We start from the raw sequence: 57,671 nt of genomic DNA on the forward strand, positions 1-57,671 counted from the left end.
CCGCACATCCACACCACGCCCGGCCAGCAACCGCACCACACCCGAGGCCCACACACCCTCGGCCCCATCCACCGGGACGACCACGACCCAGCAGCCACCCAAAACCCCGGCCGCCGACCGCTCCGTCACCGGCCTCCACGACACCCGGTAACGCCAACCATCCACCGCCGAACGCACCGACTCCTGCCGCCGCCACGACGACAACGCCGGCAACACCTCACCCAGCGAAACCCCCGGATCCACCGCCAACTCCGCAGCCAACGCGGCCACATCCCCGCGCTCCACCACATCCCAGAACCGCCCATCGACCGCCGAGCCCGACGCGGCGGCCTCCGCCGATCCGGCCAGGGCCGGGGCCGGGGCGTTGAGCCAGTACTGCTGGCGCTGGAAGGCGTAGGTGGGCAGGTCGATCGTGCGGGCGCCGGTGGTGGCGTACGGGGCGGCCCAGTCGGCCTTCTTGCCCCGGACGTACGCCAGTGCCACGGCCGCGGTCAGGGTTTCGGCCTCGGGGCGTCCGCCGCGCAGCGTGGCGGCGTACGCGGTGCCGTCGGCGTCGGGCAGACAGTCCTGGGCCATGGCGGTGAGCACGGCGTCGGGGCCGAGCTCCAGGAAGGTGGTGGCGCCCTTGTCGGCCAGCGTCCGCATACCGTCCAGGAAGCGGACGGCCTCGCGGACATGGCGCACCCAGTACTCGGGCGAGCACAGCTCCTCGGCGGTGGCGACGCGCCCGGTGACGGTGGAGACCACGGGGATGCGCGGCGGTGCGTAGTCCAGCACCTGGGCGACGCGCCGGAATTCGGCGAGCATGCCGTCCATGAGCGGGGAGTGGAACGCGTGGCTGACGGTGAGCCGCTTGGTCTTGCGGCCCCGCTCCTCGAAGGACGCCGCGATCTCCAGCGCCGCGTCCTCGTCGCCCGAGACGACGACGGAGTGGTGGCCGTTGACGGCGGCGATGCCGATCCGGTCCTCGCGTCCGGCGAGCAGCGGCAGTACCTCGTCCTCCGACGCCTGCACCGCGATCATCGCGCCACCGGCCGGAAGCTCCTGCATCAACCGGCCACGGGCCGCCACCAGCGCGGCGGCGTCCTCCAGGGACAGCACACCCGCCACATGGGCGGCGGCGAGCTCGCCGATGGAGTGTCCGGCGAGCAGTTCGGGGCGCAGTCCCCAGGACTCGACGAGGCGGTAGAGCGCGACCTCGACGGCGAACAGGGCGGGCTGGGTGTAGTCGGTGCGGTCGAGGAGGGCGGCCTCGGGGCCGCCCTCCTCGGCGAAGAGCACGTCGAGGAGCGGGTGTTCGAGCTGTTCCTCGAGGTACCAGCAGGCGTCGTCGAGGGCTTCGGCGAAGACGGGGTAGGCGTCGTAGAGCTCGCGGCCCATGTCGAGGCGCTGGCTGCCCTGTCCGGTGAAGAGCAGGGCGAGCTTTCCGGCGGCGGGGGCGCCGCGTACGACGGTCGGTGCGGCGCCGTCCTCGGCGAGGGTGCGCAGGGCGGCGAGGAAGCCGTCGCGGTCGCCGGCGAGGAGCACGGCGCGCTGCTCGAAGGTGGCGCGGGTGGTGGCCAGGGAGTGGCCGATGTCGGTGAGGGCGAGCCCGGGGTCGGCCTCCAGCAGCGTGTGCAGCCGTTCGGCCTGGCCGCGGAGGGCGTCGGTGGTCTTCGCGGACAGGGCCCAGGGCAGGACGGCGGGTTCCGCGGAGCCCTCGCCATCGGGGTCCTCGGCTTCGTTCCGCTCCTCGCCGTCGGCCGGGGGCTGTTCGATGATGGCGTGGGCGTTGGTGCCGCTCATGCCGAACGAGGAGACGCCCGCGCGGCGCGGGCGGTCGCTCTCCGGCCAGGGCCGCGCCTCGGTCAGCAGCTCGATGTCACCTGCGGTCCAGTCGACATGCGGGGTCGGCTCGTCGATGTGCAGGCTGCGCGGCAGAACGCCGTGGCGCATCGCCATGACCATCTTGATGATGCCGCCGACACCGGCCGCGGACTGGGTGTGGCCGATGTTGGACTTGAGCGAGCCGAGCCACAGCGGCCGGTCCGCCGCGCGCTCCTGGCCGTAGGTGGCGAGCAGTGCCTGGGCCTCGATGGGGTCGCCCAGCGTCGTACCGGTGCCGTGGGCCTCGACGGCGTCGACCTCACCGGACGACAGTCCGGCGTTGGCGAGTGCCTGGCGGATGACGCGCTGCTGGGCGGGGCCGCTGGGGGCGGTGAGGCCGTTGCTGGCGCCGTCCTGGTTGATGGCGGTGCCGCGAACGACGGCGAGCACCCGGTGGCCGTTCTTCCGGGCGTCCGAGAGCCGTTCGACGAGCAGCATGCCGACGCCCTCGCCCCAGGCGGTGCCGTCGGCGGCGGCGGCGAACGGCTTGCAGCGTCCGTCGGCGGCGAGGCCGCGCTGGCGGCTGAAGGCGATGAACGAGCCGGGGTTGGCCATGACCGCCGCGCCACCGGCGAGCGCCATGGTGCACTCGCCCGCGCGCAGCGCCTGGACGGCCAGGTGGAGCGCGACCAGGGAGGAGGAGCACGCGGTGTCGACGGTGACGGTGGGGCCTTCGAAGCCGAAGGTGTAGGCGATCCGGCCGGAGGCCACGCTGGCGGCGTTGCCGGTGACCAGGTAGCCCTCGAAGCCCTGTTCGGCCTCGTGCAGCCGGGGGCCGTAGTCCTGGGTCTCGGCGCCGACGAACACACCGGCCCGGCCGCCCCGGAGGGTCGCGGGGTCGATACCGGCGCGTTCGAAGACCTCCCAGGAGGTCTCCATCAGCAGCCGCTGCTGCGGATCCATCGCGAGGGCCTCGCGCGGCGAAATACCGAAGAACGCCGGATCGAACTCATCGGCGTCGTGCAGGAATCCGCCTTCGCGGGTATAGCTGCTGCCTGCCTTGTCCGGGTCGGGGTCGTAAAGCCCGGCGAGATCCCAGCCCCGGGTCACCGGGAATTCGGAGATGACGTCTTTTCCGCCCGCGACGATTTCCCACAGTTCTTCGGGAGAGCCGGCCGAACCGGGGAATCGGCAGCTCATTCCGACAATGGCGATGGGCTCGTCGGCGGCGATCGGGCCCATTGTGGCGTCGGCCGAGGACGCGTCGGAGCCGTCGTTCTCACCGAGCAGTTCGGCGCGCACATGGCGGGCGAGGTCGGCGGGGGTGGGGTGGTCGAAGGCGAGGGTGACCGGCAGTCGCAGTCCGGTGGCGGCGGTCAGCCGGGCGTGCAGGTCGACCGTGGCGAGGGAGTCGAAGCCCAGGTCGAGGAAGGGGCGCTCGGGGTCGAGGAGGTCCGGCGCCTTGTCCTTGAGGGCCTGCTCGACGATCTCGCCGACCCAGGCGGTGAGGGCCTCGGCGCGCTCGGCCTCGGGGATTCCGGCGAGCCGGTCCCGCCACGGGGACGCTTCCTCGGGGCTCGTGCCCCCCATTTCGGTGTGCTCGGGCGTGAAATCCACGGACTCACTCACCATCGCGCGCCCCATTACCCTCGCAGACATAACACCAAGACCGTACGTCAGCTTTACACAGGGCAGGGCGGCTAGAAACCCCTTCAAACCCCCTATGGACCCCTATCATCCCTTTGGGGTCCCGTATCCGGGGGGCAGCGGGCAATGGCCACGCTTAATTCACCAGAGTGCATGAGAATTCCGGTGGCGACAAGGATCTCGAGCAAATAATGCGCCCAGTATTCAATTTTTCAGAGGTGGAGGGCTTCAGAGGTGGAGGGGTTCAGAGGTGGAGGGGTTCAGAGGTGGAGGGGCGGCCTTTCGGTCCGCCCCTCCACCTCTCGGGGGATCGCCAGTTGGTCTCGGGGTGGTGTCAGCCGCGGTCGGGGGCTCTCTCGATGAACGGAGCGAGCAGCCCCGGTACCGCGGTCTCTGCGAGGGCGATTCCCTGGCCTTCGGTCAGGTCGTACACGTGGTAGACGCCTTCACCGGCGGCGGTGGTGGCGCCGAGGGTGATCAGCCCGACCCGGCGCTGGAACGGCGTCCGGGAGAACTTCCAGCCGATGATGGCCTCACGCTGATGGGCGACGGTGCGGCGGGCGAACGCCCCGGAGCACATCACCAGGAAGCCGCCGCGCAGGAGATGGCCGAGGCTGTGGTAGGCGTTGAAGGCGAACGCCACCAGGACCGGCACCAGCACCACACCGGTGATCACGCCGGTGATGACGAGCCAGGAGCCGAGCCACAGGCCCAGGCCCACCGGGACGGCCGCGATCAGGACCGACCAGATGAGGGCGCGGTTGATCCGGCGTCGCAGGGCCGCCCGGGGGTGCGGGAGAAGACCCTTGCGCTCGATCAGACCGGGGCCGGTCGGCAGCGCCTCGGCGGCGACCCGCAGGGCCTCGCCGCGCGGGGTGGGCGGGGTCAGGGCGCGGCGCCTGCGGTTGTCCTCCTGGTTGCCCAGGCCGCTGGCGACGGCGTTGAGCTTGGCGCCCTTGGCCCAGCGCAGCGGGATGGGCTCGACGAGTTCGAGGCCGCGCAGATGGCGTTCCTCGATGCTCACGGAACGGGTGGCCAGCAGTCCGCGGCGGATGCGGAAGATCCCGCCGTCCTCGCGGCGCAGCTCGTAACCGGCCCAGTTCTCGATGAAGGTGGCGGTCGAGCCGATCATGCCGAGGACGACGATGAGGACGGCGGCCAGCAGGGCTCCGTACCAGAGCGGAATGGTGCCAAAGCGGTTCTCGAGGTCCTTGATGATGCCGAGGTCGAGCGGGTCGACCTGGAGCTCGCTCAGGGTGCGGTACGCACTGGCCGCGGCGATGAAGACACCGCCCACGCCCCACAGGGTCAGCGGGCCGTAGCGCAGCCAGGACCAGTCCAGCCGGCTGAGCACACCGTCGCTGTCGGCCACCGGCCGGGCCTGGCCGGCGTCGCGCAGGGCGATGATCCGGCCGCGCAGCTCCAGGGCCTCGGCCTTGGTGATGCCGTCGAGGGCGAGCCTGCGCGCGGCGGCGTCGCTCTGGTCCCCGCTGTCGATCCGCAGCGTGGTGAGGCCGAAGATCCGGTGGACCGGGTTGGCGGTGAGGTCGACACCGCGGATGCGGCCGATCGGGACCGAGCGCTCGCTGCGGAAGAGCAGACCGGTGTGGAGCTCGAAGCGGTCCTCGGTGAGCCGGTAGCGGGTGGTGAACAGCCGCATCAGCCCGATGCCGCTGATGACCAGGAAGGTCACGAACAGCGAGCCGAGGGTGATGATGACCTGGAGGTTGGTGTCGCCGCCGGTGACCGCGAGGCTGACCAGGAACATGGCCACCGGTGCGGCGAGGATGGACAGGTTGACCAGGAGCAGCCGGCTGTTGAGCCGCCCCCAGTCCTGGCCGGCCTCGTGAGAGGACGGCCGCACGGTGGTGTCCGACGTCATGTGGCGTCTCCCGGGACGGCCTGGGTGGACTTGGCCAGGTACTCGACCAGGTCCGCCGCCATCTTGTGGTCGATGCCCTTGATCTTCACCGCGCCCGCGGCGGAGGCGGTGGTCACGGTGACGCCGGAGAGCCCGAACATCTGCTGGATCGGGCCGCGCAGGGTGTCCACGGTCTGGACCCGGGAGAGCGGAACGACCCGCCACTGCTGCCAGAGCCAGCCGGAGGCCGCGTAGACCGCCTCGTTGGTGGCCTCCCAGCGGTGGACCCGGTAGCGCCAGGCCGGCATGACGGCCATGTAGAGCAGCCCGGGGACCAGCGAGATCAGCGTGGCCCACATGAAGAACTCACGCGTGGGGGGGATGGAAGCCCACAGGATCCCGAAGACGAGCGGCAGAGGCAGGGCGAAGACCGCGGACTGCACGGTCCACCAGCCGATCGCACGGCGGTCGACCCGGTGCCGAGGCGGTCGGAGCCTCAGGTTGTCATGGCGTTCCACTGCTTCACCCTGCTCTTGCGTCTGGCGGGTGCCGGGGCGGGCCCGGCGGGGTTGGTGGACTATGAAATCAGGCCGTTCAGACCGACGCACCGGTGGTGGTCTGCTGCGGCAGCGGGCCGCTCGCGGTGTCCTGGCCCTTCAGCTTGCGCATCTTGGCCAGCAGCACGGCGGTACGGGTCAGCACCATGGCCAGCGACATGAAGACGAAGGCGTTGGCGTAGGTGTCCTGACCGCTGATCTTGTAGTCGATGGAGAACTTGACCAGGTCCATGGTGAACCAGTGCTCGGCGCCGTAGGCGAAGAGGATGCGTCCGCCGGAGAGGACGATCCACACCAGGGCGTAGCCGATGCCACCGATGGTGTAGAGGTCACCGGACGTGGCGTCCTTGTAGGCGGGCAGCAGCACTCCGGCGATCAGACCGCAGATGACACCGGTACCGACGCCCACGAGCTGCAGGGAGAGGTCGTTGCCCTTGGTCGGGAAGGACTCGACGAAGATCGCGATGACGATGGCCACGGCGATGACCGAGCGCACCATCCGCATCGTGGTGATGCGGCGGCGGCCGATGTCGGTCGCCAGGATGATGATCAGGATCGTGCCACTGGCGATCAGTGCGGACATGAACTGGCTCATCTGTGGCATACGGGACGTTCTCCAAGCCAAAAAGGGTGATGTGCAGGCGGTGTGACGACTCTCCGTCCCACCTGGCTCAACGCTAGAAGCGGACCGGCCGCCGCGAGACGACTGAACGGTGGGTTCTGGCTGTCAACCGTCCGGTGGACACGGTGGACACGCGTGGTAGTACTGAGCGCGTGCGCAATCACTCTCCGGGGGAGGGCTCGCAGACCGGGGCGTACTACGGTCCCGAGTCCGGCACCCGCTGGTTCGGCCTGTGGGACGGCTTCTTCGCCGTCTCCTATCTCGTCACAGCGATCCTGCTCTTCCTCTCCAGCGGCTCCCAGGCAAGCCACTCCATCCCGATCGCCGCGCTGACGCTGTGCGTGCCGTGGTACGCGGCGGTGGGCCGGACGCTGATGATCGAGGACACCTACGGCCCGCGGAACCTGGTGTTCGCGGCGGGCCTGGTGGCGTTGTTCTGCGTCACCACGGCGTTCAACCTCATCGGCGCGTTCGCGCTGTTCGCCGTCATCCCGATGCTGATCATGAGCCTGCCGATGGTCTGGGCGGTGGTGCTGGCCACGGTGGCCAATCTCTGCCCCGTGCTGGTGGTGGCGTTCATCGGGGAGGACCTGGGGCTGAGCGTCCTGGGCGTCCTGCCCATCTCGCTGCTGAGCATCGCGCTGTCGATGCTGCTGGGGCTGTGGATCAAGCGGGTGGTGCGGCAGAGCAAGGGGCGCGGGCAGCTCATCGAGGAGTTGCAGCGCAGCCGGGAGCGGGTGGCCCGGCTCTCCCACGAGGCCGGTATCTCGGCCGAACGCGAGCGGCTGGCCCGGGAGATCCACGACACCCTGGCGCAGGGCCTGACCAGCATCATCAGCCTGGTGCAGGCGGCCGAGTCAGAGGTGCGCGACGCCCCGGACCAGGCGGTGAACCATCTTTCGCTGGCCGGGCGGGTGGCCAAGGAGTCGCTCGCCGAGGCCCGTGACTTCGTGGCCGCCCTCACCCCGCCCGCGCTGCGCGGCGGTTCGCTCTCCCAGGCGGTGCGGCGGCAGGCGGAGGGGCTGATCGCCGAGACCGGCCTGGAGGTGCGGTGTTCGGTGATGGGCGAGGAGAAGCCGCTGCCGATGGCGGTGAGCGTGGTGCTGCTGCGCACGGTGCAGGAGGCCATCGCCAATGTGCGCAAGCACGCCCATCAGGCCCGTACGGTGGATGTGATCGTGGTCTTCGACCAGGGCGGCGTCCGGCTGCTGGTCCGCGACGACGGCGAGGGTTTCACCCCGGACGGCACCCAGGAAGGCTACGGGCTGCGCGGGATGCAGGCCCGGGTGGAGGAAATCGACGGGGTGGCGTCCGTGACCAGCAGCCCCGGACGGGGCACCACCGTGGAGGTGAGCGTGCCGGTGACGGCGCTGACCGGGGAGGCAGTGAGTGGCTGAGGATATGCCGGGCAATCCGAGCGGCCCCATCAGGGTCTTGCTGGCCGATGACCATCCCGTGGTGCGGGAGGGGCTGAGCGCCATGCTGGAGTCCGCCGAGGGGATCACGGTGGTCGGGCAGGCCGGTTCCGGCGAGGAGGCGGTGGTCCAGGCGGTCGCGCTGCGGCCGGACATCACCCTGCTGGATCTGCGCATGGGCGGGATGGACGGGGTCGAGGCCACCGGGCAGATCCTGCGGCAGGTGCCGGGCTGCAAGGTGGTCATCGTGACCACGTACGAGGACGACTCCGACATCCTGCGCGCGGTGGAGGCGGGCGCCGCGGGCTATCTGCTGAAGGGCAGTTCACGCCAGGAGCTGATCGACGCGGTGCAGACCGCGGCGCGTGGCGAGACGGTGCTCACCCCGTCGCTGGCGGGCAAGCTCTTCCGCTCCCGGACGGTCGAGCCGTCCCCGCTCTCCAGCCGTGAGCGCGAGGTGCTGCGGCTGGTCGGCCGGGGGCTGACCAACGCCGAGATCGGCGCCGAGCTGTTCGTCAGCGAGGCCACGGTCAAGACGCATCTGCTGCGCTCGTTCAAGAAGCTCGGCGTCTCCGACCGTACGGCCGCGGTGATGAAGGCGATGGAGCGCGGGTTCTTGAGCTAGCGCGGCCGTGACGGGGTTTACGACCGCGGCTTTACGACCACGGGTAGCCCCGCGGGTTTACGACCGCGGGTAGCCCCCTCTACACCGTCCCCGTCAGGCTGCTGTCCGAGAGCTTGGCGGGCAGGTCACGGCGCCGCTTGACGTTCAGCTTGCGGTAGATGCGGGTCAGGTGCTGCTCCACGGTGCTGACGGTGACGAACAGCTTGGACGCGATCTCCCGGTTGGTGTTGCCGTGCGCGGCCAGCACCGCGATCCGCACCTCCGCCTCGGTCAGCGCCTCCACATCGCGCTGCTGCTCGGCACCCTGGCCCGGCTGGGCGGCGGCCGCCGCGAACTCACCGGCGTCCGCGTGCCGGGGCATCAGCTCACGGCACAGCGGATCGGCGCCGCAGGTCTTGGCCACATGCCACGCCTTGCGGACGAACACCCGGCCCCGGTTGAAGTCGCCCAGTGAGCGGTAGGCGCGGCCGAGTTCACCGAGGGCGATGGCGAGCTGGATGCGGTCGTCGCCGCCCTCCAGGATCTCGACAGCCTCCTTGAGCCGGGGCACCCGGCGCTTGAGCTCGTCGGTGCGGGCCAGGACCACCAGCAGAGCGCCGCGCAGCCGGGCGTCCTCCGGGCCCAGCCGCAACTGCTCCTCGGCCAGCGCGCGGGCGCGCTTGGGGTCACCGAGGGCCAGCCAGGTCTCGGCGGCGTCCACCCGCCAGGGGCTCAGCAGGGGCATGTCCATCCGCCAGGCGTCCATCAGCTCACCGGCGGCCGTGAAGTCGCCGAGCGCGGCGTGGTAGCGGCCGGTGGCCAGATGGCAGCGGCCCCTCGCCCGCAGGTAGAACAGCCCGGGGAGGGTCTGGAAGAGCTCGTCGGGCAGGGGCTGTTCGAGCAGCGCCATGGCCTCGTCGTAGTGGCCCATCCCGGTCTCGGCCTGGATCAGGGTGGACAGCAGCAGCCCGATGCCCACACCCCAGCCCTGGACCGAGATCCGCGACATCGCGGTGCGCGCCTGGTGCGCGGCGACCTGCAGATCGCCCTGGCGCAGCGCGATCTCGGCCCGTACGGCGGACAGCAGCGCCTGCCAGGTGGGGACGCGGCGGGCGGAGCATTCGCCCAGCAGCCGCTCGCACCAGGACAGGGCGAGGTCGAGCCGGCCGGCCAGGACCAGCGCCAGCAGCGCGATGACCAGCGGCTGGAGGGTGCTGTCGCTCAGGTGGTGGCGCTGCAGGACCCGCTCCGCCTCGATGACGGCCCGGTCGGCCTGGCCCTCGGTGAGCGCGGCGGACATGGTGGCGGCGGCGTGGGCGTAGGCCAGGTAGGCCATGTCGCGGGGGGCGCCGGTGGCCGCCGTGACGCCGGTCCCGACGGTGGGGAGGCGGTCGCGCAGCGGGGGGCTGAGCATCGTCAGCCACTGGGCGGAGGCGGAGACGGCGGCGGTCATCGCGGGGTCGTCGCCGGTGCCGGCCGAGCGGGCCAGCGCGGCGACGGTGTCGGCCGCCTCGTCCAGCCGTCCCGACCAGATGAGGTAGGAGGTGATCGGGGCGACGTCGCGCGGGGCGAGCCGGCCCCGCTCGGCGTCCTCGATGAGCTCCGGCAGATGGCTCTCGGCGGCGGCCGGGCCGATCCGCCAGGCGATGCTGACCAGCCGGGCCTTGAGCGCGGTGCGCTCGGGGCCGGGCCCGCAGGCGTGGTGGGCGTGCGCCAGGCAGCGGAGCGCGAACTCCAACTCCTCCTCGACCAGGGCGAATTCGGCGGCCTCGCGCAGGACGGGGACGGTCCAGCGCTCGTCGTCCTGCCGGGCGGAGACCAGTTGGCGGGCGACGTCGAGGGCGGAGGCGCCGTCGGCGTGCAGCAGCCGGGCGGCGCGGGCGTGCAAGGCGCCGCGGGCGGTCGCGGGGGTCGCGTCGAGCACCGCGGTACGGGCCACCTCGTCGCGGAAGGCGTTGTGCTCCAGGATGGCGCACTGGTGCAGGTCCTGGACGCCCTGCTGGACCGTGCTGACGCTCAGGTCGAGGAGCTGGCCGAGCAGCCGTGGGGAGCGGGCGTCGCCGAGGACGGCGACCCCGCGGGCGACCTCCAGCACCTCGGGCTCGCCCCGGTGCAGACAGCCGAGGACGGCGTGGGCGAACGCCTCGCCGGGCGCGGGGCGCTGCTGGGCCTCGCCGTGCTCACCAACGGTCCGCCAGTCCTCCAGCAGGGCGCGCAGCAGCATCGGGTTGCCACCGGAGACGCGGTGGCACTCGGGGGCGAGGCGGGCGGCGACGGTGGCGGACAGGAAGCCGGACAGTGCCTCGGCGACGCCCGACTCGGTGAGCATGTGCAGCCGCATGCGGACGCAGTTGGGCTGGCGGAGCAGTTCGGCGTGGAAGGTGAACTGTTCCTGACGAAGCCGGGGGGATTCGGTGAGGACGATGAGAACCTTCGCCTGACGCACCCGACGGGCCAGGTGGAGCAGGAATTGCAGCGACTGATCGTCACCGCAGTGCACATCGTCGACGAGGACGACAAGAGTGCGATCGTCGACCATCCGCAGCAGTACCGAGGAAATCTGGGACATCACGTGCATGCGTCCCGCGGCGGTGGTTTCCAGCCCGTTTCCGTCAAGCAGTGCGATCACTTCGGATCGCACTTCGGAGGGCATCGCGCCGTTGTCGAAAATCTTCCGGATAATCCCGAACGGAAGGTCTCTCTCGGCTCTCGAACCGGTCGCTTCCAGGAGCAACGCGCCGCTTTCGATGGCCTGTTCGGCAAAGGTGTTCAGCAGCGTGGTCTTCCCACTGGCCACCGCGCCGCTGACCAGAGCCAGCCGGCCCCTGCCCTGGGTCGCGCCGCGCAGCATTTCGCGCAGGGCGGAGAGGTGGTTCTCCCATTCGAAGAGGTTCGCAGGCAAAGAATTCATCCCCCGATGAACGCCACCTGATGCCTCCAACGGACTGCCGGGGGCAACAAGCGTGACGAGTGGTGTTTTCCAGTACGTCGGCCAGGTTCCTGAAGCGCCCGGGTCAGGGTCTCGACCCCGAAAGCCGCTCCGCGACGAGACTCATAATCGGCTCTTGATGCCCGGCCAAGAAGAAGTGACCACCAGGGAACACCCGGATGTCGAACGCGTCGGTGGTGTGCGACCGCCATGCCTCCGCCTCTTCGAGGCTGGTCCTGGGGTCGTTGTCGCCGGTCAGCACGGTGATCGGCGAGCGGACGGCGGCGCCGGGCGCGGAGCGGTAGGTCTCGATCGCCTTGTAGTCACCGCGGATCGCCGGCATCGCCATGCGCAGAATCTCCTCATTTCCGAGGACGCGGGAATCGGTGCCGCTCAGCAGCTTCATCTCGCGTACGACGCCGTCGTCATCGCGCCGGTGCACATTCTCATCGCGGTAACGGGAGGGCGCCCGGCGGCCCGACGCGAAGAGGGCGAGCGCGGAGAACTCCGCGTCGGCCTCCTCCAGCCGCCGGGTCACCTCGAACGCGAGAACGGCGCCCATGCTGTGGCCGAAGAAGACGACCGGGAGATCGAGCCACGGCTTCAACTCCGCGGCGATGGCGTCGGCGTACTCGTCGATGTTCTCGATCAGCGGGTCCTGCCGCCGGTCCTGACGCCCCGGATACTGCACGCACAGGACATCCGCGGACGACGAAAGCGTTTGTGACATCGGGAAGAAGAACGACGCCGAACCACCGGCGTGCGGCAGACAAATCAGACGGGCGCGACTCTCGGGCGCCGGATGGAATCGTCGTATCCAGACGCTGTCTTCTCGCTGTGCACCCATGCGTAGGGAAGTTCTTTCACTCGTCAGGCAATCCGTGCGGGCAGACGGCAGAGCCTACCGGGCGTGCATCCAGGGCACCTCGGCACAGCACTGCCCCTCCATGATTAACACGCCCATTGATGTAGGGGGCACCCCTAGTCTAGGGGGATTCTCCTTGACTGGGACCCCGGGGCGTGTGCGACTGTCGTGCACTCCTGCTGAGCGCCTCCGCCAGATCGTCCAGGGCGTGCACGAGTTGCTCGGCGTCGCGCAGCGCCACCCCCGGACGGTCCCCGGCCCGCTGCTGCCACCGCGCCAGCGACTGGTGTACCGCCTCCCAGTCCAGCGGCCGCCGCTGCCGTACCGCCTCGACCGCCTTCGGGATCGCCTGCCGCAGTGCCGCGGCGAAGTCCCCGGCCCCTTCGGACGGCGCCGCGTCGCGCTCCGGCAGATGCGCCTCCAGCAGCATGACGACTCGTCCCATCGTGGACAGCGCCGTCTGCGCCGCCCGCGCCGCCCGCTGCGACAGTCCGCGGTGGCGCACCGGTTCCCGGTGGGCCTGTGACTCGCTCTGCTCCCAGGCCGCCCGCGCAGCGCGGGCGTCCAGCAGGGCGTCCCGCACCTGGCGGGGGCGGCGGTCGGCGGGGCGGGCGTAGGCGTCGAAGACGGCGGTGGCGAAGGAGCCGTTCGCGGTCAGCCAGTCCGCGAGCCGGTCCCGCAGCCGCGGTGTCTCCCAGGCGGGGAAGACCGCGTACGCGACCATCGCCAGCACCCCGCCGAGCAGGGTCAGCGCCACCCGCGCCTGCACGGTCTGGCCCCATGCCTCGCCCGCGATGCTGAGCAGGAAGACCACGTACGCGCTCACGCACGCGGAGGTCACGATGAAACCGGTGCGCAGCAGTAGGTACATCGCCAGGACGCAGACCACGGCCAGCCCGGCGCTCAGGTAGGAGCCGGGGTGGACCAGTGCCACCACCCCGCCACCGACCAGCACACCGGCCAGGGTGCCCAGGAAGCGGGCGACACCGCGGGAGTACGTCTGGGCGAAGTCCGGCCGCAGCACCATCGTGGAGGTCAGCGGCGCCCAGTAGGAGTGCCCCAGCGGCAGGGCCGTGCTCAGCAGATAGCCGCTGACGCTGACCGCGCACAGGCGCACCGCGTGGCGCAGTACCGGCGAGGACCAGCGGGCCTCGCGGCGGATGGAGCGCAGCGCCATGGTCACGGTGCCCGGGATACCGGGGCGGGGCAGGAAGCGGTGGACCGTCCGGCCTTCGGCGGACACCTCCTCCACCGGCTCATCGGACGCCTCCACCACGTCCGCCACCAGCGAGAAGAGCCGCAGCGCGGCACGGCGGGCGGCCCCGCTCAGCTTCGGCCCGTCCTCCGGCATCCGCAGGACGGACATGGCGTCGGAGGGCACCCGCACCGGTGTGCCGTGGCGGATGGCGTGGGCCACCGCGTCCAGCACGGTGCCCGTGGCGGCCAGCAGTTCCCGCACCCGGTCGCGCTCGGGCCCCTCCTCGGGGGCACCGACCACCGGGTCGGCGAGCGAGGCGAGCACCGGACGGATCCGCTCGGCCAGCAGCCGGTAGCCGCGTAGCTGCCGGGGACGGCGCCGGGCCTGACGCGGGGTCAGGGCGGCGGCGCTGCGGGCCTCCATCAGCGGCTTGGGGTCGAAGTGCGCCACCGGTTCGTAGCGCAGCTTGCGGGCGTAGTCCGCGACGGCGGCGAGCGCGTCCGCGAGGGCGTCGCGCTGCACACCCCACGGGCGTACCGGAAAGAGCACGATCAGCGCGGCCTGCACCACGCCGCCGAGCCCGACCAGCAGGGCGTGCCCCAGGGCGCCCAGGGTCGAGGTCGGCAGCGTGACCGTGATCAGCATGACGGCCACCATCTGGGTGGAGACCAGCCCGGAGACCGGGCCGACCGCCCATGACATGCCCGTCATCAGCGTCCATACGGCGAGCATGATGACGAAGGTGAGGGTGTGGGTGGCGGCCAGATAGCCGAGGAAGGTGCTCACCGCGAGACCGGCCGCGGCGGCCAGCGCCAGCCAGGGGCGGGGGCGCCAACTGCGCTGGAAGGTGGCGATCCCGGCCGAGAAGGCGCCGAAGGCCGCCGAGACGGCGAGCGTCGGCGAGCCGAGCCACAACGCCATCCCGATGACGATCGCCACCCCGCACGCACCGCGGAGCGCGACCAGCGGCTCCATCCTGATGCGTTCGATCGCAAGGCCGGTCCGGGAGGTCTCCTTCAACGCGTGCGACCAGGTCATGCGGCGAGACTACGGGGTGGCCCCGGGAGAACTGAACCAACCGTTCCGCTCTGGTTTCCCCCGGGTCCGGCCCCTGGCGGGGATCAGTCCCCGGGCTCGCAGTCCACCTGGAGGAGCTGGAGCGGCCGACTGCCGTCGAGGTCCACATACGCGGTGAAGGTGTGGGTCTCCGGCTCCTGGCCCCAGTGGGTGGTGATGGTCGCCCAGCCGACCCGCGCGGACTGGGCCGTGGTCACCTCGCCGACCTCGATGTCCTCCGGCTGGTTCTGCGCGCACAGCAGCAGGTCGAAGCCGGGCGTCTGGGCGGCCTCCTCCTTGAGCTGATCCGAGACCAGGTGCTCCCGCTCCCAGGCGCGCGGGCCGTGGTTCCCGTAGAAGCCCTCCAGGAAGTGGTGGATCTCCTCGGCGGTGTAGCGGCCGTTCGGGTCGGTCTGCGCGGCGGCCGAGGCGGGCGACCCGGCGGCCAGCGCGAATCCGAGGCCGAGCGCGGCCACACAGCCGCCGGCCACCGCGGCACGGGAGCGAAGTGAGCGCATCACAACAGACATGACAAATCCCCCTGTATACGGTCTTGCTTTGATGATTCGCCCCTTATGCGGGCGAGCACACAGGAAGACCCTTCAGCCCCGCCAATGGTTGCCTCAACTGTCCCTGGGACATGAGAACTTCCCCTGCGGCCCCCAGTGCGTCGCCCGCCCGGCCGGATTCTGGGTGAAGGCGCCGCAGTAGAGCACCGGCTCCGAGCCCCGGTCGGTGTGGTGCAGGATCACCAGCGGCTTGTCCCGGGGCACCGAGCGGCCCCGCCCGACGTCCAGATAGCCGCTGGCGCCCTGTTTCCGGATGCCGTTGTCGAGGCCGATCTGCACATTGGAGCGCTCCACGTTGTCGGTGCTGCGGAAGGCCCGGTTGGCCGCCTCGGCCATCAACTGCATCGCGTCGTACGCCAGGGCGGCCCGCCCGTCGTCGCGCCACAGGTCATGGGATCCGAAGTCCCTGGCGTAGTCGGCGTTGAACTTCTTGGCGATATCGCTCAGCCGCGGATGGCCCGCGGGCAGCACATGGACGGTGTGGTACAGCCGCAGCCAGGGACGGTCCGCGTACTCACCGGCGAGGGCGGCGGTGGTGAGGTCATTGCCGCCGAGCACCGTCAGCTTTCTGCCCTCGCACGCGGTGTTGTCCCCGAAGTCGTCGAGGAACGCGCTGAACTGGAGGGCGCGGGAGGCCCAGTAGACGACCGTACGGGGGTTGGCGATGACCCGCTCGCACACCGCGTCGGCCAGCTCGCCGATGCTGTCCTCACGGGCGACACCGTCCTGCCCCGGCCCCTGGGCGATATCGCCGGACCGGCCGCCGGGGGTGTACTCCAGGGTGAACGGCCGGGCGCCGAACCGCTCGGCGAACAGCGTCCCTATCTCATCGCTGTACAGATCCCGGGGGTCCTTGACGACCACGGCGGCGCGGGCCGGGGAGCAGCTCCCGGTGCCGTCGTCCATGATGTTGCCCCGGCGGGCGAAGTCGGCCTCGATCGCGGCCTCACGGCTGTTGGTGGGCGCCACCCTGCGGTAGTACCCGTCCACCTGCATCAGATCCGCCGTGGCCGTGGTGCCCACAACCGGGATCCGCGCGCCGCCCAGGATCCGCACGGCCTCCTGGGTCTGCTTCAGGCTCTTGGAGAAGCCCACCACGCCGATGATCCCGGAGCCCTTCTTCCGGGCGTCCTCGGCGACCTGGCGGGCGATGCGCGGCGCGTGTCCGAAGTCGTCCCCCGCGTTACGGCTGTCGATGCGCAGCCACACCTTCTGGGAGTCATTGCGCGCCTCGTCGTTCAGCGCGCGCTGGGCCAGTGCGATACCGCGCAGCTCGGGCACGGCCGCGTTGTACCGCTGGCCCTCCTGGTCGGCGGCCACGTCCGAGCCGATGTGCACCACCGTACGGGCGGTGCCGTCGCCGTCCCCGACCTCGCGGTCCACCCGTGCATTCTCCTCGCGGATCAGCCGCCGGGCGTCCTCGTACTGCTTCCGGGGCGAGTCCGCGCTCAACTCGGGCCGGCCCGCGACGACCTCGCTGGCCGCGCCGCCCAGACAGCCGCGGTCCGGCTCGTCCGTGACCCGGTCCAGCAGCCACACGCCCGGCGCGCTCAGCAGAGCCGCCACCACCACCCCGGTCAGGGCCAGCTCGGCGGCCGGACCGAGCCGGAAGGTGCGCGGCGAGACGGGGTCGAGGTCCAGCCCCTCCGACTCCGGCACGGGTGCGGGCAGCGCGGCCCGCAACGGCCGGGGCGCACGCGACGGCATCCCGCTCGCGCCGCGCAGCCTGGCGGCCGCGCGGCCCAGCCCGCCGCTCTCCCCCGCGGCCGCCCCGCCCGCCGGGGACGAGGCCGCTCCGCCCTCCGAGGACACGGCCGCCCCGTCCGCCCGGGATACGCCCACCCCGTCCGCCGGGGACACGGCCACCACCACGACCGCCGCGCACCGGGTGTCCCGGGCGGCCTCTGCGTACCGCTCCAGGAAGCGCTCCCCGGCCGCCGCACCGGCGGCGTCCTCCGGCAGCTCCAGCAGAAAGACACACCGGGTTCGCCGCCGGCGCCGCCAGGGCGAGATCCGGCCCGGCCGGGCCGCGCGCCGCAGATCCGCCAGCAGCGCATGCAGCAGCAGCTCCTCCCACCGGCCGACCGCCGCCTCCGGGTCGCGTCCGCGCTCGGCGCGCAGCAGCCGCGCGGCGTTCTCGAAGAAGTCCTCGGCGGTGCGGCCATGGCTGATGCGCCGCCAGTCGGCGTACCAGCCGCGCCGGGTGGAGCGCAGCAGCAGGCGGGTGCCGCGCCGCCCCCACCACCAGCGCGGCAGCAGTTGAAAGAGGGGGCGCATCAGCAGCCGGCGCAGCTCCGCGACCCACCCCGGCCCCGCCGTGCCGCCCTCCGCGCTGTCGCCGCCGAGCGCCCATAACGCCCGCAGCAGCGGCCCTCGGGCGATCCGCTGTGCGTAGCAGTGGTCGCGCAGCGCGCGGCCATCCGGCTCGGGAGCCCGCGGGTCCAGCGCCTGCTCGACGATGTCCCGCGTCAGGAAGAAGTCGGTGAGCCGCAGGCGGCCGGTGCGGCGGGGCACATCGACGCACAGCTCGCGGCCGAGGTCGAGCGTCAGCGGCCGCCGCCCGGCGGCGTCGCGGATCTCATCGGGGCCGAGCGCCGCGTACGGCACCCGCTTGGCGCCGTCGGGATAGAGCATCCGGCGCAGCCCCCGCATCGCCTGATGGGCGTGGGCCGCCGCCCGCTCGCCGTCGGCGAGCAGCAGCACGGGCGGCAGCAGATCCCGCCCCTTGGCCTTCCGGTCCCGAGGCTCCACGGCGCCCTTGAGCGCCTCGATGAACTCCTCGGCCCCTTCCCCCTCCGTGAACCCAGACATGCCGCCCCCCGCTTTCCCCCGTTTTCTCCGTGGGCCTGGGATCCCCGGCCCCCGAGACGGCGAAACCCCCTGCCGGACCGGGTCCGGCAGGGGGCGGGGGAAACCACTCAAACGTGCGAATCACACGTCACATACGCCTCAGTGGTTCGTCGCCTACGCCTCAGTGGTTCTTCGGGAACCCGAGGTTGATGCCGACCTCCTCCGACGGCTCCGGCCAGCGGGTGGTGACGACCTTGCCACGGGTGTAGAAGTGCACCCCGTCGTTGCCGTAGATGTGGTGGTCGCCGAAGAGCGAGTCCTTCCAGCCGCCGAAGGAGTGGTAGCCCACCGGCACCGGGATCGGCACATTGACGCCGACCATGCCCGCCTCGACCTCGAGCTGGAAGCGGCGGGCGGCGCCGCCGTCGCGGGTGAAGATGGCCGTGCCGTTGCCCCAGTTGGAGCTGTTGATCAGCTCGATGGCCTCGTCGTAGGTCTCGGCGCGCACCACGCACAGCACCGGGCCGAAGATCTCGTCACGGTAGGCGTCGGCCGTCGGCGGGACCTTGTCCAGCAGCGAGACGCCGATGAAGAAGCCATTCTCATGGCCTTCGACGCTGTACCCCGTGCCGTCCACGACCACCTCGGCGCCCTGGGCCGCGGCCCCGTGCACATAACCGGCGACCTTGTCGCGGTGCTCCTTGGTGATCAGCGGGCCCATTTCGGAGGCCGGGTCGTTCCCGGGGCCGATGCGCAGGCGGGCGGCCCGGTCGGCGATCTTCTTCACCAGGTCGTCGCCGATGTCGCCGACCGCGACGACGACGGAGACCGCCATGCAGCGCTCACCGGCCGAGCCGTAGGCCGCGTTGATGGCGTTGTCCGCGGCGAAGTCCAGGTCCGCGTCGGGCAGCACCAGCATGTGGTTCTTGGCACCGCCCAGCGCCTGCACCCGCTTGCCGTGCTCGATGGCCCTGGACTGGATGTACTTCGCGATCGGCGTGGAGCCGACGAAGCTGACGGCCGCGATGTCCGGGTGCTCCAGCAGCCGGTCGACGGCCACCTTGTCGCCGTTGACGACATTGAGCACCCCGTCCGGCAGCCCCGCCTCGGTGGCCAGCTCGGCCAGCCGGCGGGAGGCCGAGGGGTCCTTCTCGCTGGGCTTGAGGACGAAGGTGTTACCGCAGGCGATGGCCACCGGGAACATCCACATCGGCACCATCGCCGGGAAGTTGAACGGCGTGATGCCCGCGACCACCCCGAGCGGCTGGCGGATCGAGGACACATCGACCCCGGTGGAGACCTGGGTGGACAGCTCGCCCTTCAGCTTCTCGGCGATCCCGCAGGCCAGCTCCACGATCTCCAGACCACGGGCCACCTCGCCGAGCGCGTCCGAGTGGACCTTGCCGTGCTCGGCGGTGATCAGCTCGGCGATCTCGTCGCGGTGGGCGTCCAGCAGCTCGCGGTACTTGTAGAGGATCGCGGTGCGCTTGGACAGGGACACCGTGCCCCAGGAGCGGAACGCCTCCTTGGCCGCGGCCACGGCCGTGTCGACCTCTTCCACGGAGGCCAGGGCGACCTGGGTGTCCTGGGCGCCGGTGGCGGGGTTGTAGACCGGTCCGTACGCGCCGGTCGCGCCCTCGGCGGTCTTTCCGCCGATCCAGTGGTTGACGGTCTTCATGGGTGCGGAGCCTTTCTCTCGAAAAACGTCAGAAACGTCAGAGGTGGCGGCGGCGTGCGGCGGCCTGCCGGTTGTAGTCCTCGCGGGCCTTCACGGCGGCCGGACGGGTCGCGGTCTGGGCGACAGGCACATCCCACCACGCCTGTGCCTCGGGTGCGCCGGACACTGTGTCGGCCGTTTCGGTCTCCACATAGACACATGTGGGCCGGTCCGAGGCGCGCGCCGCGGCCAGCGCCTCGCGCAGCTCGCCCACGCTCTTCGCGCGCAGCACGTCCATGCCCAGCGAGGCGGCGTTGGCGGCCAGATCGACCGGGAGCGGATCGCCGGTGTACTGCCCGTCGGCCGCCCGGTAGCGGTAGGCGGTGCCGAAGCGCTCGGCGCCGGTGGTCTCCGAAAGACCGCCGATCGAGGCGTAGCCGTGGTTCTGGAGCAGCACGATGTTGATGTTGATGCCCTCCTGGACCGCGGTGACGATCTCGGTGGGCATCATCAGATACGTACCGTCGCCGACCAGCGCCCAGACCGGGGTGGCGGGCGCCGCGAGCCGTACGCCGATGGCACCGGGGATCTCGTAGCCCATGCAGGAGTAGCCGTACTCCAGGTGGTACTGGCGCGGGGAGCGGGCGCGCCACAGCTTGTGGAGGTCGCCCGGCAGCGAGCCCGCCGCGTTGATCACCACGTCCTCGTCGCCGACGACCGCGTCCAGCGCGCCCAGCACCTGGGTCTGGGACGGGCGGGCGGTCTCGTCCCCGGCGGCGTACGCGGCGTCCACCCGGCGCTCCCACGCGGCCTTGCCGGTGCGGTACTCGGCCTCGTACGTCTCGTCGACCCGGTGGCCTGCCAGCTCGGCGGTGAGCGCTTCGAGCGCGGCGCGGGCGTCGGCGACCACGGTGGTGGCACCCAGCTTGTGGGCGTCGAACGGCGTGATGTTGAGGTTGAGGAAGCGCACGGCCGGGTCCGCGAACAGGGTCGCGGAGGCGGTGGTGAAGTCGCTGTAGCGGGTGCCCACGCCGATGACCAGGTCGGCGGTGCGGGCGAGGTCGTCGGCGACGGCGGTGCCGGTGTGGCCGATCCCGCCGATGTCGGCGGGGTGGTCGTAGCGCAGCGAGCCCTTGCCCGCCTGGGTGGAGGCCACCGGGATGCCGGTCGCGTCGACGAGCGCGCGCAGCGCGTCCTCGGCCTCGCTGTGGTGGACCCCGCCGCCCGCGACGATCAGCGGCCGGCGGGCGGCGCGGACCGCCCGCCCGGCGGCGGCCACCTCGGACGCTTCGGGGGCGGGGCGGCGGACATGCCACACCCGGTCCGCGAAGAACTCCTCGGGCCAGTCGAACGCCTCGGCCTGGACGTCCTGCGGAAGGGCCAGGGTGACGGCGCCGGTCTCGGCCGGGTCGGCCAGCACCCGCATGGCCTGCAGCGCGGCCGGGATCAGCGCCTCGGGGCGCATCACCCGGTCGAAGTAGCGGGAGACCGGGCGCAGCGCGTCGTTCACCGAGATGTCGCCCGCGTACGGGACTTCGAGCTGCTGCAGCACCGGGTCGGCGGGCCGGGTGGCGAAGATGTCGCCGGGCAGCAGCAGCACCGGCAGCCGGTTGACGGTGGCGAGCGCCGCGCCGGTGACGAGGTTGGTGGCGCCGGGGCCGATGGAGGTGGTGACGGCCTGGGCGGCGAGCCGGTTGTTCTGGCGGGCGTAGCCGACCGCGGCGTGCACCATCGCCTGCTCGTTACGGCCCTGGAGATACGGCATGGTGTCCGGCCCGGACTCCAGCAGCGCCTGGCCGAGCCCGGCCACATTGCCGTGGCCGAAGATGCCCCAGGTGGCGTTGATCAGGCGATGCCGGCGCCCGTCCCGCTCGGTGTACTGGTGGGCGAGGAACTCCACCAGCGCCTGGGCGACGGTCAGGCGGCGCACTGCCGAAGCGGTCATCGTGGGTCTCCAGCGGGTGCAGAATCGGGTGCTTGATAGAGGGGCAGACGGGGGTCGACGGGCTGGTCCGGCCAGGTGGAGCGGATCCAGCCGTGGTCGGGGTGGTCGCAGATGAGCCAGGCGCGCTCCTCCTCCGGGCCCGCCATGACGTTGAGGTAGTACATGTCATGGCCGGGGGCGGCGATGGAGGGGCCGTGCCAGCCGTCGGGGATCAGGACGGTGTCCCCGGAGCGGACCTCGGCGAGGACGTCGGTGCCGCGGCCGTGGCCCGACGGGGAGACCCGCTGATAGCCGATGCCCTCGTTGCCGTGGGCCTCGGCGATCTCGAAGTAGTAGATCTCCTCCAGCTCGCTCTCCTCGCCGGGGCGGCACTGGTCGTGCTTGTGCGGCGGGTACGAGGACCAGTTGCCGCCCGGGGTGAGCACCTCGACGGCGATGAGCTTGTCGCATTCGAAGACGCCGGCGGCGCCGAAGTTGTTCACCTGGCGCGAGCAGTTGCCGCTGCCGCGCAGCTCGACGGGGACGGCGGAGGCCGGTCCGTAGCGCGCGGGCAGCCGCCGCTCGCAGCGGGCGCCGGTGAGCGCGAAGCGGCCGCCCGCACCGCTGGCGATCTGGGCGTGGGAGTCGCGCGGCAGATAGACGAAGTCGCTCACCCCGCTGAACACGCTCTCCCGGCCGTGCAGTTCAAAGGCCTCGCCCTCGGCGATCACGGTGCAGCCGCCGCTCAGCGGCAGCACGATCCACTCGCTTTCACCGGTGGCCAGGGAGTGCGAACCGCCGGGCGGCAGCTCGAGAACCCGCAGGCTGGAGTAGCCCCAGCCGGCCCGCTCTGGGGTGATGTCCACGGCGTAGGGGCCGTCGGCCGCCTTGCCCGCCTGCACATGGAAGCCGGGGAACGGATCAGTGGTGGTCATGGCGTGAAGTCTCTGCCTTCCGTAGCGTCACGTCTCGTAGCGTCACGTTTCGTAGCTCACGTTGCGTAGCGTCACAACAGGCCGACGGCGGTGTCCACGGCGGTCTCGACGCTGCCCTCCGCCGGATAGAGCAGGGAGCGCCCGACGACCAGCCCCTGCACGGTGGGCAGACCCAGCGCCTTGCGCCACTTCTCGTACGCCTCCTCCTGGCCCTGCGGAGACTTGCCCACGTCGCCGCCGAGCAACACCGCCGGCAGGGTGCTCGTCTCCATCACCGCCGCCATCTCGTCGGCGTCGTCGGTGACCGGCACCTTCAGCCAGGTGTAGGCGGAGGTTCCGGCGAGGCCGGAGGCGATGGCTATGGACTTGGTGACGGCCTCGGCGCTCAGGTCGTTGACGACCTTCCCGCCCGTGCGCCGGGAGATGAACGGCTCGACGAAGACAGGCAGCCGCCGCTCGGCCATCTCGTCGATGGCGCGGGCCGTGGTGACCATGGTGGTCAGCGAACCGGCGTCGTCGTAGTCGATGCGCAGCAGCAGCTTGCCGGCGTCGAAGCGCAGCCGGGTCAGGTCCTGGGGGCGGTGTCCGGTGAACCGGTCGTCGAGCTCGAACGAGGCCCCGGCGAGGCCGCCACGGTTCATCGAGCCCATGACGACCTTGCCCTCGAGAGCGCCGAGCAGCAGCAGGTCTTCGAGGATGTCGGCGGTGGCGAGCACCCCGTCGACCCCGGGACGGGACAGCGCCACGCACAGCCGCTCCAGCAGATCGACCCGGTTGGCCATGGCCAGCTTGTGGCCACCGACGGCGAGGGCGCCGCGTGCCGGGTGATCGGCGGCCACGATCATCAGACGGCCGCTGTCACCGATGAGGGGGCGGCGGACCCGGCGGTCGGCCGCCTCGGCGATGGCCTCCGGGTGGCGGCTCCGCACCGTCACGAGGTCGGAAACGCTGATACTCAAGATTCTTCCTCGCATTCGCGATTCATGAAGGGCACACGGAGCGCGGGGACCGCGTGACCGGACGAGGGGAGCGCCTGGCGCCCGGGGTCAGCCCCCACCCAGCAGGGCCTCGACCTCCGCTTCCGTGGGCATCGCGGAGGAGCAGGCGAGGCGGGACGCGACGATGGCGCCCGCCGCGTTGGCGTACCGCATGACACGCTCCAAGGGCCCGCCGGAGAGCAGCCCGTGGCACAGGGCGCCGCCGAACGCGTCGCCCGCGCCGAGTCCGTTGACCACCTCGACCGGGACGGGCGGGACCTCCGCGGTGGTGCCGTCGCGGTGCACGGCGAGCACCCCGCGGGGGCCCTGTTTGACGATGGCGAGCTCCACACCCGCGTCCAGCAGCGCCTGCGCGCACGCCTTGGGCTCGCGCGCACCGGTGGCGATCTCGCATTCGTCCACGTTGCCGACGGCGACGGTCGCATGGCGCAGCGCCTCGGCGTAGAAGGGCCGGGCGGTCTCCGGGTCGGCCCAGAACATCGGCCGCCAGTCGAGGTCGAAGACGGTGGTGCCGCTCTTGGCCCGGGCGGCGAGCGCGGCGAGGGTGCTGGTGCGGCTGGGCTCCTCGCTGAGCCCGGTGCCGGTCATCCAGAAGATCCGGGCGGCGCGGATGGCGTCGAAGTCCAGCTCATCGGAGTGGATCTCCAGATCGGGCGCCTTGGGGCGGCGGTAGAAGTACAGCGGAAAGTCGTCGGGCGGGAAGATCTCGCAGAAGGTGACCGGGGTGGGGTACTGCTCGACGGGGGTGACGAAGCGGTCGTCCACCCCGAAGGCCCGCAGCTCCTGGTGGATGTAGTCGCCGAACGGATCTGCCCCGGTGCGGCTGATCACCGCGGAGCGGCGGCCGAAGCGGGCCGCGGAGACCGCGACATTGGTCGCCGAGCCGCCGAGAAACTTTCCGAACGATTCGACCTGCGGCAGTGGCACACCGGTCTGCAGTGGATACAGGTCCACTCCGATGCGGCCCATCGTGATCAGGTCGTACGGCTCACTCATGCCTGCCCCTTCGGGAAAGACGCAGCTCAGGGTCTGGTGCACAGAATTCCGGGAGGTGCCCCGGCCCTTCAGGTCTAGACGTGTCCCCCAGCCACTGTCAAGGCTTTGTCCTTACATACTGACGTAATCATCCGGGGCCATGGCGTACGTTATCGCGTCGTTACGTCCAGATGAAATGTTGTCATGACAAAGCCTTGACAGAGGACAGTCGCGGGGAGTTGGCTCCCGTTCTGCAACGGCCGTGCCAACTCGACGGACCTGCCTTGAGAGGTGCTGGAACGGATGGACCTCAGACTCAATCGACACCGCAGAGCGGGCCTCGCCGCACTCGCCACCGCCGCCGTCCTGCTGGCAGCGGGCTGCAGCAGCCAGGGCGGCAAGAAGGCCCAGGAAGCCGACTCCGGCATCGCGGCCGGCAAGGCCGACACCCCGCGGCTGAGGATCGCGATGATCACTCACGCGGCCCCCGGCGACACCTTCTGGGACACCGTGCGCAAGGGCGCCAAGTCCGCGGCGGCCAAGGACAATGTCGACCTCGTCTACTCCAGTAACCCCAGCGGAGCCGACCAGGCCAACCTGATCCAGAACGCGATCAACCAGAAGGTCGACGGCATCGCCGTCACCCTCGCCAAGCCCGACGCCATGAAGGGCGCGATAGCCAAGGCGAAGAAGGCCGGGATCCCGGTCGTCGCCTTCAACGCCGGACTCGAGCAGTGGAAGGACATGGGTCTGCTGGAGTACTTCGGCCAGGACGAGAACATCGCGGGCCAGGCATTCGGCAAGCATCTCAACGAGATCGGCGCCAAGCACAACATCTGTGTGATCCAGGAACAGGGCCATGTCGCCCTCGAGGCCCGCTGCGCGGGCGTGAAGAAGACCTTCAAGGGCAAGACGGACACCCTCTACGTCAACGGCACCGACATGCCGTCCGTCAAGTCGACCATCGCCGCGAAGCTCAAGCAGGATTCGAGCATCGACTATGTCGTCACCCTGGGCGCCCCGTTCGCCCTGACCGCCGTCCAGTCCGCCAAGGACGCGGGCGGCAAGGCCAAGGTCGCCACCTTCGACCTCAACAAGGACCTCGTCTCCGCCGTCCAGAGCGGCGATGTCCAGTTCGCCGTCGACCAGCAGCCCTATCTCCAGGGCTATCTGTCCATCGACTCCCTGTGGCTCTTCAAGAACAACGGCAACTTCAGCGGCGGCGGCGAGAAGCCCGTGCTGACCGGGCCCGCGTTCGTCACCAAGGAGAACGTGGACACCATCGCCACGTTCGCCAAGAACGGAACGCGGTGACCCGGCCATGACCCATACCGCCACCCCGGCGGCCGCCACACCGCCCGCCTCCCCCGCGGCCCCGCCGAAGACCCGCACCGCCGAGCGCTCGCTGGCCCGGCGGGCGCTGGCCCGCCCCGAGATCGGGGCGCTGGTCGCGGCCATCGGCGTCTATCTCTTCTTCTTCGTCGCCGCCCCCACCTTCCGCCAGGCCGACTCCTTCGCCACCGTCCTGTATCAGGCGTCCACCATGGGGATCATGGCGCTCGCCGTCTCCCTGCTGATGATCGGCGGTGAGTTCGACCTGTCGGCCGGGGTCGCGGTCACCAGCTCGGCGCTGACCGCCAGCATGTTCAGCTTCCAGCTCACCACCAATGTGTGGGCGGGCGTGATCGTCGCCCTGCTGGTCTCGCTCACCGTGGGGCTGATCAACGGAGTGCTGCTGATCAAGACCGGGCTGCCCAGCTTCCTGGTCACCCTGGCCAGCTTCCTGATGCTGCAGGGCGCCAACCTGGCCATCACCAAGCTGCTGACCGACAATGTCGCCACCGACTCCATCACCGACATGGACGGCTTCGACCAGGCCAAGTCGCTCTTCGCCTCCGACATCGACGTCTTCGGCGTCGATGTGAAGATCACCGTACTGTGGTGGCTGATCTTCGCCGCCATCGCCACCTGGGTGCTGCTGCGCACCAAGTTCGGCAACTGGATCTTCGCGGCCGGTGGTTCGAAGGAGAGCGCACGGGCCGTCGGCGTACCGGTGAACCTCACCAAGATCGCCCTCTTTATGACGGTGGGCTTCGCGGCCTGGTTCGTCGGCATGCATCTGCTCTTCGAGTACAACACCGTGCAGGCCGGCGAGGGCGTCGGCAACGAGTTCTACTACATCATCGCGGCCGTGATCGGCGGCTGCCTGCTCACCGGTGGCTATGGCTCGGCGATCGGCGCGGTCCTCGGCGCCTTCATCTTCGGCATGGTCAACCAGGGCATCGTCTACGCCAACTGGAACCCCGACTGGTTCAAGTTCTTCGTCGGCGTGATGCTGCTGCTCGCGACCCTCGTCAATCTGTGGGTGCGCCGTCAGGCCGCCAGGAGGTGACCGTAATGGCAACGAACGAACCCAAGAACAGCCCCGCCGGCGCCGCGCAGACCGCCGCACCGGCCGATGAGCCGGTGGTCCGGCTGCGGGGCGTGGGCAAGCTCTACGGGAACGTGCGCGCCCTGGAGGGCATCGACCTGGCCGTCCGGCCGGGCCGGGTGACCTGCGTACTCGGCGACAACGGCGCCGGTAAGTCCACCCTGATCAAAATCATCTCGGGGCTGCACCAGCACGACGAGGGCGAGTACCTCGTCGACGGCAAGCCGGTGCGGCTGAACAACCCGCGCGACGCCCTCAACCTGGGCATCGCCACCGTCTACCAGGACCTGGCCACCGTGCCCCTGCTGCCGGTCTGGCGGAACTTCTTCCTCGGCTCCGAGCTGACCCGCGGCCCCTGGCCGGTGCGCCGGCTGGACATCCAGCGGATGAAGAAGATCACCGATGAGGAGCTGTCCGCCATGGGCATCCACCTCGACAACCTCGAACAGCCCATCGGCACCCTCTCCGGCGGCCAGCGGCAGTCCGTGGCCATCGCCCGGGCGGTCCACTTCGGCGCCCGGGTGCTGATCCTGGACGAGCCGACCGCGGCGCTCGGGGTCAAGCAGTCCGGTGTCGTGCTCAAGTACATCGCGGCGGCGCGCGAGCGCGGGCTCGGGGTCATCTTCATCACCCACAACCCGCACCACGCCTATATGGTCGGCGATCACTTCGCGGTGCTGAGGCTCGGCGCCCTGGAGCTGAACGCGGCGCGCGAGGACGTCAGCCTCGAAGAGCTCACCAACCACATGGCCGGCGGCGCCGAACTGGCCGCCCTCAAGCATGAGCTGTCCCAGGTCCGCGGGGTCGATGTGGACGAGCTGCCCGGGGAGGTGACCGCCCCTTCCGCCTGACCGAGCACCTTCCCCTGACAGGACGCCATCCTCCGGATGTCTTTCCACTGACAAGACGTCCGAATGTCCTGACGAACTCTTGACGGCCGCCCGCCCGGCCGGTGAAGCTGCCCAAAACAGTACGACGCGGGCACCCCAGCACACCGAGGAGACCCTCTGCCATGACTGCCGACGCCTCCCCCGCACCCGCCCTGGACCGCATCCGGGTCGGCTCGGCCCCCGACTCCTGGGGGGTCTGGTTCCCCGACGACGACCAGCAGGTCCCCTGGCAGCGCTTCCTCGACGAGGTCACGCAGGCCGGCTACCAGTGGATCGAGCTGGGTCCGTACGGCTATCTGCCGACCGACCCGGCCCGGCTCACCGAGGAGACCGGCCGGCGCGGCCTCAACGTCTCCGCGGGCACCATCTTCACCTCACTGCACCAGGGCCCCGAGGTCTGGGACGCCACCTGGGAGCATGTCTCCCAGGTGGCCGAGCTGACCCGGGCGATGAACGCCAAGTACCTCGTGGTCATCCCCTCCTTCTGGCGGGACGACAAGACCGCCGAGCTGATCGAGCCCCCGACGCTCACCGCCGAGCAGTGGCGCCATCTGTCCACCGGGATGGACCGGCTCGGCCGTGAGGTGCGGGAGCGCTTCGGGCTCGACATCGTCGTCCACCCGCATGCCGACACCCATATCGACACCGAGGAGAACGTGGCCCGCTTCCTGGACGCCACCGACTCCGACCTCGTCAACCTCTGCCTGGACACCGGCCACTACGCCTACTGCGGCGGCGACAGCGTCAAGCTGATCGAGACCTATGGCGAGCGCATCGGCTATCTCCACCTCAAGCAGGTCGACCCGGAGATCCTCGCCGATGTGGTCAAGAACGGGGTGCCGTTCGGCCCCGCCGTGCAGCGCGGCGTCATGTGCGAACCGCCGAACGGCGTTCCCGAGCTGGGACCGGTCCTGACCGCGGCCCAGCGGCTGGATGTGGACCTGTTCGCCATCGTCGAGCAGGACATGTACCCCTGCCCGCCCGACCAGCCCTTCCCCATCGCCGAGCGCACCCGGCGCTTCCTGCGCTCCTGCGGCGCCTGACCTCCCTTTCGCCCCCACGGGCCGTCGAACCGTCCAGAGAGCAGAGAGAAGAGAGATCCGCCTATGACGCAGCAGGGAATGCTCGGGGTCGCCGTCATCGGGACCGGCAAGATGGGCGCCGACCATGTCCGCCGCATCAACGAGGTGATCAGCGGCGCCCGGGTGGCCGCCGTGGTCGACATCGACGAGGCGCGGGCCAAGGCGGTCGCCGACACCGCCGACGGCTGTCAGGCGTTCACCGACCCGGCCGCCGCGATGGCCGCACCCGGCGTGGACGCGGTGCTGATCGCCTCGCCGGGACCCGCGCACGAGGCCGCGCTGCTCAGCGCGTTCGAGCGCGATCTGCCGGTGCTGTGCGAGAAGCCGCTCACCCCGGACTCCGCCTCCGCGCTGCGGGTGCTGGAGGCCGAGCAGAAGCTGGGCCACCGCCGGGTCCAGGTGGGCTTCATGCGCCGCTACGACACCGAGTTCATGAAGCTCAAGGCGCTGCTGGCCGGTGGTGAGCTGGGCCGCCCGCTGCTGCTGCACTGCCGCCACCGCAACGCCTCGGTGCACTCGTACTTCACCAACGAGATGATGATCACCGACTCGGTGGTGCATGAGATGGACCAGTCGCGCTGGCTGCTGGAGCAGGAGATCACCGCCGTCACCGTGCTCAAGCCGACCCCCAGCTCGCTGTCCCCCGAGCCGCTCAGCGACCCCCAGCTTGTGGTCTTCGAGACCACCGGTGGAGCGATCGTCAATGTGGAGATCTTCGCCACCTGCGGCTTCGGCTACCAGGTGCAGGCGGAGGCGGTCTGCGAACGGGGCACCGCCCGCGTCGGCGACGCGCACGGCATGCTGGTCAACCGGCCCGGCACCTGGGGCGGGGAGATCGCCCCCGACTTCGTGGCCCGCTTCGAGGAGGCGTACGACCGTGAGGTGCAGGCGTGGGTCAACGCCACCCGGCGCGGGGAGGTCGAGGGCCCCAGCGTCTGGGACGGCTATGCCGCGACCGCCGTCAGCGAGGCGGGGGTCCGGGCCCAGGCCACGGGTGAGCGCACGGCCGTCGAGATGATCGAGCGCCCCGCGTTCTATAGCTGACGCCCCACCGACTGACCCACAGCGGACCGGCCGTTTCCCACGGCCGGTCCGCTGTCGCCATGGCAGCGGAGTCATCGTCCGGTGCGTCACTCGTGCGTCACAGCCGTCACATCTCCACACGTCTACGTCACAGGTGCTCAACAGCCCCTGGCCGCCCGTCACTCAGCGTCGTTGACCCGGGCACAGGCTGATGGAGCGTGAGCAGGCGCGCCGCGGCTCCCCCGACGGCCCCACTGGGCCGTGGCCGCGACGACCTGCGGAAGGGCATAAGAGATGACCGACCGGAGGCTGTGGTCCTACAAGGAGATCGCCGCACATATCGGTGTGCAGACCGACACCGTGCGGTCCTACCGCAAGCACGGCCTGCTGCCGCCCCCCGATCTCGTGGAGGGCGGCAAGCCGTACTGGTACGCGGATACGATCCGCTCCTGGGTGGCCCGCAGACCCGGCAACCGCCGCGCCCGGCGGGACGCCGAGGATTAGCGGCGCGGGCGCCGTGGTGCCGTACCCCCGTGATCCGCTAGCGGCCCGTACTCACCCGGTCCCGCACCGTCTCCCCCTCTCCGGGCAGCCCGTCCTCACTGTGAGACCCGCCCTCGCCGTGAGACCTGTCCTCACCGTGAGCCCCCTTCTCGCCGCGAGGCCCGCCCTCGCCCCCGCACCGGCCGTCGGCGTCGCTGCCACTGGCGGCATCCGTGCCAGTCCCGGCGTCCGTGCGGCTTCCGGCCGGCGCGGACTCGCCCTCGCTCAGCCCGAACCGCGTGTGCAGCCGACGGAGCGGGCCAGGGGCCCACCAGGTGGCCCGGCCGGTCAGCTTCATCACCGCCGGCACCAGCAGACCGCGCACCACCATCGCGTCCATCAGCACGGCCAGGGCGATACCCAGCCCCAGCATCTTGGTGTTGGTGACCCGCGAGGTGCCGATGCCCACCATCACCACGGCGAGGATCAGCGCCGCCGCCGTGATCAGGCCGCCGGTGCGCCGCAGTCCGAACTCGACCGCCGCCTGATGGTCCCCGGTGCGGTCGTACTCCTCCTTGATCCGGGAGAGCAGAAAGACCCCGTAGTCCATGGAGAGCCCGAAGGCGACGCAGAACATCAGGACGGGCAGGGTGGTCTCGATATCGCCGGAGGTGGTGAAGGAGAGCGGACCGGACAGATGCCCGTCCTGGAAGACCCACACCACGGCGCCGAACATGGCGGTCAGACTGAGCGCGTTGAGCAGCACCGCCTGAATCGGTATCAGCACGCTTCCGGTGAGCAGGAAGACCAGCAGCAGGGTGACGGCGACGATGATGCCGGCGGCCCAGGGCAGCCGGTCGCCTATGGAGTCCTTGGTGTCCACCAGGACGGCGGCGGTGCCGGTGACCGAGGTGGTGAATGGCGGCTCCTGGGCGCGGATCGTCCGCACCAGGTCCTGGCTGGCGGCGTCCACGGCCTCGCCCTTGGGCAGCACGGTGATGTCGGCCGAGCCACCGGCCAGACGCGCGGCCTCCGCCGGCCCCGGCTCGGCCACCCGCCGCCCGTCCGTGAACCGGCCCGCCGGGCCGTCCACCCGCAGCACCTGGGGGAGGGCGGAGACCTTGGCGCTGTAGTCGGCGAGGGCCTTGGTGCCGGTCCCGCCCTCGGCGAGGACCTCCACCGCGCCCCCGGGACCGCCGGGGAACCCCTCCCGGATGTGCTGCTGCACCACATGGGACTCGGCGCTCGACGGCAACTGACGGTCGTCCGCGGTGCCGAACTCCACCCTCAGGAACGGCAGTCCCAGCGCGACCAGACCGGCGACGGTGGCCAGCGCGAACAGCGGGGCGCGCCGCATCACCAGCCGGGCGAGCCGCGCCCAGCCCGCTCCGGGCTCACCCTCGCGGGCCGGGCGGCCACGGCGCAGCAGGCGGGTGAGGTCCAGTGCGTTGACCCGGTCCCCCAGAAGGATGAGCGCCGCGGGCAGGACCACCAGGGCGGCGGTGGCGGCGATCAGCACCACCGCGATCCCCGCATAGGCGAAGGAGCGCAGGAAGTACTGCGGGAAGACGAGCATGGCGGAGAGCGAGGCGGCGACGGTCAGCGCCGAAAAGAGCACGGTGCGCCCGGCGGTGCGCAGCGTGGTCGCGACGGCGGGCAGCTTCTCCGCGCCCTGGGCCAGCTCCTCCCGGAAGCGGCGCACGATGAACAGGGCGTAGTCGATGGCGAGTCCGAGGCCGAGCGCGGTGGTCAGATTCTGCGCGAAGACCGAGACATCGGTGAACTCGGTGAGCCCGCGCAGCACCGCGTCGGTGCCGAGGATGGCGATGATGCCGACGCCGAGCGGAAGCAGGGCGGCCACGGCGCTGCCGAAGACCATGACGAGCAGCACCAGGGTGATGGGCAGGGCGATCATCTCGGCCCGCAGCAGATCCTCCTGGATGGTGGTCTGCAGCTCATGGCGGACCGCGACCATCCCGCCGACCGACACCTCGACCGGGCCATGGGCGCCCCGGTAGTGGGGCGCTATGCGCTCCAGCGTCTTGCCTGCGGCGGACTCGTCGCCCACGATCCGCGCGGCGATGATCGCCTCGCCCCGGTCACGGGCCCGCAGTGAGGGCGCGCCGGTGGCCCAGTACGAGGTGACACCGGTGACCGCCTGCTCATCCGAGAGCTTCTTGGCGAGGGCCCGGGCCTCGGCGGCGACGGCCGGATCGTCCACGGTCCTGCCGCCGCTGTCGACGAGCAGGATCAGATTGGGCTGGGAGGCGGGGAAGCGCTTCTCCAGTGCCTTGGTGGCATACGAGGACTCGGCCGCCGGGTCCTCCCAGCCGCCGCTTCCCAGCCGGTCGGCGACCCCGCTCCCCGCCACGACGGCCAGCGCCGTGAAGACCAGAGCGATCAGGAGGGACAGCCGCGGCCGCGCGGTGACCAGGCGCGTCCACCCTCCGATCCGGTCCCCGGGTGGGCGGTTGACATCGGTCATGGCGCGGTGTCCCCTTCATCTGTGCCCCATGCCGCCACCCACACGTCCGTAGGCAGCATGGGTCGCTGATTACCATGGGCGGTAAACACGAGCGACCGCTCGCGTTTCTCAAGAATGCGAGCGGGCGCTCGTGTTTGTCAATCGAACACGGAGAGCCGGGGAAAACAGGTGAGCGAGAGCAAGGTGGATCAGCGCGACGAAACAGCGAAGCCGCGCCGCAGACAGGCGCGCGGTGAGCGCCGGATCCAGCAGCTACTCGACGCCGCCGCCCATGTCTTCTGCCGCACCGGCTACACCTCGGCGAGCACCAACGCCATCGCCCGCGAGGCCGGGGTCTCCCCCGGCACGCTGTACCAGTTCTTCCCGAACAAGGAGGCCATCGCCGTCGAGCTCGGCGAGCGCCTCAACCGCCGGATGGTGGAGACCCACGGGACGGTCTTCACGCCCGAGAACGTCGCGCTGCCCCTCGGCGAGCTGCTCGACACGGTCCTCGACCCGATGATCGAGTTCAATTGCGCGAATCCGGCCTTCCTGGCCCTGATCCAGTCCTCCGACGCACCGGGCCGGCTCCTCGAAGAGCACGCCGAACTGCACGACGCGATCCAGGACCGCATCAGCGAGCTGATCGGCGTCCGCAACCCCGACCTCTCCCCCGAGCGCCGCGCCCACACCACCACCATGGCGTTCGCCCTGTTCAAGGCCGGACTGACGCTGATCCTCGGCCATGAAGGCACGGAACGGGAGGCCTACGTCGCGGAGTTGAAGACCGCCCTGTACGGCTATCTCGCCCCGGTGCTCGGCACCGAGGGAGTCAGCGCCCGCCCCTGACCCCCACACCACACCCTCTTCACCCACCCCTCGTCCGCTCCGGACCGGGGAGGAGTGCGCGCGGGCGCGGCACACCCGTCACGGACCGGCGCACCACCGGCTTCCATCGATACCCCCTAGGGGTATAAAGTGGGGATCGTCAGGAGACGCTGAGGCATTCCGGTGCCTCCTGCGCACCGACCGTCACGCTCACCCCACACAGGAGAAACCCCATGAGCTCCGAGGCTGTCACCACCGTCTACCAGGTGACCGGTATGACCTGCGGCCATTGCGAAGGCGCCGTCTCCGAGGAGATCGGCGCCCTCGACGGCGTCACCTCCGTCAAGGCCGTGGCGTCCACCGGCCAGGTCACCGTGATCTCGGCCGCTCCGCTGGACGACGAGACCGTCCGCGCCGCCGTGGACGAGGCGGGCTACGAGCTCACCGGCCGGGCGGCCTGAGCGAGCCCCCACCAAACCTCCGCCGGACCGTACCGCCCTGCTCATACAGTCGCCGTACGGCCCGGCCCTCCTCCCAGGAGACCAGACATGACCAGCACGGCACCCCCCGCCGGGGCCGCCACCGACCCCACGGCGACGGCCGGCGAGCCCTCTCAGGTCCAGCTCGCCATCGGCGGTATGACCTGTGCGTCCTGCGCCGCGCGTATCGAGAAGAAGCTCAACCGCCTCGACGGCGTCACCGCCACGGTGAACTTCGCGACCGAGAAGGCCAAGGTGTCCTACGGCGCGGGGATCGAGGTCGCCGACCTGATCGCCACCGTCGTCAAGACCGGGTACACCGCCGAGGAACCGCGCCCCGCCCTGCCCGAGCCCCGCACCCCCGGGGACGCCGGCGCACCGGAGACCGACCCGCGCGGCGAGGCCGGACCGGACCCGCTGCGCCACCGCATGCTCGTCTCCCTCGCCCTGTCCCTGCCCGTCGTGGTGCTGGCGATGGTGCCGTCGCTGCAGTTCGACAACTGGCAGTGGCTCTCGCTCACCCTCGCCGCGCCGGTCGTCGTCTGGGGCGGCGCGCCCTTCCACAAGGCCGCCTGGACGGGTGTCCGGCACGGCGCGGCCACCATGGACACCCTGGTCTCCATCGGCACCCTCGCGGCCCTCGGCTGGTCCCTGTGGGCGCTGTTCTTCGGCCACGCGGGCATGCCGGGAATGCGCCACGGCTTCGATCTCACCGTCTCCCGGGCAGACGGGTCGTCCTCGATCTATCTGGAGGCGGCCGCCGGGGTGACCACCCTCATCCTGCTGGGCCGCTTCCTGGAGGCGAAGTCCAAGCGGCGGGCGGGCGCCGCGCTGCGCGCGCTGCTGGAACTCGGCGCCAAGGACGTGGCCGTACTGCGCGGGGGTCGGGAGGAGCGGATCCCCGTAGGCGAGCTGGCGGTCGGCGACCGCTTCGTGGTGCGCCCCGGCGAGAAGATCGCCACCGACGGCACGGTGGTCGAGGGCTCCTCCGCCGTGGACGTCTCGATGCTGACCGGCGAATCGGTGCCGGTGGACGTGGTGGCGGGCGACACGGTGGCGGGCGCGACCGTCAACACGGCGGGCCGGATCGTGGTCGAGGCCACCCGCGTGGGCGCGGACACCCAGCTCTCGCGCATGGCCAAGCTGGTCGAGGACGCGCAGAACGGCAAGGCCGAGGTGCAGCGGCTCGCCGACCGGGTCTCGGGGATCTTCGTGCCGATCGTGCTGCTGATCGCCGTCGGCACCCTGCTGGGCTGGCTGCTCACCACGGGCGAGACGGCCGCCGCCTTCACCGCGGCCGTGGCCGTCCTGATCATCGCCTGCCCCTGCGCCCTGGGCCTGGCCACCCCGACCGCGCTCATGGTCGGCACCGGCCGCGGCGCCCAGCTGGGCATCCTGATCAAGGGGCCCGAGGTGCTGGAGTCGACCCGCCGGGTGGACACCGTCGTCCTGGACAAGACCGGCACGGTGACGGCCGGACAGATGCGGCTGCGCGGGGCCGTCACAGCACCTGGTGTGGACGAGGAGGAGCTGCTGCGGTTCGCGGGCGCCCTGGAGCACGCATCGGAGCACCCGATCGCGCGCGCCATCGCGGGCGGCGCGGCCGAGCGGATCGGCGACCTTCCGACACCCGCGGACTTCCGGTCCGAGCCCGGCCTCGGCGTCCAGGGCACGGTGGACGGTCACGCGGTCCTGGTCGGCCGCGAGAAGCTGCTCGGCGCATGGGCCATCGAACTGCCCGAGGACCTGGCGACCGCCAAGGCGGCGGCCGAGTCGGAGGGGCAGACGGCGGTCGCGGTGGCCTGGGACGGTAAGGCGCGCGGCGTCCTCCTGGTGGCCGACGCCATCAAGGAGACCAGCGCCGAGGCGGTCGCCCAGTTGCGGGCGCTCGGCCTCTCCCCGGTACTGCTGACCGGCGACAACAGGCTCGTCGCCGAGGCGGTGGCCCGCGAGGTCGGCATCGACGACGTCATCGCCGAGGTGCTGCCCCAGGACAAGGTGGACGTCGTGAAGCGGCTGCAGGGCGAGGGCCGTACGGTCGCCATGGTGGGCGACGGGGTCAACGACGCGGCCGCCCTCGCCACCGCCGACCTCGGGCTCGCGATGGGCACGGGCACGGACGCGGCCATCGAGTCCGGGGATCTGACACTGGTCCGGGGCGACCTGCGGGTGGCGGCGGACGCGATCCGGCTGGCGCGCCGGACGCTCGGCACCATCAAGGGCAACCTCTTCTGGGCCTTCGGCTACAACGTCGCCGCGCTGCCGCTCGCGGCGGCCGGACTGCTGAACCCTATGATCGCGGGAGCGGCCATGGCGTTCTCGTCCGTGTTCGTGGTGACGAACAGTCTGCGACTGCGGGCCTTCACAGCGTCCACATAGATTCACCAAGTCCCCATAAGCCGCACAACACCCATACAGCAGAGCCTCGATCTTCAAATCGAGGCTCTTGCCCTTTTATGGCCCATATGGCAAGAGACGCAGATCACACACAACCCAACGTAACCATCGAGGGGGGTCGCGAGTCTAATGGGACGGTGGGGATTCGTCTTGGGGGACGTATCCCGCTACGCGTAGCCGGGACGACGTACTCGGGGAGCTTTGAGCGGCCCTCCCGTAGGTACGCGTCCCGGCGGATCGCGTCACCATACGGCCCGCAAGGGCCCGTAGACACCCGGCCGGATCCCGTGGGGGGAATCCGCTCCGGGGCAAGGGAAGCGCCCCGCTCCGACCCGTGGGGGGATCGGAAGCGGGGCGCTTCTGGCTTTCTTTTAAGGCTCGGTTCGCCTCCGGGGCGCAAAAGTCTCCCCCAGCTACCGCTGGGAGGTGCCCCCGGCCGGTCGGCCCAAGCACCCGGAGCCGCGAAGTGCCCCCGACCGGCCAGGACGGGGGCACAGGAGAACGCGAGTGTTGCCCTAGCGCTCCTCGACCGGGACGAAGTCGCGCTCGACGACGCCCGTGTAGATCTGGCGCGGGCGGCCGATACGGGAGCCCGGCTCCTTGATCATCTCGTGCCACTGGGCGATCCAGCCCGGCAGCCGGCCGAGCGCGAACAGCACGGTGAACATCTCGGTCGGGAAGCCCATCGCCCGGTAGATCAGACCGGTGTAGAAGTCCACGTTCGGGTAGAGCTTGCGCTCGACGAAGTAGTCGTCCGCGAGGGCGTGCTCCTCCAGCTTGAGCGCGATGTCGAGCAGCTCGTCGGACTTGCCGAGCGCGGAGAGGACATCGTGCGCCGCCGACTTGATGATCTTCGCCCGGGGGTCGAAGTTCTTGTAGACGCGGTGCCCGAAGCCCATGAGCTTCACGCCGTCTTCCTTGTTCTTCACCTTGCGGATGAAGGTGTCGACGTCGCCGCCCGAAGCCTGGATGCCCTCGAGCATCTCCAGCACGGACTGGTTGGCGCCGCCGTGCAGGGGGCCCCACAGCGCGTTGATGCCCGCCGAGATGGAGGCGAACATATTGGCCTGCGAGGAGCCGACCAGCCGGACCGTGGAGGTCGAACAGTTCTGCTCGTGGTCGGCGTGCAGAATCAGCAGCTTGTCGAGCGCGGAGACCACGGTCGGGTCGAGGTCGTACTCCTGCGCGGGGACCGAGAAGGTCATCCGGAGGAAGTTCTCGACATAGCCCAGGTCATTGCGCGGGTACACAAAGGGGTGACCGACCGACTTCTTGTACGCATACGCGGCAATGGTCGGCAGCTTGGCCAGCAGCCGGATCGTCGAGAGGTTGCGCTGCTTCTCGTCGAAGGGGTTGTGGCTGTCCTGGTAGAAGGTCGACAGCGCGCTGACCACGGAGGACAGCATCGCCATCGGGTGGGCGTCCCGCGGGAAACCGTCGTAGAACCGCTTGACGTCTTCATGCAGGAGCGTGTGGCGGGTGATCTCCCCACGGAAGGCCGCCAGTTCATCGACGGTCGGCAGCTCCCCGTTGATCAGCAGGAAGGCGGTCTCCACGAAGGAGGCGCGCTCCGCCAGCTGCTCGATCGGGTAGCCGCGGTATCGCAGGATGCCCTGCTCACCGTCCAGATAGGTGATCGCGGATTTGTACGCGGCGGTGTTGCCGTAACCGGAATCCAGGGTCACCAGACCGGTCTGGGCACGCAGCTTGCCGATATCGAAGCCCTTGTCGCCGACAGTGCTGTCGACCACCGGGTAGGTGTATTCGCCGTCCCCGTACCGCAGTACTACAGAGTTGTCGCTCACGTCATCCCTCACCGACGTCTGGTTCTCTTCTTCGAGGTGCCCTGACTCCCCCCACCTTCCCCTACTCGGGTAGAGAACGTGCACTCGGGGTCGGCTGAAGAGCCTTTTGGCGGCACTCAGTGCCGCCTTCACGGCCATCCTGCCCCGATCGTCATCGTTCGGAAACCCTCTTGACACGCTCGACTGTCACATCGCCGCCGAGTCGGTGATCCAGCGCGGTACAGCGCCTCCCCGCCGAGACGGTGCGCACCGCCTGCCCCAGCGCGCGGCGCGAGCCGACCAGCACCACAAGGCGCTTGGCACGGGTCACCGCCGTGTACAGGAGGTTGCGCTGCAACATCATCCAGGCCCCGGTGGTCACCGGAATCACGACGGCCGGGTACTCACTGCCCTGTGACCGGTGGATGGTCACCGCATAGGCATGAGCCAGCTCGTCCAGCTCGTCGAAGTCGTACGGTACCTCCTCGTCCTCGTCCGTCCGCACGGTCAGCCGCTGCTCATCGGTGTCGAGTGAGGTGACGACGCCAACCGTGCCGTTGAAGACCCCGTTGGCCCCTTTCTCATAATTGTTACGGATCTGGGTCACCTTGTCGCCGACCCGGAAGACCCGGCCGCCGAGACGGCGCTCCGGGAGGTCCGGGCGGGCCGGGGTGATGGCCTGCTGAAGCAGTCCGTTGAGCGTGCCCGCGCCCGCCGGGCCGCGGTGCATCGGAGCCAGAACCTGCACGTCACGGCGGGGGTCGAGACCGAACTTGGCGGGGATGCGGCGGGCCGCGACATCGACCGTGAGCCGCCCGGCCTCCTCGGTGTCGTCCTCGACGAAGAGAAAGAAATCCGACAGGCCCTGGGTGACCGGCGGCACCCCCTCGTTGATCCGGTGGGCGTTGGTGACCACCCCGGACTGCTGGGCCTGGCGGAAGATCCGGGTCAGCCGCACCGCCGGGACGGGGCTGCCGGGGGCCAGCAGATCGCGCAGCACCTCCCCGGCGCCCACGCTGGGCAGCTGGTCCACATCCCCGACGAAGAGCAGATGGGCACCGGGCGGGACCGCCTTGACCAGCTTGTTGGCCAGCAGCAGATCGAGCATCGACGCCTCGTCGACCACCACCAGATCCGCGTCGAGCGGGCGGTCCCTGTCATACGCCGCGTCCCCGCCGGGCTTGAGCTCCAGCAGCCGGTGGACGGTGGACGCCTCGGCGCCGGTCAGCTCGGACAGCCGCTTGGCGGCCCGGCCGGTGGGCGCCGCGAGCACCACCTTCGCCTTCTTGGCGCGGGCCAGCTCCACCACGGACCGCACGGTGAAGGACTTGCCGCAGCCCGGCCCGCCGGTGAGCACCGCGACCTTCTCGGTCAGCGCGAGCCGCACCGCCTGGCTCTGCTCGGGCGCCAGATCGGCCCCGGTGCGGCTCGCCAGCCAGTCCAGCGCCTTGCCCCAGTCCACATCCCCGAAGGCGGGCAGCCGGTCCTCCTGGGTGCGCAGCAGCCGCAGCACCTGGCCGGCGAGGGAGATTTCGGCGCGGTGGAAGGGCACCAGATAGACGGCGGAGACCGGCTCGCCGTCCGCCGGGCCCGGGACCGGCTCGCGCACCACGCCCTCGTCCTCGGCCGCGAGCTCTCCCAGGCAGTCGATGACCAGACCGGTGTCCACCTGGAGCAACTTCACGGCGTCCGCGATGAGTTGCTCCTCGGGGAGATAGCAGTGGCCCTGGTCGGCGGACTGGGACAGCGCGTACTGCAGGCCGGCCTTCACCCGGTCGGGGCTGTCATGCGGAATGCCGACCGACTGGGCGATCTTGTCGGCGGTGAGGAAGCCGATGCCCCAGACGTCGGCCGCCAGCCGGTACGGCTCGTTCTTCACGACCGAAATCGACGCGTCGCCGTACTTCTTGTAGATCCGCACCGCGATGGAGGTGGAGACACCCACCCCCTGGAGGAAGACCATCACCTCCTTGATGGCCTTCTGCTCCTCCCAGGCCGCGGCGATCATCTTGGTGCGCTTGGGGCCGAGGCCCGGGACCTCGACCAGCCGCTCGGGCCGCTCCTCGATGACATCGAGGGTGTCGACGCCGAAGTGCTCGGTGATCCGGTCGGCGATCCGGGGGCCGATGCCCTTGATCAGCCCCGAGCCGAGATAGCGCCGGATGCCCTGGAGGGTGGCGGGGAGGACGGTCTGGTAGTTCTCGACGGTGAACTGCTTGCCATATTGCGGATGGGAACCCCAGCGGCCCTCCATCCGCAGTGACTCGCCCGGCTGGGCGCCCAGCAGCGAGCCGACGACGGTCAGCAGATCGCCGGAGCCCCGGCCGGTGTCGACCCGCGCGACCGTATAGCCGTTCTCCTCATTGGCGTAGGTGATCCGCTCCAGGACCCCTTCGACCACCGCGAGTTTGAGCATGCCCCGACCGTACCGCCGGGAGCCGACAGGCGGTTCGGGCCTGTGGACAACGCCTGTGGACAGCGCCCGCGGGGAAGAACGGGGCCGTGGGCCCCACGGCGGAATATCACGATCCGGTTTCACCGGCGGCCGACCCCTTGCCCTCCGTCGATGTAATCGATTCCAATCCATGTAATCGATTCCACAAGGAGGTGGACGATGCCGGCCATCAAGGACGTGGCGCGGCGTGCCGGGGTCTCCGTCGCGACGGTCTCACGGGTGCTCAATGACCACCCCTCCGTTCGCCTGGACACCCGTGAACGGGTGCTCGCCGCGGTCGCCGACCTCGGCTATCGCCCCAACGCGGTGGCCCGCTCGCTGCGCACCGATCAGACCCGGACCCTGGGGCTGGTCATCAGCGATGTGCTGAATCCCTTCTTCACCGAGCTGGCCCGCTCGGTCGAGGACGCCGCCCGCGAGCTGGACTACAGCGTGATCATCGGCAACGCCGACGAGCGGCCCGAACTCCAGGACCACCATGTGCGCACCCTGATGGACCGCCGCATAGACGGACTGCTGGTCAGCCCCACCGACGGCGGCTCCCCGATGATGCTGGCCGCCGCCCGCGCCGGCACCCCCATGGTCTTCGTCGACCGCTGGATCGAGGGCGAGGGCCTGGACGCGGTGCCGGTGATCCGCACCGACGGGCGGGGAGCCATCCGCGATCTGGTGGACCATCTGTGCGCCCTGGGGCACCGCCGGCTCGCGATCATCGCGGGTCCGGCGGCCACCACGACCGGCCGCGAACGGGTGGACGCCTTCCGCTCCGCGCTGCGCGAGTTCGGTCTGGCGCTGTCCGAGGACCACATCGGTCAGGGGGACTTCCAGGCGGACAGCGGCCGCCGGGTGACCGCCCGCTTCCTCGATCTGCCGCAGCCCCCGGACGCGATCTTCGCCGCGGACAACCTGATGGCGCTCGGCGCGATGGACGAGATCCGCGCGCGGGGGCTGCGGGTGCCGGACGATGTGGCGCTCGCCGCGTTCGACGACATCCCCTGGTTCGTCCACACCGATCCACCGATCACCGCCGTCGCCCAGCCGACCGGAGCGCTCGGCCATGCCTCCGTACGCGCGCTGATCGACCTCGTCGAGGGGCGGCCCGCCGATTCGGTGACCCTGTCCGCCCGTCTGGTCACCCGCCGCTCGTGCGGCGAGCCCGAAGGGAGCAAGCCATGAGTGCCGAGTCCGAGCGGTCCTCCCCCGTCGGGGCGGAGCTGCTGCGCATGGAGGGCGTCCGTAAGACCTTCCCCGGGGTGATCGCCCTGGACGGGGTGGACTTCGATCTGCGCCGGGGCGAAGTGCACGTCCTCCTGGGCGAGAACGGCGCGGGCAAGTCCACGCTGATCAAGATGCTCTCCGGCGCGCACCGCCCCGACGGGGGCCGGATCCTGGTCGACGGCGGCCCGGTGCGCATCAACAGCGCGCAGGACGCCGAGCGGCTCGGAATCGCCACCATCTACCAGGAGTTCAACCTCGTCCCGGACCTCACCGTGGCCGAGAACATCTTCCTGGGCCGCCAGCCGCGCCGCTTCGGCATGATCGACCGCAAGACCATGGACGAGCGCGCCGCCGAGCTGCTGGCCCGCGTCGGGGTGGACGTCTCGCCCCGGACCCGCGTCCGGGACCTCGGCATCGCCCGGCTGCAGATGGTGGAGATCGCCAAGGCGCTGAGCCTGGACGCCCGCGTCCTGATCATGGACGAGCCGACCGCCGTGCTCACCACCGAGGAGGTCGACAAGCTCTTCCGGATCGTGCGCACGCTGCGCGCGGACGGGGTGGGCGTCGTCTTCATCACCCATCACCTGGAGGAGATCGCCGCCCTGGGCGACCGCGTCACCGTGCTGCGCGACGGCCGCAGCGTCACCCAGGTCCCGGCCACCACCGAACAGGACGAGCTGGTGCGGCTGATGGTGGGCCGCTCCATCGAGCAGCAGTACCCACGGGAGCGCACGGACGCCGGTGACCCCCTGCTCAAGGTCCGGGGGCTCACCCGGAACGGCGGCTTCCAGGACATCGGCTTCGACGTGCGCGCCGGGGAGGTGGTGGGCCTGGCCGGGCTGGTCGGCGCGGGCCGTACGGAGGTCGTCCGGGCGCTCTTCGGCGCCGATCCGTACGACTCCGGCTCCGTCGAGGTACTCGGCCGCCCGCTGGCCCGCCATGACGTGGTGGCCGCCATGCGGGCCGGGATCGGCCTCGTCCCCGAGGACCGTAAGGGCCAGGGCCTGGTCCTGGACGGCACCGTGCAGGAGAACCTGGGCCTGGTCACGCTGCGCGCCGCCACCCGCGCGGGGCTCGTCGACCGGGCCGCTCAGCGGAGCGCGGCGGCCGGTGTCGCCGAGCGGCTGGCCGTCCGGATGGCCGGGCTCGACCAGCGGGTGCGCACCCTCTCCGGGGGCAACCAGCAGAAGGTCGTCATCGGCAAGTGGCTGCTCGCCGACAGCAAGGTGCTGATCCTCGACGAGCCGACCCGCGGTATCGACGTGGGCGCCAAGGTCGAGATCTACCAGCTCATCAACGAACTCACCGCGTCCGGCCACGCCGTTTTGATGATCTCCAGCGATCTGCCCGAGGTGCTGGGGATGAGCGACCGGGTCCTGGTCATGGCCCAGGGCCGGATCTCGGGCGAGCTGACCGCGCGGGAAGCGACCCAGGACGCCGTGATGGCCCTGGCAGTGAAGGACGTCAAGGGCGCCGACGAAGGAGTCGGCGGCAACGAAAAGGAGGGCTCCCGTGGCCACTGACACGCTTACGAAGGACCCCGGGGGCTCGGCGGTGCTGCGCCGCGTGCTGCTCGACAACGGCGCCCTGAGCGCCCTGGTGCTGCTGGTGGCGGCCATGTCGCTGCTGTCCGGCGACTTCCTCACCACCGGCAATCTCCTCAACGTCGGCGTCCAGGCGGCGGTCACCGCGATCCTCGCCTTCGGCGTCACCTTCGTCATCGTCTCCGCGGGGATCGATCTGTCGGTCGGCTCGGTGGCCGCGCTGTCCGCCACCGTGCTCGCCTGGTCGGCGACCTCACAGGGGCTGCCGGTGTGGTTCGCGGCGCTCCTGGCCGTCGCCACCGGTGTGGCCTGCGGTCTGGTCAGCGGGGCGCTGGTCTCCTTCGGGAAGCTGCCGCCGTTCATCGCCACGCTCGCGATGCTGTCGATCGGCCGCGGCCTGGCCCTGGTGATCTCCCAGGGCAGCCCGATAGCCATCCCGGAGTCGATGTCCGGCCTCGGCGACACCATCGGCGGCTGGCTGCCCATCCCGGTGCTCGTGATGATCGGTATGGGGCTGATCACCGCGGGTGTGCTGGGCCGTACGTACGCGGGCCGCGCGATGTACGCGATCGGCGGCAACGAGGAGGCCGCCCGGCTCTCCGGGATCCGGGTGACGCGCCAGAAGCTGGTCATCTACGCGCTCTCCGGCGGCTTCGCGGCCGTCGCGGGCATCGTGCTCGCCTCCCGGCTGTCCTCCGCGCAGCCGCAGGCGGCCGTCGGCTACGAACTCGACGCGATCGCCGCGGTCGTCATCGGCGGCGCGAGCCTGTCCGGTGGCGTCGGTAAGGCGTCCGGCACGCTCATCGGCGCGCTGATCCTCGCGGTGCTGCGCAACGGGCTCAACCTGCTGGAGGTCTCTCCCTTCTGGCAGCAGGTCGTCATCGGTGTCGTCATCGCGCTCGCGGTGCTGCTGGACACGCTGCGCCGACGCGCCGGGGCCAGCCCGGGCGCGCCCGGGGCCGCGGCGGGCGGATCGTCCGGTGGCGGCCGTAAGAAGGCCGTCAACGCGGGCAAGTTCGCGCTCGCCGCCGTGGTCGTCGCCGCCATCGCCGTCGGCGCCTCCGTCTGGCGCTCCGGCTCCTCCGGGGGCGCGTCCACCAAGGTCGGGCTGTCGGTCTCCACCCTCAACAACCCCTTCTTCGTGCAGTTGAAGGCGGGCGCCCAGGAGGAGGCCAAGCGCGCCGGGGTCAGCCTTACGGTCACCGACGCCCAGAACGACGCCTCCCAGCAGGCCAATCAGATCCAGAACTTCACCAGCCAGAACATGAAGTCGATCATCATCAACCCGGTCGACTCCGATGCCGCGGGCCCGTCCGTCCGGGCCGCCGACAAGGCGGGCATCCCGGTGCTGGCCGCCGACCGTGGCGTCAACAAGGCCGAGATCGCGACCCTGGTGGCCTCGGACAACATCACGGGCGGCAAGCTGGCTGCCAAGACGCTCGCCGAGCGGCTCGGAAAGAAGGGCACGATCCTGGTGCTGCAGGGCACCCCCGGCACCTCCGCCTCGCGTGAGCGCGGTAAGGGCTTCGCGGAGGGCCTCAAGGCGTACCCGGACATCAAGGTCGTCGGCAAGCAGACCGCCGACTTCGACCGGGCCAAGGGGCTGGATGTGACCACCAATCTGCTCCAGGGCCACCCGGGCATCGACGGGATCTTCGCCGAGAACGACGAGATGGCGCTCGGCGCGGTCAAGGCGCTCGGCTCCAAGGCGGGCAAGTCCGTCGACGTCGTCGGCTTCGACGGCACCCCGGACGGGCTCAAGGCCGTCGAGAGCGGCAGCCTCGCCGCGACCGTCGCCCAGCAGCCGAAGGAGTTGGGCCGGATGGTGGTGCGGAATGCCGTCAAGGCGGCCAAGGGGCAGAAGATCGACGGCACGGTGAAGGTGCCGGTGAAGGTCGTCACTGCGAAGTGACAAACGAAAGGACGTGCGGATGCACGACTACGACCTGCTGGTCGTGGGGTCGGCCAACGCCGATCTGGTGATCGGAGTCGACCGCCGCCCCGGGGCCGGCGAGACCGTCCTCGGGTCGGACCTCGCGGTCCACCCGGGCGGCAAGGGGGCCAACCAGGCCGTCGCCGCCGCCCGACTGGGGGCCCGGACGGCGCTGCTGGCCCGGGTCGGCGACGACGACTACGGCCGGCTGCTGCTGGATTCGCAGCGGACGGCCGGGGTCGACACCGTCGGCGTCCTCGTCGGCGGCGCGCCCACCGGGGTCGCGCTGATCACGGTGGACCCCTCGGGTGACAACAGCATCGTGGTCTCCCAGGGGGCCAACGCCCGGCTGACCCCCGGCGACGTCCGGGCCGCGGCGAGCCTGCTGGCCGCGGCGCGGGTGGTCTCGCTGCAGTTGGAGATCCCCCTGGAGACGGTCGCCGAGGTGGTCCGCGCGGCGGGCGCGGGCTTCGGCGGCCGCCCCGGGCCGCGGGTGGTGCTCAACCCCTCGCCGACCGCGCCGCTGCCCACCGATGTGCTGGCCGCCTGCGATCCCCTGGTGGTGAACGAGCACGAGGCGCGGTTCCTGCTGAGCGACGCCCCGGTGGGGTCCTCCGACGACCCCGAGGAGTGGGCCGACGCCCTGCTGTCGCGCGGTCCGCGCTCGGTCGTGGTGACCCTGGGCGCCGAGGGCGCGCTGGTCGCCGACGGCGACCGTACGGTGCTGGTACCCAGTCCCGCGGTGACGGCCGTGGACACCACGGGCGCCGGGGACGCCTTCACCGGCGCGCTCGCCTGGCGCCTCGGCGTCGGCGACGACCTGCCGACCGCGGTGCGGTTCGCGGTGCGCGTGGGCGCCGCCGCGGTGACACGGGCCGGGGCGCAGGCGTCCTTCCCGAGCGCCGAGGAGGTGGCGGCGCTGTGAAGCGATCCGGGATTCTCAACCGCCATCTGAGCGCGGGCATCGCCCTGTTGGGCCACACCGACACGGTGATGGTGTGCGACGCGGGCCTTCCGATACCGGACGGGCCGTTCGTGGTGGACCTCGCCTTCACGGCCGGGGTGCCGTCGTTCGAGCGGGTGCTCACCGGGCTGCTGGACGAGCTGGTGGTCGAACGGGCCACGGCGGCGCGGGAGGTACGCGACCACAACCCCGAGGCGACCGCCCTGCTCGACGGCCTCTTCCCGGCCCCTGCGCTGGATCTGGTCCCGCACGAGGAGCTCAAGACGATGACGGGACGGGCGAGGCTGGTGGTGCGTACGGGGGAGGCGCGGCCGTACGCGAATGTGCTGCTGCGGTGCGGCGTGCCGTTCTGAGGCGTACGGCGCGCGGTCGTCCCCGGGAGCGCGGTGTGACGCGGGCGTCCGGGGGCGCGGTGTGACATTTCGAGGGGCCCGGCCGTGGTCCGGGCCCCTCGTTTTCCCCTCCCAGGGCTTCCTCTCGAATCCCCCCCGGATCCCCCCCAGGAAGCCCGATGCCAGGTACGACCCGCCAAGGGCGGGAACGGTTGCACGGCGATCGGCGAAAGATTTTTCCGGGGCGCGACAACCTCGGGTGGGGCCGCACGTCTGGTGGGATGAAGGCGGGTTCCGGAACGGGTCCTTCGGGCCCTCGGTACGCGCCTCCCCATCAGCGTTCGCTCAATCCTTTCGGGAGTCGTTCCGTATGCAGCACGACCGCGCCAAGAAGCCCAACCGCCGTCTGCGCCCCTGGATCCTGGGGTCGGCCGCAGGCATCGCCCTGATCGTGGGCGGGGGCATCGCCGCCCAGGCGGCCACCGGCGACCACTCCGGCCCGGCCAAGCCGGCCCCGTCGGCGACCTCGAAGCCGGAGCCCACGAAGGCGCCCACGAGCGCGCCCGAGCCGACCAAGCCCGCCCCCACCCCGCCGTCCACCAGCGTCCCCGAGCCCACCAAGCCCGCCCCCACGAAGCCGCCGACCAGCAAGCCCGCGCCCACGAAGCCCGCCCCCACCGAGCCGCCCACCAGCGTGCCGGAGCCCACCAAGCCCGCCCCCACCGAGCCGCCCACCAGCGTGCCGGAGCCCACCAAGCCCGCCCCCACCAAGGCCGGTCGCTAGCCGCAACCACGGATGCGGCGGGGCCGGTTCCGGAGCCGGCCCCGCCCCACCGATGAGGTGAACGAGGACGATGCAGCTCACTCTTGTCCTGCCCTGGTGGACCCGGCTGCTCCGCCGCGCCCGGACGACCGCCTCGACGCCGCCGGTGGAGACGGCGCGCGCCGGGCGGCGGCTGCGGGCGCTGAGGCCGGTGGGCGGCCGGGGAGACGGGGAGCCCGGCCCCACGCTGGCCGACCTGTACCAGGCCCGGCGGCTGGACATGATCCGGCTGGCGGTCTTCCTGGTGGACGACCTGCACACTGCCGAGGACGTGGTCCAGGACGCCTTCGCCGCCGTCTGCCGCCGGCATGGCTCACGGCTGGACAGCCTCCAGGACGCGCACGCCTATCTGCACACCGCCGTGGTCAACGCCGCCCGCTCGGTGCTGCGCCGACGGCGTACGGCACGCGCCTACACCCCGCCGTACCAGGGGCCGGGAGCGCCGGTGGACGAGCCGCTGCTGCTCGCCGAGGAACACCGGCAGGTCCTCGACGCGCTGGCCGAACTCACCGCGCGCCAGCGCGAGGTGCTGGTGCTGCGCTACTGGTCGGAGCTGACCGAGGCCCAGATAGCCGAAACGCTGGGCGTCTCCCGAGGCACCGTGAAGTCGACCGCGAGCCGTGCGCTCGTCACTCTGGAAAAGCTGCTGGAGGCGGCCCGATGAGCACTCCCCCACCCGTCGAGGACCGGTTGCGCGCCGCGCTCGACGCCCGTGCGCGGCTCATCGACGCCCACGAGCTGTCGCCGTACCGGCCGCCCACCGGCCCGGCCTGGGGCACCCGGCGGATCCGGCGGGTCGTGTCCGCCGTCGCCGTGGCGGCGGCAGCGGCGGCGGCCGTCGCCTTCCTGCTGCTGTCCGGCTCCCCGGAGGACAACCGTCCGGCCCCGCCCGCCCGCGACCCCCGCACCTCCCCTCCGGCCACCTCGGTCCCCTCGTCCAACACGGGGACTCCGACCCGGCCCTCCCCCACCTCCCCCACCTCTCCGCCCGAAACCCCGCCCTCGACCTCCGTCCCCACCCAGCCCTGACGCGGTCGCCTCGCACGCCCCCGCCACTGGCCCCGGGACCATCCCTCCGACGCCCCTGACCCCCGAGCACCCCAGCGCCCCGAGGGCCCTACTGCGAACCGGTTGAGCCCGGCTCCTTGCCGTGCTCGGTGATGACGGCCTGCTGGAGCGTGATGAGTCTGTCGGGTCCACGCGCTGGATGATCAGCCGCGCTCTCGGTCAGTCCCGGGTAGCACCCTCCGGCCAGATCACCCGAGACCGGACACCGGTGCGCTCGGCGTAGGCCACGGCATCGGCCGTGCCGCCGTACCCCCGGGCTGGCTGCCCGTCCCAAACAGCAACCAGCTCGTCCACCAAGCCCACCAGAATCTCGCTTCCGGCCATGTGGGCCCGGGAATCTGACTCCACGATGCCCGTGCGGTGGATGTCGGCGGCTTGTTGGATGAGACGGTCATACGTCTGGTGATGCTCCTCCGGCAGGCCCTCGCGGTACTTCTCCGCAGGGACCACCACTTCAAGACGGCCACCAGCCTCCAGCACCAGCTCAGCGAACCAGGCGTCCGGGCCGTCGGCGATACACGAGACCCCGATCAGGTCAGGACCGTAGCGCGTAAGTTCCTCTTGAAGGGCCCGGCGGACCAATCGCTCCGTCTCTGGGGGAAGACCGCGGTGGCCGGTGATGCCGAGGCGCATGGGCCGCTCCTTTCGTGATCACAGGTAGATGCCGTGCAGTCGGTCGTCGAACTCACGGACCACCCTGGGTGGAGTCGCCGAAGTGTAGGACCGTCGGAGCGCACGGGCGCGCTCGATGATCCGGCCTGACCGATACCGTGCCCCCGTCTCGAGTGCCCGCCCGGCCAGCGCGAACGCACCATCTAGTCGACCCGTCCCCAGTTGCGCGGCGGCCAGGTCGAGCATGAGCAGCGCACGCTGCTTCTCGTGGCTTGATGTAAGGGCCGCTGCGGCTGCGTCCTGGGAGGCGGCCACCCATCCAGGGAGGCCGAGCCGTGCGCCGCAGGTGAGCCGGGTCGCAGCGACCTTGGTGTGGGTGAAGGTGAACACCCATGGCCACGGTGGCGGCTGTTCGTCCTGAACGGCGTCGGTGCTGCGGGCGGCCTGGTCGAGCGCGCTTCCCGCGGCGGGACGATTCCCCGCGGCCGCGTGTGCGAGCGCCTCGATCGTGCCGAGCCACGCGGTGGCGATGGCCGGTGCCGCCTCGCCCAGCTGACGATGGGCTTTGCGGACGAGGCCGAGACCCTGGGGGGCGTTCCCGGCGTCTGCCTCGAACCCGGCCAGGCTGCCGAGTTGGTAGGCGAGGAGCAGCCGGTCGCCTGAGGTACGCGCGGCTTTGATGGCCGCGCCGTACCAGGTGCGGGCCGATCCGATGTCGTTCATGTCCCAGGCCAGCCAACCGGCGAGGGAGGCGGCTTCACTGCCCACTGCGGCCAAGCGGGCTCGCTGCTCGGTCGTTTCGGCGTCGCTGGTGATGGCTTGGGTGAGCCGCAGGTGGGCCAGGACTGGCTCGGAGAGCTGCCGGGAAGGGGTGGTGCCGTCCAGTCGGCGGAAGGCTGTGGTGGCCACGCGGAGGGTCGCGGCCTGGCCGGTATCTGTGGCTTCGGGGAGACGAGTTGACAGGGTGGGCGCGGCGATCGCCGCCGCGGTCCCCGCGAGGAAGTTGCGCCGGTGCACGTCGTGCTGTCCATTCTCGGCGACATGCGCCGCTGTGTGGTCGGCGAGGCCAACCAGACGCGGGGGGATGTGCAGGTGCGTGGCGGCTCTCGCCAGGATGGTCATGTCGTATGAGGCTGTGCCGCGTCCTTCGAGACGAGAGACGGCGGACTGGCTGATCCCGCAGGCGTCGCCGAGCTGGCTCTGGGAGACGCCAGAGTCGCGACGGGCCAGGCTGACGACCCGCCCGTAGTCACCTTGACGGGCGGCGTTCCGAATCGCCTGTGAAGACCAGTTCATGCCTACTCCCGTTGATACCTGGGGCTCCCCGTTTGCCTGTCACGGGTATGCGCTGACTGCATACGCGTATGCGCGTCGCGGGTCAGCGCTGGTCGATACAGCATGACGCGCGGTTTCGTCCCCTCACTACCCGTAACGGGGAAGGGGACGCATGAGTACCAAAACCCTGCTGTGGACACCGCCGAACACCGAAGACGTCGAAGCGTTACCGGTGGGCAAATGGTGGGATGCCGTGCGCGCCGCGTCCCCCATCGGAGAACGCGCCCTGCGGCTGCTCGGTGACGAGACCGGCGCCGTCATCCAGGACAAGCACGGCCCCCTCTACTGGCTCGTTGCCGTCTGCACCGCAACGAGCTGGCACCTGCGGCAAGTCCGCGTCCTCACCGAGCTGACCGACGAGAGCACTTACCTCGGCGTACCGCCCGCCTTCTGGACGAAGGGCCCCAGCACCCACTGGCGCGTGCCCCTCTCGGCCGACCGCTACCTGACCGACGCCTGGTGCCTATGGGAGGCGCTGGCCAAGGCCGACAGGGCCGAGTACGGGCGCAGGCCCGAGGGACGCCAACTCTGCTACCACTGCAAGCTGCCCACCGACGAGCCCATCCCGGTCGACGTGGAGGACAAGGGCAGCGACGTCGGCAAGGTCACCTATGCCTGCCCCACGCACGCCGCCAGCTACCTGAGGAACGGCCGCCGCCCGCGGATCCTCACCAGCGCGGCCGCGGACCAGCACGAGGGGCGGGCCCGATGACGGCCGTCGAGCAGACCGAGGATCCGTTCGCCAACGAGGCGTGGCGCGCGGCCATCGACCACGCCGCGGGGTGCCTGGCCTGCCGCACGCCCGGCGCCGGATGTGAGACCGGGGAGCGGCTGCTGCGCGCCTACGAGGAGGCTGCGCGGCTGGCTCGATCCTGCAGCCCACGGCCCACCAATTGACTCCCTCTCCGGCACTGAAGTGCACAGTGCCGGAGAGGTGATTCCCCATCCGTCGAGTGAGAGGAACCAGCATGCAACTGGTTGCCCCCCCCTTCCCCTTCAGGCCAGTGCCCCCGTGGGCACCGCGCCAAGCAGCATCCGCCCGTACGCGTTAGCCGGAGCGCGCTTCCGGCCCGCCGCTTCGGCCACGGTTCCGCAGTCTCGCCCGGTCTACGACCCTGTCAGCCAGACGGCCAAGTTCGAGGACGGCACTCCGCTGACGACCATGGCTACGTCCCAGAAGACCAACCAGGACGGCGATATCAAGAACCCGCCGCCGAGTGATGAGGGCGGGGACCCCGGAGCGATTGAGTGACCAACACCGTTCTGGTGGTGGATGGCCCCTTCGAGGCGGGAACTGATCTCGTCGTGGAGGGGCTGTCCTCCTCCGATATCACCGTGTTCCGCATGGATACCGCAGACTTCCCTCACGAACTGGAGCTAAGAGCCAGCCACGTTGACGGACAGTGGGCCGGCACGCTCTCCAACAAGTACAGAAGCATCGCGCTGGCGGACGTGAAGGCGGTCTATTGGAACCGGCCGAACCTGTTCCAGTTCCCCGAGCTGTCGGAGTCGGACGCCCACTGGGCGCGTGGCGCCGCCCGCATCGGCCTCGGCGGCGTGCTCATGAGCCTCGCCGCCCGGTGGATGAACCACCCGTCCAGCGCGTCTGCCGCGGAGTTCAAACCTCGGCAGCTCCGCACCGCACGTTCCATGGGTCTCGCCACTCCCCGAACTCTGATCACGAACTCCGCGGATGAGGTGCAGACATTCGCGGAGAACGTCAAAGCCCCGTTGATCACCAAGCCACTGGGGACGCCGCACGTTGCCCACTCCCGGGGCTCGGAGACCATCTATACGCGCGAGGTCGACCTTGACGCCCTGGGCGGTGTGGAGCTCACTGCGCACCTGTTCCAGGAGCGTGTCCCCAAGCAGTACGAAGTGCGCTTGATCGTCGTAAGCGACACCTGCCACAGCGTGAAGATCAAGGCGCACAGCGAGGCCGCTCGCACGGATTGGCGGTCCGACTACGACGCGCTTGAGTACGAGCTGATCGAGACGCCACCCGATGTCATCAACGGAGTGCGCGGGTACATGGCTCGACTGGCCCTCACCTACGCTGCCATGGACTTCATCGTGCAGCCGAACGGTCAGTGGACGTTCCTGGAGGCAAACCCCTCTGGCCAGTGGGCATGGCTCAACAGTCCGGAAATCCCCCTAGCCGCTTCGATCGCTCAAGCCCTGGAGAACTGGTGTCGCCGGTGAACTGGAAACCGCTCGCCGAGAATCTGGCAAGCATCCTGGAGGGCTCGGACGATCTGGTCTCCCCTCACTGGAAGCAGGCGTTCGAGGAGGTGCCTCGACACATCTTCGTCCCACGCTATTTTCAGAATCTGGGGGGCGCGCCAACTCGATGGAAGCCGCTCGACGCCGCGGACGGTGGAGACTGGCTTAACCCCATCTACACCAACGCCACACTCGTCACCCGTCTCGACCCGGAGACGGCGAAGTCCGCGGATGGGCTGTTCACCGGCGTCCCCACGTCGTCCAGCACACAGCCGAGCCTCACGGCCCGGATGCTGGAGGCCCTTGACGTACAGCCTGGAGACCGGGTCCTCGACGGGGGCACTGGCACCGGCTACCAAACCGCCCTCATCGCTCACCGCCTGGAGAGCGCTGACCAGCTCGTAACGGCGGACATCGACCCGGACCTGACATCCGAAGCCCTGCTCAATCTGGAGGGCATCGGCATCACACCGAACGTACTCACCGTGGACGTGAGGGACTGGACTTGGCCGCCGGAGTCGTTCGACAAGGTGATCATTACGTGTGCCCTCCCGCGGATCACCGAGACATTGAGGTCTGCGGTCATTCCCGGGGGACGACTCGTCGCGAACCTCTTCCCGCCGCTGAGCGGGGGTCTGGCCGTCCTCGACCGCATGCCGGACGGGAGCCTGGAGGGACGGTTCCAAGCAGGCGGCGGGTCCTTTATGGCGGCGCGCACGGCGGCGCCGACCCCTCCCCCACCGCTTGCATCGGGACCGGTGGACGCAGACGGGGAATCCCGCGTACCGGTCACGGCCTTCGACAGCTACCACTTCACCTTCCTGCTGGCGTCCACGCTGCCCGGGGTAGTGCTCCAGTACGGCACTGACGACGAGGAGCGCACCATGCGCCGTCTGGTGATGCCTGACGGGGCGTGGGCTGAGGCCATCTTCGCGGGCGAACAGACACAGTTCCACGAGACGGGCGAGCGCAGCATCTGGGACACCGTCGAGAGCTGGTGGGGGTGGTTTACTGCTCACGACATGCCGAAATGGGACCACTTCGGTCTGACGGTCTCGGGCGAAGAGCATCGCCTCTGGTACGAAACGCCCCGGGGCCCCTCATGGCGGCTGCCTGCGTGAGTGAGGCGCGTAGCCAGAGCACGAAAGGGCCTCCTCCCGGCGGGAGGGGGCCCGGTGTTCCCGGCCGTCGGCTACACCGCTGCCTCGCTGTCCCGGATGGAGCGCGGCAAACGCCCATGCGCGATGTACAGCTGTTACGGCAGGTTGCCGAGCGTCTGGACATCCCGCCTGGTACTCAGTCATACCCCAGCTGGGTAGGTTGATCGACATGCAGTTGAGGTACAGCTTCCGCCTGTACCCGAACGGTCCTCAGCGCTCAGCGCTGGCCAGGGCGTTCGGGTGTGCGCGGGTGGTCTACAACGATGCGCTTCGCGCCCGTGAGACCGCCCGCGCCGCAGGCGAGGCGTTCCCGAAGACCGGGGACCTGTCCAAGCTGCTGATCACCGAGGCCAAGCTCACCGAAGAGCGCGCCTGGCTCGGCGAGGTGTCCGCTGTCGTGCTCCAGCAGTCCCTGCGGGACCTGGACGCCGCGTACCGGAACTTCTTCGACGGGCTGAAGGGCAAGCGCCCGCGCATGGGCGCGCCCCGGTTCAAGTCCCGCAAGGACAACCGGCAGGCCGTACGTTTCACCGCGAACGCCCGATGGAAGATCACCGTCGGCTGCGACCTGTCCTTGCCGAAAATCGGGGACGTGCGGGTGAAGTGGTCCCGCAGCCTTCCCTCGGTCCCCTCCACGGTGACCGTGATCAAGGACGCGGCCGGAAGGTACTTCGCGAGCTTCGTTGTGGAGACCGAGCCCGTCACCTCGGTCGAGAGCGGTCAGGCCGTCGGCATCGACCTGGGGCTGGGGCATTTCGCCGTCTTGTCCGACGGCACGAAGATCGACGCTCCTCGCTTCCTGCGCCGGGCCGAGAAGAAGCTCAAGCGCGCACAGCAGGCCCTCAGCCGCAAGGCGAAGGGCTCGAACAACCGGAACAAGGCCAGGATCAAGGTCGCCCGCGCTCACGCGCAGGTCACCGACGCGCGGCGCGAGTTCCACCACCAGCTCTCCACCCGGCTGATCCGCGATAACCAAGCGGTCGCAGTGGAAGACCTGGCGGTGAAAGGGCTCGCCCGTACGCGCCTGGCCAAGTCCGTGCACGACGCTGGATGGTCCGCGTTCGTGACGATGCTGGAGTACAAGGCCGCGAAGTTTGGCCGCGGCTTCCACCGCATCGGACGGTTCGAGCCGACCTCCCAGGTCTGCTCGCAGTGCGGCGTCAAGGACGGCCCCAAGCCCCTGCACATCCGAGTGTGGGAATGCCGGGCCTGCGGAGCCGTCCTCGACCGGGACATCAACGCGGCGGTCAACGTCGCCAAGGCCGCCGGACTGGCGGTGTCAGCCTGTCGAGCGCAGGTAAGACCGGTACTCGTACCGGCCCAGCGCGGTGAAGCAGGAACCCACCGAGACGGTCAGCCGACGGTGGTAGGAATCCACGGTCTTTAGGCCGGGGAGCGGAAGTCAAAGCACCAGCGCCCGATAGCGGTCGGCGACCTCCGCCAGGACCTCCGCGCCGTCCCGGGCCCACAGGTCCGGGTTGAAGATCTCCACCTCGATCGGGCCGGTGTAGCCCGCGGCGTCGACCTGTTCGCGGAACCAGCGGAAGTCGACCGAGCCGTCGCCGAGTTGGCCCCGGCCCAGGAGGACGCCCTCCGGGAGGGGCGTGATCCAGTCGGCGAGCTGGAAGGCGGCGATACGGCCGCCCGCGCCGGCGCGGGCGATCTGGGCGGCCACGGTGTCGTCCCACCACAGGTGGTAGGTGTCCACGATCACGCCCACCTGGTCCGCCGGGAAGCGCTCGGCCAGGTCGAGGGCCTGGGCGAGGGTGGAGACCACGCAGCGGTCGGAGGCGTACATGGGGTGCAGGGGCTCGATGGCCAGGCGGACGCCGTGGTCCGCGGCGTACGGGGCCAGCTCCCCCAGTGCGTCGGCGATGCGCTCGCGGGCGGCGAAGAGGTCGCGGCTGCCGGGCGGCAGGCCGCCGGAGACCAGGACCAGGGTGTCGGTGCCCAGGGTGGCGGCCTCGTCGATGGCCTTTCGGTTGTCGGCCAGGGCCGCGGCCCGTGCCTCGGGCTCGATCGCGGTGAAGAAGCCGCCCCGGCACAGGCTGGTGACGGTCAGGCCCGCGTTCCGCACCAGCTCGGCGGCGGCCGCCACGCCGTACTTCTGGACCGGCTCGCGCCACAGGCCGACGCCGGTGACGCCCGCCTTGACGCAGCCCTCCGCCAGCTCGGGCAGCGACCACTGCTTGATCGTTTCCTGGTTGAGGCTCAGCCGGGACACGGCGCTCATCGGGCGACTCCGTACACGGACAGCAGGTCCTTCATCCGGGATTCCGCCAGCGCCGGGTCCGGGAACAGGCCAAGACCGTCCGCCAGTTCGTACGCCCGCGCCAGATGCGGCAGCGAACGGGCCGACTGGAGGCCGCCGACCATCGTGAAGTGCGACTGGTGGCCCGCCAGCCAGGCCAGCAGCACCACGCCCGTCTTGTAGTAGCGGGTCGGGGTCTTGAAGAGGTGGCGGGAGAGTTCCACCGTCGGGTCCAGCAGGGCCCGGAAGGCGGTGGCGTCGCCGGTGTCCAGCCTGCGCACGGCCTCGGCCCCCAGCGCGCCCAGCGGGTCGAAGATGCCGAGCAGGGCGTGGCTGAAGCCCCGGTCGTCGCCCTCGATCAGCTCGGGGTAGTGGAAGTCGTCGCCTGTGTAGCAGCGCACTCCGTCCGGCAGTTTGCGCCGCAGGTCGATCTCGCGCTGGGCGTCCAGCAGGGAGACCTTGATGCCGTCGACCTTGTCGGGGTGGGCGGCGATGACGTCGAGGAAGGTGCGGGTGGCGGCGTCCAGGTCGGTGCTGCCCCAGTAGCCCTCCAGGGCCGGGTCGAACATCGGGCCCAGCCAGTGCAGGATCACCGGCTCGGCACACTGGCGCAGCAGATGGCCGTAGACCTCGAGATAGTCCTCGGGGCCCTTGGCCACGGCGCACAGGGCGCGCGAGGCCATCAGGATGGCCTGGGCGCCGGACTCCTCGCAGACGGCGAGCTGTTCCTCGTAGGCGGCCCGGACCTCGGCCACGCTGTGGGGGTAGCCGATCTCGGTGGCGGAGAGCTGGTCGGTGCCGACGCCGCAGGCGATCCGGCCGCCGACCGCCTTCGCCTCGGCCGCCGAGCGGCGGATCAGCTCGGCGGCGCCCGCCCAGTCCAGGCCCATGCCGCGCTGGGCGGTGTCCATGGCCTCGGCCACGCCCAGCCCGTGCGACCACAGGTGGCGGCGGAAGGCCAGGGTGGCGTCCCAGTCGACGGCGGCCGGGCTGTCGGGGGTCACATCGGCGTACGGGTCGGCCACCACATGGGCGGCCGAGAAGACGACGCGGGAGGTGAAGGGGGCCCCGGGGGTCAGCGACAGCGGCTCGGTGCGGGGTTCGTAGGGGCGGGTCGTGCCGCCCGGCACGGGGAGGTGGACGGTCACAGGCTCAGCTCCGGTACGTCGAGCCGGCGGCCCTCGGCCGACGACTTCAGGCCCAGCTCGGCGAGCTGGACGCCGCGCGCCCCGGCCAGCAGGTCCCAGCGCCAGGGCTCGTCGAGCGCGACATGGCGCAGGAAGAGCTCCCACTGCGCCTTGAAGCCGTTGTCGAACTCCTCGTTGTCCGGCACCTCCTGCCACTGCTCGCGGAAGGACTCGGTGGCGGGCAGGTCGGGGTTCCAGACCGGCTTGGGGGTGGCCGAGCGGTGCTGGGCGCGGCAGTTGCGCAGGCCCGCGACGGCGGAGCCCTCGGTGCCGTCGACCTGGAACTCGACCAGCTCG

Annotated in this window: 47 protein-coding genes (1 of these 47 running past the window's edge); 25 read left to right on the forward strand and 22 right to left on the reverse strand. The window is 70.7% G+C overall.

Translation table 11 applies throughout. The features are described 5' to 3' along the window. The 4 genes from J5X86_RS30930 to J5X86_RS30945 all read right to left on the reverse strand — a co-directional run. Positions 1–3,423, reverse strand: a 3,423-nt coding sequence (locus J5X86_RS30930; protein ID WP_374229307.1) for a beta-ketoacyl synthase N-terminal-like domain-containing protein, incomplete at its 3' end; no start/stop codon positions are given. A gap of 364 nt (positions 3,424–3,787) precedes the next feature. After that, positions 3,788–5,335, reverse strand: coding sequence for a PH domain-containing protein (locus tag J5X86_RS30935; protein ID WP_208520001.1), 1,548 nt, complete (start codon positions 5,333–5,335; stop codon positions 3,788–3,790). Further along, on the reverse strand, positions 5,332–5,832 hold the full coding sequence (locus J5X86_RS30940; RefSeq protein ID WP_208520002.1) for a PH domain-containing protein: 501 nt from the start codon (positions 5,830–5,832) through the stop codon (positions 5,332–5,334). Before J5X86_RS30940 ends, J5X86_RS30935 begins: the two co-directional genes overlap by 4 nt. A 76-nt stretch (positions 5,833–5,908) precedes the next feature. Further along, entirely contained in the window at positions 5,909–6,454 is a 546-nt protein-coding gene (locus J5X86_RS30945; RefSeq protein WP_243981880.1) for a hypothetical protein, read from the reverse strand. Positions 6,455–6,645: 191 nt separating this feature from the next. On the opposite strand from J5X86_RS30945, the gene J5X86_RS30950 reads away from it, so the two are divergent. Together J5X86_RS30950 and J5X86_RS30955 are read left to right on the forward strand one after the other, a co-directional pair. Continuing rightward, complete coding sequence (locus J5X86_RS30950) at positions 6,646–7,890, forward strand: sensor histidine kinase (RefSeq protein WP_208520004.1); 1,245 nt, start codon at positions 6,646–6,648, stop codon at positions 7,888–7,890. Positions 7,891–7,894: 4 nt separating this feature from the next. Continuing rightward, positions 7,895–8,533 carry a response regulator transcription factor gene (locus J5X86_RS30955; protein ID WP_208520150.1) on the forward strand — a complete coding sequence of 213 codons (639 nt, stop codon included), beginning with the start codon at positions 7,895–7,897 and terminating at the stop codon, positions 8,531–8,533. 79 nt (positions 8,534–8,612) lie between these two features. On the opposite strand, the gene J5X86_RS30960 is transcribed toward J5X86_RS30955, so the two are convergent. From J5X86_RS30960 to iolC, 10 genes are all read right to left on the reverse strand, one after another. Beyond that, complete coding sequence (locus J5X86_RS30960) at positions 8,613–11,423, reverse strand: LuxR family transcriptional regulator (protein WP_208520005.1); 2,811 nt, start codon at positions 11,421–11,423, stop codon at positions 8,613–8,615. 103 nt (positions 11,424–11,526) lie between these two features. Next, complete coding sequence (locus J5X86_RS30965; protein ID WP_208520006.1) at positions 11,527–12,288, reverse strand: thioesterase II family protein; 762 nt, start codon at positions 12,286–12,288, stop codon at positions 11,527–11,529. Between the two features lie 139 nt (positions 12,289–12,427). Continuing rightward, complete coding sequence (locus tag J5X86_RS30970; RefSeq protein WP_208520007.1) at positions 12,428–14,542, reverse strand: FUSC family protein; 2,115 nt, start codon at positions 14,540–14,542, stop codon at positions 12,428–12,430. Positions 14,543–14,625: 83 nt separating this feature from the next. Continuing rightward, on the reverse strand, positions 14,626–15,090 hold the full coding sequence (locus tag J5X86_RS30975; protein ID WP_208520008.1) for a hypothetical protein: 465 nt from the start codon (positions 15,088–15,090) through the stop codon (positions 14,626–14,628). A gap of 93 nt (positions 15,091–15,183) precedes the next feature. Further along, the gene (locus J5X86_RS30980; RefSeq protein ID WP_208520009.1) at positions 15,184–17,940 is read right to left on the reverse strand and encodes a hypothetical protein; all 2,757 of its coding nucleotides are present in this window, start codon (positions 17,938–17,940) and stop codon (positions 15,184–15,186) included. Between the two features lie 160 nt (positions 17,941–18,100). Further along, positions 18,101–19,597: a CoA-acylating methylmalonate-semialdehyde dehydrogenase gene (locus tag J5X86_RS30985; protein WP_208520010.1), complete on the reverse strand. Its 1,497-nt coding sequence runs from the start codon at positions 19,595–19,597 to the stop codon at positions 18,101–18,103. A gap of 37 nt (positions 19,598–19,634) precedes the next feature. Then, on the reverse strand, positions 19,635–21,521 hold the full coding sequence (gene iolD, locus J5X86_RS30990; protein WP_208520011.1) for a 3D-(3,5/4)-trihydroxycyclohexane-1,2-dione acylhydrolase (decyclizing): 1,887 nt from the start codon (positions 21,519–21,521) through the stop codon (positions 19,635–19,637). Continuing rightward, a complete protein-coding gene (gene iolB, locus J5X86_RS30995) occupies positions 21,518–22,435 on the reverse strand; it encodes a 5-deoxy-glucuronate isomerase (RefSeq protein WP_208520012.1) in 918 nt (305 codons plus the stop codon). The genes iolD and iolB overlap by 4 nt, the downstream gene beginning before the upstream one ends. A 71-nt stretch (positions 22,436–22,506) precedes the next feature. After that, entirely contained in the window at positions 22,507–23,394 is an 888-nt protein-coding gene (locus J5X86_RS31000) for a deoxyribose-phosphate aldolase (protein ID WP_208520013.1), read from the reverse strand. A gap of 87 nt (positions 23,395–23,481) precedes the next feature. Then, positions 23,482–24,429 carry a 5-dehydro-2-deoxygluconokinase gene (gene iolC / locus J5X86_RS31005; RefSeq protein WP_208520014.1) on the reverse strand — a complete coding sequence of 316 codons (948 nt, stop codon included), beginning with the start codon at positions 24,427–24,429 and terminating at the stop codon, positions 23,482–23,484. Between the two features lie 282 nt (positions 24,430–24,711). Here iolC and J5X86_RS31010 point away from each other — a divergent pair, with 282 nt between their 5' ends. From J5X86_RS31010 to J5X86_RS31035, 6 genes are all read left to right on the forward strand, one after another. Then, on the forward strand, positions 24,712–25,722 hold the full coding sequence (locus tag J5X86_RS31010) for a sugar ABC transporter substrate-binding protein (protein ID WP_208520015.1): 1,011 nt from the start codon (positions 24,712–24,714) through the stop codon (positions 25,720–25,722). A 7-nt stretch (positions 25,723–25,729) separates the two neighbouring features. Continuing rightward, complete coding sequence (locus J5X86_RS31015; protein WP_208520016.1) at positions 25,730–26,800, forward strand: ABC transporter permease; 1,071 nt, start codon at positions 25,730–25,732, stop codon at positions 26,798–26,800. A gap of 5 nt (positions 26,801–26,805) precedes the next feature. Continuing rightward, entirely contained in the window at positions 26,806–27,690 is an 885-nt protein-coding gene (locus J5X86_RS31020) for an ATP-binding cassette domain-containing protein (RefSeq protein WP_208520017.1), read from the forward strand. A gap of 161 nt (positions 27,691–27,851) precedes the next feature. Then, positions 27,852–28,772 (forward strand): sugar phosphate isomerase/epimerase, encoded by a 921-nt coding sequence (locus tag J5X86_RS31025; RefSeq protein ID WP_208520018.1) that lies wholly within the window; start codon positions 27,852–27,854, stop codon positions 28,770–28,772. 63 nt (positions 28,773–28,835) lie between these two features. Beyond that, the gene (locus tag J5X86_RS31030; protein ID WP_208520019.1) at positions 28,836–29,855 is read left to right on the forward strand and encodes a Gfo/Idh/MocA family protein; all 1,020 of its coding nucleotides are present in this window, start codon (positions 28,836–28,838) and stop codon (positions 29,853–29,855) included. A gap of 273 nt (positions 29,856–30,128) precedes the next feature. Further along, complete coding sequence (locus tag J5X86_RS31035) at positions 30,129–30,338, forward strand: AlpA family transcriptional regulator (protein ID WP_208520020.1); 210 nt, start codon at positions 30,129–30,131, stop codon at positions 30,336–30,338. Between the two features lie 37 nt (positions 30,339–30,375). Here the strand turns inward: J5X86_RS31035 and J5X86_RS31040 are convergent, their stop codons facing one another. Beyond that, complete coding sequence (locus J5X86_RS31040) at positions 30,376–32,802, reverse strand: MMPL family transporter (RefSeq protein WP_208520021.1); 2,427 nt, start codon at positions 32,800–32,802, stop codon at positions 30,376–30,378. Positions 32,803–32,970: 168 nt separating this feature from the next. Between J5X86_RS31040 and J5X86_RS31045 the strand changes: the two genes are divergently transcribed. The 3 genes from J5X86_RS31045 (at position 32,971) to J5X86_RS31055 (ending at position 36,467) form a co-directional block, all read left to right on the forward strand. Then, positions 32,971–33,630, forward strand: coding sequence for a TetR/AcrR family transcriptional regulator (locus J5X86_RS31045; RefSeq protein WP_208520022.1), 660 nt, complete (start codon positions 32,971–32,973; stop codon positions 33,628–33,630). Positions 33,631–33,842: 212 nt separating this feature from the next. Then, positions 33,843–34,070 carry a heavy-metal-associated domain-containing protein gene (locus tag J5X86_RS31050; protein WP_014060816.1) on the forward strand — a complete coding sequence of 76 codons (228 nt, stop codon included), beginning with the start codon at positions 33,843–33,845 and terminating at the stop codon, positions 34,068–34,070. An 87-nt stretch (positions 34,071–34,157) separates the two neighbouring features. After that, the gene (locus tag J5X86_RS31055) at positions 34,158–36,467 is read left to right on the forward strand and encodes a cation-translocating P-type ATPase (protein ID WP_208520023.1); all 2,310 of its coding nucleotides are present in this window, start codon (positions 34,158–34,160) and stop codon (positions 36,465–36,467) included. Between the two features lie 533 nt (positions 36,468–37,000). Here the strand turns inward: J5X86_RS31055 and J5X86_RS31060 are convergent. Together J5X86_RS31060 and J5X86_RS31065 are read right to left on the reverse strand one after the other, a co-directional pair. Beyond that, entirely contained in the window at positions 37,001–38,290 is a 1,290-nt protein-coding gene (locus J5X86_RS31060) for a citrate synthase (RefSeq protein ID WP_078641523.1), read from the reverse strand. Positions 38,291–38,441: 151 nt separating this feature from the next. Then, a complete protein-coding gene (locus tag J5X86_RS31065) occupies positions 38,442–40,685 on the reverse strand; it encodes an ATP-dependent RecD-like DNA helicase (RefSeq protein WP_208520024.1) in 2,244 nt (747 codons plus the stop codon). A gap of 198 nt (positions 40,686–40,883) precedes the next feature. On the opposite strand from J5X86_RS31065, the gene J5X86_RS31070 reads away from it, so the two are divergent. The 8 genes from J5X86_RS31070 to J5X86_RS31105 all read left to right on the forward strand — a co-directional run bounded on the left by J5X86_RS31070 (position 40,884) and on the right by J5X86_RS31105 (position 48,567). Next, complete coding sequence (locus J5X86_RS31070) at positions 40,884–41,900, forward strand: LacI family DNA-binding transcriptional regulator (protein WP_208520025.1); 1,017 nt, start codon at positions 40,884–40,886, stop codon at positions 41,898–41,900. Continuing rightward, on the forward strand, positions 41,897–43,465 hold the full coding sequence (locus J5X86_RS31075) for a sugar ABC transporter ATP-binding protein (RefSeq protein ID WP_208520026.1): 1,569 nt from the start codon (positions 41,897–41,899) through the stop codon (positions 43,463–43,465). The genes J5X86_RS31070 and J5X86_RS31075 overlap by 4 nt, the downstream gene beginning before the upstream one ends. Next, positions 43,455–45,398: a substrate-binding domain-containing protein gene (locus tag J5X86_RS31080; RefSeq protein WP_208520027.1), complete on the forward strand. Its 1,944-nt coding sequence runs from the start codon at positions 43,455–43,457 to the stop codon at positions 45,396–45,398. Before J5X86_RS31075 ends, J5X86_RS31080 begins: the two co-directional genes overlap by 11 nt. Before the next feature lie 19 nt (positions 45,399–45,417). Then, a complete protein-coding gene (gene rbsK / locus J5X86_RS31085) occupies positions 45,418–46,344 on the forward strand; it encodes a ribokinase (RefSeq protein ID WP_208520028.1) in 927 nt (308 codons plus the stop codon). Next, positions 46,341–46,736, forward strand: a complete 396-nt coding sequence (gene rbsD, locus J5X86_RS31090; protein WP_208520029.1) for a D-ribose pyranase — start codon at positions 46,341–46,343, stop codon at positions 46,734–46,736. The genes rbsK and rbsD overlap by 4 nt, the downstream gene beginning before the upstream one ends. Before the next feature lie 349 nt (positions 46,737–47,085). After that, the gene (locus J5X86_RS31095; protein WP_208520030.1) at positions 47,086–47,499 is read left to right on the forward strand and encodes a hypothetical protein; all 414 of its coding nucleotides are present in this window, start codon (positions 47,086–47,088) and stop codon (positions 47,497–47,499) included. Positions 47,500–47,569: 70 nt separating this feature from the next. Beyond that, positions 47,570–48,202, forward strand: a complete 633-nt coding sequence (locus J5X86_RS31100) for a SigE family RNA polymerase sigma factor (protein WP_208520031.1) — start codon at positions 47,570–47,572, stop codon at positions 48,200–48,202. Then, entirely contained in the window at positions 48,199–48,567 is a 369-nt protein-coding gene (locus J5X86_RS31105; protein ID WP_208520032.1) for a hypothetical protein, read from the forward strand. The genes J5X86_RS31100 and J5X86_RS31105 overlap by 4 nt, the downstream gene beginning before the upstream one ends. A 198-nt stretch (positions 48,568–48,765) precedes the next feature. Here the strand turns inward: J5X86_RS31105 and J5X86_RS31110 are convergent, their stop codons facing one another. Together J5X86_RS31110 and J5X86_RS31115 are read right to left on the reverse strand one after the other, a co-directional pair. Then, a complete protein-coding gene (locus tag J5X86_RS31110; protein ID WP_208520033.1) occupies positions 48,766–49,239 on the reverse strand; it encodes a hypothetical protein in 474 nt (157 codons plus the stop codon). An 18-nt stretch (positions 49,240–49,257) separates the two neighbouring features. Beyond that, entirely contained in the window at positions 49,258–50,514 is a 1,257-nt protein-coding gene (locus tag J5X86_RS31115; protein WP_208520034.1) for a helix-turn-helix domain-containing protein, read from the reverse strand. A gap of 151 nt (positions 50,515–50,665) precedes the next feature. On the opposite strand from J5X86_RS31115, the gene J5X86_RS31120 reads away from it, so the two are divergent. The 6 genes from J5X86_RS31120 (at position 50,666) to J5X86_RS31145 (ending at position 55,323) form a co-directional block, all read left to right on the forward strand. Continuing rightward, the gene (locus J5X86_RS31120; RefSeq protein ID WP_208520035.1) at positions 50,666–51,265 is read left to right on the forward strand and encodes a hypothetical protein; all 600 of its coding nucleotides are present in this window, start codon (positions 50,666–50,668) and stop codon (positions 51,263–51,265) included. After that, complete coding sequence (locus J5X86_RS31125) at positions 51,262–51,450, forward strand: hypothetical protein (protein ID WP_208520036.1); 189 nt, start codon at positions 51,262–51,264, stop codon at positions 51,448–51,450. The genes J5X86_RS31120 and J5X86_RS31125 overlap by 4 nt, the downstream gene beginning before the upstream one ends. 115 nt (positions 51,451–51,565) lie before the next feature. Next, positions 51,566–51,805: a putative ATP-grasp-modified RiPP gene (gene tgmA, locus J5X86_RS52575; RefSeq protein WP_208520037.1), complete on the forward strand. Its 240-nt coding sequence runs from the start codon at positions 51,566–51,568 to the stop codon at positions 51,803–51,805. Beyond that, positions 51,802–52,755: an MvdC/MvdD family ATP grasp protein gene (locus J5X86_RS31135; RefSeq protein WP_208520038.1), complete on the forward strand. Its 954-nt coding sequence runs from the start codon at positions 51,802–51,804 to the stop codon at positions 52,753–52,755. The genes tgmA and J5X86_RS31135 overlap by 4 nt, the downstream gene beginning before the upstream one ends. Next, complete coding sequence (locus J5X86_RS31140) at positions 52,683–53,897, forward strand: methyltransferase domain-containing protein (RefSeq protein WP_208520039.1); 1,215 nt, start codon at positions 52,683–52,685, stop codon at positions 53,895–53,897. The genes J5X86_RS31135 and J5X86_RS31140 overlap by 73 nt, the downstream gene beginning before the upstream one ends. Positions 53,898–54,105: 208 nt before the next feature. After that, on the forward strand, positions 54,106–55,323 hold the full coding sequence (locus J5X86_RS31145; RefSeq protein WP_208520040.1) for an RNA-guided endonuclease TnpB family protein: 1,218 nt from the start codon (positions 54,106–54,108) through the stop codon (positions 55,321–55,323). A gap of 15 nt (positions 55,324–55,338) precedes the next feature. Here the strand turns inward: J5X86_RS31145 and J5X86_RS31150 are convergent, their stop codons facing one another. The 3 genes in view from J5X86_RS31150 to J5X86_RS31160 are tightly spaced (each overlapping or abutting the next) and all read right to left on the reverse strand, a layout consistent with a single transcriptional unit that may run on beyond the window. Continuing rightward, positions 55,339–56,169 (reverse strand): sugar phosphate isomerase/epimerase, encoded by an 831-nt coding sequence (locus J5X86_RS31150; RefSeq protein WP_208520041.1) that lies wholly within the window; start codon positions 56,167–56,169, stop codon positions 55,339–55,341. Further along, complete coding sequence (locus J5X86_RS31155) at positions 56,166–57,335, reverse strand: dihydrodipicolinate synthase family protein (RefSeq protein WP_208520042.1); 1,170 nt, start codon at positions 57,333–57,335, stop codon at positions 56,166–56,168. Before J5X86_RS31155 ends, J5X86_RS31150 begins: the two co-directional genes overlap by 4 nt. Further along, positions 57,332–57,671 carry the 3' end of a Gfo/Idh/MocA family protein gene (locus J5X86_RS31160; RefSeq protein WP_208520043.1) on the reverse strand. 821 nt of this gene lie beyond the right edge of the window, so only the last 340 of its 1,161 coding nucleotides appear in the window; the start codon falls outside the window, past its right edge; its stop codon occupies positions 57,332–57,334. The genes J5X86_RS31155 and J5X86_RS31160 overlap by 4 nt, the downstream gene beginning before the upstream one ends.

This window comes from Streptomyces sp. NEAU-YJ-81 (assembly GCF_017592595.1).
GTDB lineage: Bacteria > Actinomycetota > Actinomycetes > Streptomycetales > Streptomycetaceae > Streptomyces > Streptomyces hygroscopicus_B.

Coding starts and splice junctions, on each gene's coding strand:
- J5X86_RS30935 (WP_208520001.1), bottom strand. CDS start 5,335: ATGACGTCGGACACCACCGTGCGGCCGTCCTCTCACGAGGCCGGCCAG.
- J5X86_RS30945 (WP_243981880.1), bottom strand. CDS start 6,454: ATGTCCGCACTGATCGCCAGTGGCACGATCCTGATCATCATCCTGGCG.
- J5X86_RS30955 (WP_208520150.1), top strand. CDS start 7,895: ATGCCGGGCAATCCGAGCGGCCCCATCAGGGTCTTGCTGGCCGATGAC.
- J5X86_RS30960 (WP_208520005.1), bottom strand. CDS start 11,423: ATGAATTCTTTGCCTGCGAACCTCTTCGAATGGGAGAACCACCTCTCC.
- J5X86_RS30965 (WP_208520006.1), bottom strand. CDS start 12,288: ATGGGTGCACAGCGAGAAGACAGCGTCTGGATACGACGATTCCATCCG.
- J5X86_RS30970 (WP_208520007.1), bottom strand. CDS start 14,542: ATGACCTGGTCGCACGCGTTGAAGGAGACCTCCCGGACCGGCCTTGCG.
- J5X86_RS30975 (WP_208520008.1), bottom strand. CDS start 15,090: ATGTCTGTTGTGATGCGCTCACTTCGCTCCCGTGCCGCGGTGGCCGGC.
- J5X86_RS30980 (WP_208520009.1), bottom strand. CDS start 17,940: ATGTCTGGGTTCACGGAGGGGGAAGGGGCCGAGGAGTTCATCGAGGCG.
- J5X86_RS30985 (WP_208520010.1), bottom strand. CDS start 19,597: ATGAAGACCGTCAACCACTGGATCGGCGGAAAGACCGCCGAGGGCGCG.
- iolD (WP_208520011.1), bottom strand. CDS start 21,521: ATGACCGCTTCGGCAGTGCGCCGCCTGACCGTCGCCCAGGCGCTGGTG.
- iolB (WP_208520012.1), bottom strand. CDS start 22,435: ATGACCACCACTGATCCGTTCCCCGGCTTCCATGTGCAGGCGGGCAAG.
- iolC (WP_208520014.1), bottom strand. CDS start 24,429: ATGAGTGAGCCGTACGACCTGATCACGATGGGCCGCATCGGAGTGGAC.
- J5X86_RS31010 (WP_208520015.1), top strand. CDS start 24,712: ATGGACCTCAGACTCAATCGACACCGCAGAGCGGGCCTCGCCGCACTC.
- J5X86_RS31015 (WP_208520016.1), top strand. CDS start 25,730: ATGACCCATACCGCCACCCCGGCGGCCGCCACACCGCCCGCCTCCCCC.
- J5X86_RS31020 (WP_208520017.1), top strand. CDS start 26,806: ATGGCAACGAACGAACCCAAGAACAGCCCCGCCGGCGCCGCGCAGACC.
- J5X86_RS31025 (WP_208520018.1), top strand. CDS start 27,852: ATGACTGCCGACGCCTCCCCCGCACCCGCCCTGGACCGCATCCGGGTC.
- J5X86_RS31030 (WP_208520019.1), top strand. CDS start 28,836: ATGACGCAGCAGGGAATGCTCGGGGTCGCCGTCATCGGGACCGGCAAG.
- J5X86_RS31035 (WP_208520020.1), top strand. CDS start 30,129: ATGACCGACCGGAGGCTGTGGTCCTACAAGGAGATCGCCGCACATATC.
- J5X86_RS31040 (WP_208520021.1), bottom strand. CDS start 32,802: ATGACCGATGTCAACCGCCCACCCGGGGACCGGATCGGAGGGTGGACG.
- J5X86_RS31050 (WP_014060816.1), top strand. CDS start 33,843: ATGAGCTCCGAGGCTGTCACCACCGTCTACCAGGTGACCGGTATGACC.
- J5X86_RS31055 (WP_208520023.1), top strand. CDS start 34,158: ATGACCAGCACGGCACCCCCCGCCGGGGCCGCCACCGACCCCACGGCG.
- J5X86_RS31065 (WP_208520024.1), bottom strand. CDS start 40,685: ATGCTCAAACTCGCGGTGGTCGAAGGGGTCCTGGAGCGGATCACCTAC.
- J5X86_RS31070 (WP_208520025.1), top strand. CDS start 40,884: ATGCCGGCCATCAAGGACGTGGCGCGGCGTGCCGGGGTCTCCGTCGCG.
- J5X86_RS31075 (WP_208520026.1), top strand. CDS start 41,897: ATGAGTGCCGAGTCCGAGCGGTCCTCCCCCGTCGGGGCGGAGCTGCTG.
- rbsK (WP_208520028.1), top strand. CDS start 45,418: ATGCACGACTACGACCTGCTGGTCGTGGGGTCGGCCAACGCCGATCTG.
- J5X86_RS31095 (WP_208520030.1), top strand. CDS start 47,086: ATGCAGCACGACCGCGCCAAGAAGCCCAACCGCCGTCTGCGCCCCTGG.
- J5X86_RS31100 (WP_208520031.1), top strand. CDS start 47,570: ATGCAGCTCACTCTTGTCCTGCCCTGGTGGACCCGGCTGCTCCGCCGC.
- J5X86_RS31105 (WP_208520032.1), top strand. CDS start 48,199: ATGAGCACTCCCCCACCCGTCGAGGACCGGTTGCGCGCCGCGCTCGAC.
- J5X86_RS31110 (WP_208520033.1), bottom strand. CDS start 49,239: ATGCGCCTCGGCATCACCGGCCACCGCGGTCTTCCCCCAGAGACGGAG.
- J5X86_RS31115 (WP_208520034.1), bottom strand. CDS start 50,514: ATGAACTGGTCTTCACAGGCGATTCGGAACGCCGCCCGTCAAGGTGAC.
- J5X86_RS31120 (WP_208520035.1), top strand. CDS start 50,666: ATGAGTACCAAAACCCTGCTGTGGACACCGCCGAACACCGAAGACGTC.
- J5X86_RS31125 (WP_208520036.1), top strand. CDS start 51,262: ATGACGGCCGTCGAGCAGACCGAGGATCCGTTCGCCAACGAGGCGTGG.
- J5X86_RS31140 (WP_208520039.1), top strand. CDS start 52,683: ATGGCTCAACAGTCCGGAAATCCCCCTAGCCGCTTCGATCGCTCAAGC.
- J5X86_RS31145 (WP_208520040.1), top strand. CDS start 54,106: ATGCAGTTGAGGTACAGCTTCCGCCTGTACCCGAACGGTCCTCAGCGC.
- J5X86_RS31150 (WP_208520041.1), bottom strand. CDS start 56,169: ATGAGCGCCGTGTCCCGGCTGAGCCTCAACCAGGAAACGATCAAGCAG.